Below are 57,671 nucleotides of genomic sequence, written 5' to 3'. Positions count from 1 at the left end.
ACGTAATCTTCATAACGGAGAAGATTTCCCTGAGCAGCTTGAAGAACTTCGTCAATATTTCAAGCCGACCGGTCAGGTTAAAAAACATGTAAGAGCTGTTCCAGGAGAAGGCCTGGACATTCCAATTTGGCTCCTTGGTTCAAGCGGTTTTAGCGCTAGACTTGCAGGAGAACTTGGCTTGCCATTTGCCTTTGCAGCACATTTCTCACCTAAAAATACAATTCCCGCGTTAGAGTTGTACAGACAGTCATTTAGAGCTTCTGATGTATTAAAAGAGCCTTATGCCATGGTCGGTGTGACGGTTTTTGCTGCAGATCAAACAGAACGGGCTGAATATTTGGCAACCTCTCATTATCAGCGGTTTTTAAGTCTCATTCGCAACACACCAGGAAAACTGAAGGCGCCTGTCGACAGCATGGACGGTCTTTGGAGTCCATATGAAAAGGCAATGGTGGATGAACAATTAAGCTCGACTATCATTGGGGATAAAGAAAAGGTGAAAACAGAATTAGAAGCCTTTATAGAAGCTACTCAAGCAGATGAAGTGATGATTAATTCGGATATGTTTGACCATCAAGAAAGAATGCGCTCGTATGAAATCATCGGAGAGATCTTTCAAGAGGCACAAGAAAAATAAACATAAAAAAAGAACTGCACAGAGCAGTTCTTTTTTATTTAAGCTTTTGTAAAAATGCGAAATGGTTGTCCAATTGGCAGAACAATACGGCCAAAATGTGTATTAAGAACAACAGCTGCAGAACCATAAAATGAAAGCAGAGAAATGATCAATTCTGCAATACCAGCCATGGTATGAGTCACATCATACATCACACCAAATGTACTAAGGGAAAGACCAATGAATAAGAAATCAATAAAGACGAAAATCAAAAATAACACTTTATGTGTTTCCATTGCACCAATCGTCATAAACAAGCTGAAAATCAAATAGCCAATAAACGCAAAGCCTAGCTGTTTTGGATCTGCTGCTCCCGCAAGCGTTTTCCCAAAGACGCCGGCTTGAATGAGCCAAGTTGTTCCAACGCACATCCAGAAAAGACCGAATGCGCCAAAAGCAGTGGCTCCAAAAATATTATGATGCTTTGAATCTTGTATGGACGCGATCAGCTGCGCGATTCCTCCAAGGAAGATAGCCCAAGGTAAAATAAGAGAAGTGCCATCTGTGATTCCTAGTTTTTGTGAGGACGCAACGAGCGTCACCATTGCTAAACCAAACAAACCAAGTGGTGTTGGGTCTGCAATTGATAATCGAATTGCTTGAACATTCTGTTTTTCCATAATGACCTCCTACAATTTGCACTTACAAAAGATACTCGAATTCGATAGAAACGTCAAGCTCTTTTTTAGTAGACACTTGCATCGTCTTCCAAATAAATCTATATTTAATACATATCAAATGTGATAGAAAAAGAGGGATAACATGAGTAAAGGCTTATCTGGAAAAACGATTGCCATTTGTGGAACAAGAAAAACAGAAGAAATGCGTACACTTGTCGAAAAACAAGGAGGACAAGCCGTTATTCGCTCTCTTCAAGGAACCGTATTTTTAGCCAAAGAGGATTTAAAGCCAGGCATTGAGACCTTTGTGAAAAAAGGGGCCGACTGGGTGATCTTGACAACAGGCATCGGTACAGATACATTGATTGAGAGTGCAGAAGAGCTGCAGCTTGGTAAAGAATTTATGAACATTCTATCAAAGGCACATATTGCTTCAAGAGGGTACAAAACCTTTGCTGCGCTGAAAAAACGCGGAATTCAGCCAGAGGTCTCTGATGAAGACGGAACGGTTCGTGACTTGATTTCAAAGCTTGAAGACAAGGAGTTTCAAGGAAAACGCGTGATGGTGCAGCTTCATGGTGAAAATGCACCAGCTCTCATTCAGTTTTTACATGACAAGGGGGCAGATGTTTTGCCGCTTTTACCATATCAGCACACACCTCCTGAACCAGAGGCAGCTGAAACGCTGCTGCAAGAAATGAAAGATGGACAAGTTCATGCCGTCTGTTTTACAACCGCTGTCCAGGTCCACGCCTTTTTCAAACTAGCCGCAGAATGGGGCAGAAAAGAAGAATTGCAAGCATTATTCGAGCAGAATGTGCTTGCAGTAGCTGTCGGAAAAGTCACGGCTGAAGCTTTAAAAGAAGAGGGAATAGACCGAATTCTTGCCCCGTCACTTGAGAGGATGGGAGCAATGATTATAGAATTATCCCAATATATGAAAAAACAATCAGCACACATATAAAAAGACGCCTTTCACCAGATCAGTGAAAGGCGTTTTTGTTAGATTGTCCGTTTTCGATTCGTCCGAATTTTTTTGAGTACAAAGTAGAGAACAATCAGGACGATGGCAATGACCATAATGGGGGTTGTATAAGCATGAGCAACACTTTGAATATGATCCCATTTCGTCCCAAGCTGCATGCCAAGATAGATAAATAAGATAGACCAAGGGATGGCAGCTAATCCTGTCAAGAAAACAAATTTCAAAAAAGGCATCTTGGCAATACCCGCTGGAATCGAGATGGCATGACGGACAACAGGGATAAAGCGGGCAGTAAAGACTACACCGGTTCCATACCGATCAAACCAGCGCTCTGCAGTCGCGATATGATGTTCATGGATGAATAAATACTTTCCATACTTTGTTAAAAAAGGTCGTCCGCCGTACAGACCGATCCAGTAAATAAAACACTGGGCGAGCGTACCACCGATGACGCCGGCAATCACAGCTCCTACAAAACCAATTGTGCCTGTTGATACCATATATCCGCCATAGGCAAGTACAATTTCACTCGGAATGATTTCAATCATCAGTCCAAGTGCAACACCTGCGTAACCTAGGCTTGTCAGCCAGGTCAAAATTTCATTAAACAAGGTTCCCATTCATTTCACTCTGCCTTTAAATACGATTTTTCTTCAAGCATCCTTATAAGAGCCTATGCTTGTTTTTCTTCTCTCATGAGTATGCTTTGCATATATGCTAGCATGGCTGGCCGCATATCATGACGCATTAATCCAAGTTCTGCCGCTGCCTTAAACGAGCCGAGCTTATCACCAACATCAAATCTCATCCCATCTAATTGTGTTGCATAAATGGGTGATTCATGTGCAATGATTTTCAGCGCATCTGTCAGCTGGATTTCGTTCCCGGTACCTCTCTCGATTCCTTGTAAAATAGGAAAAATCGATGGTGTTAACAGGTACCTGCCCATGACGGCTAAATCGGAAGGAGCTTCATGAATTGCTGGCTTTTCCACTAAGTCTGTGACTTCAAACACTTGACCGTCTATTCTAGCTGGTCTTATCATACCATACTTACTGACATCTAGACGATCCACTTGCTGGACGCCAATGACCTCTCTTTGTTTGTCTTCAAAGACTTCCATGAGCTGAGAGAGTGCAGGTCTTTCTGACACCATGACATCATCACCTAAAAGGACCGCAAAAGGATCATTGCCAGTAAAATGACGTGCACATAATACCGCATGTCCAAGACCTAAGGGCTCCTTTTGACGAATATAATGAATATTGGCCATATCCGCAATATGTTTGATTTCAGCCAGCTGTTCTTCTTTCCCTTTTTCAAGCAACGTGTGTTCTAGCTCAATCGAACGGTCAAAGTGATCTTCAATCGATTTTTTATTTCTTCCTGTGATAATTAGTATATCTTCAATGCCTGATTGAACAGCCTCCTCAACTATGTATTGAATGGCGGGTTTGTCGATAATAGGCAGCATTTCCTTTGGCTGTGCTTTCGTTGCGGGTAAAAAACGTGTGCCTAATCCGGCTGCTGGTATGACGGCTTTTTTAATGTTCATTGAATCATCGCTCCATTTCTGATGGTTTATTTTCTGATGGAAAAACCCATAGGCGGCTTCCAGTAAAAGTGATCATCATGCCAAGAAGGGTACCAATCGCTTTACTAATGAATAATGAGAAACCTGCTTGCTGTATGACATATAAGACAACATAGGTGAGGAGGCACGCTGCGCCGTTGACTGTGGCCCACTTGATCCATTCCCACTTGTCAGCTTTCTTTTTCACTTGGAACGTCCATTTTCGATTCCAAACATAACTGTTCAGCATTCCTGCGGTATAGGACAAGCACTGTGCAAGAAAAGAGGGAACAAAGCAAGCAGTTAAAAAAAAGAAGAACAGAAAGTCAATCATCGTATTGCTAGCGCCTACAGTTAAAAATGCGGCATAGGTCCGAATATTTTTCTTTGTCATGCGAAGGATCATCACCTCCTAGTGTTTGAGTGGGTGTATGAATACTGTACAAAAGTGAGTTGACGAATCAGTGAAGAAAAGATGAAAAAAACATGAACAAGCGATATCTGTTTTTTCACCAGCTCGTGATATAATTTGCTAGATGAAACGAACGGGTGGTGCACAAACATGTATTTAACAATCGCAGAAACAGCTGAATACTTAGAAGTATCTGAAACATATGTTGAAAAATTAATCCAGCAAAAAAAGATCCGTTACGTATTTGACGGGGAATCTTATCTCATTTATCAAGGGCAGTTTCAAACGCATTTAAAGCAGCTCGAGCAATATAAAGAGCTCGTCCAAGAGATCTTAAATGAACCGATTCCGGAAGACCCCGATGTAAAGGATGAAGATTAGAAGATCGTTATTTCTTCATTTGAAACAATATGGACGAATGGCCGCGGTTATAGAAACTTAAGCTTGCTCCAATGAAAGAAGCATAATAGCAGTAAAAGGAAGTAAAAACAATGGGGACAACTACTTTATGTGAAGCCTGTCAAAAAAACGAAATGAACGTTGTAGAATCGTCTGATGAACCGAAACAGCCTTATCAATTATGCCATCAATGCAACGAAAGATTACTCAGCTATTCATTACGGCCTATTGAATGGTATAACCTAGCTGTTCTCCATTCTCCTAAACAATTTTTACTCCCGCGATGATTTTTATGGAGAGGACGGACAGGCTTTTCAATTAGAGGAGAATGTCGTCATCACCAAAAGCGAGAAAGCTCCAACATTACAAGCCGTTAGGCATGATTTGGTGTCTTTATTAGACTTTTCAATCACTAGATGGTTTCTTGAGGATGATGTCATCGATGCTTTGAAACAGCACGATCAGCAAAAAATCTTGGATTCTATTTAAAGTAGGTTTCATTAAACGGAGCATGCCGAAGTGAAATCACGAATGTTAGAGAACGGCTGACGTTCTAGATACATTTGCCGCTGAATGGGTCAGGGAACTTTTGGATCAGACGGACGAAGAATTCCTTTACCCACTTTCGTGGGCAGCAGCTAGCAGTTTGCCGGGAGATGAGGGATTACACCATATATTAGAAAAATTGAAATCGATCAGTGAAAAAGATTTGCCGTTAGAGGCTTTTATTTGCCTGCATCGTTTCCGTTCTCACAAAATTTTGGATTGGATGGAGTCAAATTGCACCCATTTTCACGATCAGTGGGAAAGGCTGGCAGCCGTCAGCTGCCCAACCTGGGAGAGAATGAAATCTTGGCTAAACAAAGGAAGACCTTTCAGCTTCATTGCACTAGATACAATGGCAAACTGTGCAAAAGGGAATGGACCGGCTCTTGTGGAAAAATTTTCACCTAAAATTCTTAGAACTGATAAAAATGAAGTAGAAAAGATTTTACATGATGTTCATCAAAAAGATCCGGTTCCAAGAATGAAAATGAAAGTGTCCAACATCTTGGAGAACAAGCAAGACATATTTGAATAAGCCTTTTTATTGGCTGACTCCGGTTTGAACAATCTTCATGTGGCATTTAACTTGTACATCTGCATCAGGATAAATGTCTTGCCATTTTTCTGGTGTCATTGCCTTGTCTTTTGATCTATACCTAAGGCCCAGTCCAAGCGGGTCTATGTTTTGCTTTTTAAAGGACTGTACAAGATCTTCTCCTTGCTGAGTGATACGTTTTTCAACTTCTTTTTCGACTTGGTCCAATATATTCGGTTTATCAATTTTTTTGGACTTCATGAATTCTTTTAATTCGCCTTTTAGTTTGATATCAATCGTGATATGAGGCTTTTTTGTTAGGTTTTTCGTCGGTTTGATCTGGTAAGACACATGTGATTTGATATTTTCAATGACAACATGAGTCTTCGCTCGATCATGCAATTGAAACTCATAGATGCCATTTTTATGATTTTCAATCATCGCTTTAAATGTGAACGTGTCATCTCCTGGAATATGACCCACCATTTTTTCTTGATCAAATAGAGCAACGCCTGAGACCTTGATGGCATTGCTTGTTCTTTTAATGTAAGGGAGATAAGCATCGACCCCTTTTGCCATCATCTGATTCATAAAAATATGCTGATTTGTGACAGGCTCATTGCCATTTCGCATATTTTGGGCTAACAGATCAGAGAGATATACACCTATATTTAAGTTCGTTTGATTCATTTTTGTGTATAATAATTCTTCGACTTCTCCGCCAACAATCGCAAACACTTGGCGTGAACCAATAATAGGATCACGATAAATGTAATTCATTAAATCGATCATGCCGACTTCTTTTGCTAACTTTTCACTGACTAAAATAACGAGCACCTGGCCCATAACCACTGGAAAAGGCGATTTTTCTGACACGAGAAATTGGATATTACTAATCGTGTTTGACTTTGCACTTAATATTTGATAGCTGCCTTGCTCTTCACTTTTAAAGACGGGAAAGACAAAAAAGCCCTTCATTTCGCCATCTTCCATTAAATCAAATCCTGCCGCCTGAGAGATATTTAATTCATCTAATAGACGGGGCTGTGCACAGCTAGTTAACAAAAGACTAAACAACATGAGACCTATGAGTACATACTGTTTCATGTTCGTTTTTTCACCCACCTTTTTCTCAGCATCAGTCCAATGACCATACAGACAATCAATCCATAGATCAGAATGAATCCGCTAAATTCCACCCATTGATTAAAGGTTTCAAAAGAAGTTGCACTGGCAAAAAACGAAAACATGATCAGAATGAGGATGCTGAGCCCGATGAACGTGACGCGCTGGCTCGTATGAAGCACTTGTTTTGCCATGCGGCTCGCAGCCCATAATGGAATCGCGATATTTGGAATGATCAAAATCAGCCAAAGAGACACTTCAATAAATTCAAAACGCTGGATAAACGGAAGCTTCACAATGCTGGTTAACGTTAGCGTCGGCCATTTTGTTAATTTGAGCTGAGCACTTGAGTAATATGCAATGGAGACGAGAAAAGTGAGCAAGTTTAAGCATGTTGTAAATAATACCCCCATGTGAGCAAATTTTTGAGATGTCTGAGCTTGTTTAATAAAGGGATAATAGACAAGCAGCGTCCCAAAACCAAACATGGATAAGGACGCATCTTTGACTCCCACAAGCAGCTGAGAAAATGTATGATCAAACATTGGGAACATGAAACGAATATGACTATATTTCATGACATAAAAACAGATAAACGTCATCCAATACGTCAGTACAATGCTAAAAAATGCCCATCCAGCAACGGTTCTAAAGCCGCCGGTATGAATGTAATACACAAGCAGAAGCAGTACGGATGCAAACAAAAGACCAGGGATTTCTTTAAACAGCCATACATGGATCACATCCATATAATGAATAAGAACAATCAGCGACAAAGAAGCAAAATATAAGATATAGAGAATATTGAATAATTGCCCAATCCATTTGCCAAATACATATTGCGTGATTTCACCAAATTCATCCGAAGGTGCCTTTTTAAACATCAAGTACATGAGAAAGATCATGACATTGACGCTCATGCCAGAAATCAGAATGGCGATCCATCCATCATTATTGATAGAACGAACAAGGTTTGTTTGAAAGTTTAAAATGCTGACACCGACTTGATTGGCATTGATGAGAAAAAACACAAAATAAGGGGATACTTGAAATTTCTCTTTGACAGAAGAAGAGCTCATGCCTTCACTTCCTTATTCATAAAAATCATTTTTCCCCTTGCGGCCTTGCTTCGGCTTAGAGCGATGGATGGTTTCATTTTGCGGACGTAAATTTTCCGGCCTTTTGTTCAAAAAACGGAGCTGAGGACGAATCAAACTGCCCTTTAAATCAGCAAGGCGCATTGGAAAAATAGGCTCTAAATACGGCCGTCCAATTGAAGTTAATTTCATTAAATGGGTGAGCAGAAAAGATCCCATCACAGCAATACCTAATGCGCCCCAAACCTGTGCTGCAACTAAAAAAGGAAATCTCAGCAGCCGAATGGTACTGCCCATTTTGTATATAGGCGTGACAAATGAGGCGAGAGCAGACAGGGCAACAATAATGAGTAAAATATTGCTCGTTAAGCCTGCTGCTACAGCAGCCTGTCCAATGACAATCCCTCCAACAATCCCGAGCGTCTGACCGACTTTAGCTGGGAGCCTTGAACCTGCTTCTCTTAGTAATTCAATCGAAATCTCTAAAAATAGTGCCTCAATGATCGGAGGAAATGGCACAAGATAGCGCGAGGAGACAATGGTTTCTAATAAATCCTTTGGGATCAGTTCATAATGAAAGGTTAAAACGGCGACATATAAAGGTGTCGCAAAAATGGAAAATATCACAGCAAATATGCGTAACAGCCTAAAGCAAGAAGCCGCAATCCATGACATATTGTAGTCTTCCATCGTGGAAAAATACTCAAGTAAAATAGTTGGGGCAAGCAAGACATGAGGCGAACCATCAACTAATATGGCAATTTTCCCTTCTGATAAGCCTGAAGACACGCGGTCGGGTCTTTCTGTATTCAAAAACAACGGAAAGATCGTATTGGATACATCATAAAGCATTTGAGCGAGGTAATTCGCATCTAAAATCTGATCATAATCAACGTCCTCAATTCGCTGAAGAACCGTTTCGATGTTTTCCGGGTTGGCGATTTCTTCAATATATAACACGGCAACTTTTGTTTGAGAGAGCGTACCAACCATCTTTTCCTCAACTTTCAGGTTAGGCGTCGGCAGCCGCCGTCTGACCAAATTTAAATTGGTATCTAAAACCTCCACAAATGCTTCCTGTGCACTGATAATCCCAAATTCAATTTCAGGCGGACCTATTTGTCTGCCTTTCTTTTCTTCAATCGGCAAAAGAAGCGTTTTGCCCCAGTCTGTCTCAAGTCTAATCGCAATGCTGCCCCGGTGAAGGGCTTCTTGCACTTTTTGAAGATCGCTCGTGATGACAGCCTTCTCAATGGGAATTCGTTCTTTCAGCTCTTCAAGAGTGGGTGACAGGTGCAGTTGTTTGAGGGAGGGGAGAATTTGTTCATGTAGAAGATGTCCATTAATCAATGAACGAAAAAAGGAAATCCTATACAGAAAATCTCCATTTCGAGACAGCTCATTTGTAAAATCAGCAGAACGTGACAATGCTTCAAATACTGAATTCAGGTCCTTTTGTTGTTTGTTTTTCTTCAGCATTTGGACCAGCTCCTTCGGCGATTTGCCTCTATTATCTAACCGATTGTCTAAAGATATGCATGAAAAAAGCGTTCAGCTTGATGGGCTGGACGCTTTTTTTCCATATAGAACGGCTTCTAATAATAAATCAGCTAGATGGACGGCACGCATGCTCGGTGAGTGCCCTGAGCGTTTGATGCCTGCTGCCATTTGCAGCTGACAGCCTGGATTAGACGTAACGATGGCAGCGGCCTTTGTTTGAGTGGCTTCTGTCATTTTATGATCTAAGATTTGCATCGACATCTTTGGCTGCAAGATGTTGTAAATGCCAGCTGAGCCGCAGCACCGGCCCGAATCCTTCATTTCTTTAAATGATACACCTTGAATGGCCTTCATCAGCACCCTTGGTGCATGCTGTACACCCATTCCGTTCCGCAAATGACAAGAATCCTGATAGGTGATGACCTGCTCTGGCAAAGCAAGCGGCATGCGGCGGTGAAATTCCAGCTCCACTAAAATGTCTGATATATCCATGATTTTCTTTGAGAAAGCTTCACTTCGCTTTTGAAAATCCGGATCATCACAAAGCAAATGATCATAATCACTTAAAAAAGCGCCACAACCGCCTGCATTCATGACTATGGCATCCGCATCTATCTCTTCAAACGCTTCAATATTCCGCTTTGCTAACTGTTTCGCTTGTTCTTTTTCACCGCTATGGCCATGGAGCGCTCCGCAGCACGTCTGAATAGGAGGGACGATGACGTCACAGCCTGCCAGCTGCAAAAGCTGGATGGTCGCTTCGTTTGTGCTGGAAAAAACGGTGTCCATTAAACAGCCAGTAAAAAAGGCGACCCGTTTTCTCGCTGGGCCGGCGGCTTTGTATTCCGTCAAACGGCTTTTTCGTTGACGCGGCACCTTTGGAAGCGCCTGTTCCATCAGGCGTAAGTGCGGTGGAAGCACCTTCAGCATGCCAGTTTTACGGGCAGCCGTTTGCAGACCAGATGTTTGATAAAAGCGAAGAAGGCCTGCTGCTTTCCGCATTCGGCTTTGTGAAGGAAAAAGACCTTTAAACACGACACGTCTTACAAGTTTGACAGGGATGGATTGTTTTTTGTGCTGCTGAATGATGTCTCTTGCATCTTCAAGTAACCGTCCATATTTAACGCCGGAAGGGCAGACCGGTTCACATGCACGGCAGCCAAGACAAAGATTCAGTGAATGCTCGACATCTTCATCTGGCTCAATGACGCCGTCTCTCACCGCCTTCATTAAAGCAATTCGGCCGCGGGGAGAGTGTGTTTCTTGTTGACCAGATTCAATATAAGTCGGGCAGGAAGGAAGGCAGAATCCGCAGCGCATGCAATTGAGCAGCTCTTTTTCGTCCATTTGCTGCTGAAATGCTTGCTGAATCTCTGTTTGTTTAGAACTCATGAGACCACCACCCGCTTTCTTGCGGCTTTTCCGAACACTTTATCAGGGTTCATGATATTTTCCGGGTCTAGCGCATGTTTGATCGCTTTCATTGCCGCAATGCCTTCTTTTTTAACCTTCAGTTCTAAGTAAGGAGCTTTCATAAGACCCACGCCATGTTCACCCGTAATGGTGCCGCCAAGTGAGACTGCTTTTTCAAAAATGGCGTGAAAGGCTTCTTCCACCCGTTTCATTTCTTCTTCATTTCTTGCATCTGTTGCACAAGTAGGATGCAAATTGCCATCACCTGCATGACCAAATGTACAGATTTTCACTTTGTACTGCTTCGCAATGTCTTCGATCGCCCGCACCATGCTGGCAATTTCAGACCGGGGAACTGTGGCATCTTCTAAAATGGTCGTCGGGCTTAAGCGGGCGAGGGCAGATAAAGCGGATCGTCTCGCTGTTAAAAGTGCATTTGCCTCTTCTTCAGAATGTGCGATATTCACTTCTTTTGCACCATGCTGCTGACACACTTTTGCGATGCGCTGCATATCACGGGCAACCGCTTCAGGATGGCCGTCTTGTTCGATTAACAGCACCGCTTGAACGTCAGTCGGCAAACCGATTTTTGCAAAGTCTTCAACGACTTCCAGAGTCGGCTGATCCATAAATTCTAATGTGGCGGGGATGATACGCTCTGCAATAATCGCCGACACTGAAGCGGCGGCTTCCTCTAAACTTTCATATAAGCAAAGCATCGTTTGTTTTGTTTCTGGAAGCGGCAAAAGCTTCAGCGTGGCTTCAGTGACAATCCCGAGCGTTCCTTCTGAACCTACGAACAAACGGGTCATATCATACCCGGCCACGTCCTTTGCAAGCTTGCCGCCTGTTTTGATGATGTCACCGTTTGGCAGAACGACTTCAAGTCCAAGGACATAATCTCTCGTCACTCCATACTTTAACCCCCGGAGACCACCTGAATTTTCATTAATATTTCCGCCTAATGTAGAGATTTTCATAGAGCTTGGATCAGGTGGATAGAAGAGGCCTTTCGCCTCTACTTGGCGAATAAGTTCCTGTGTGATCAAACCAGGCTGCACCGTTGCTGTCAGGTTTTCTTCATCTATTTCTATTAATTGGTTCATTCTTGTAAACAGCAGCACAAGTCCGCCTTGAGTGGGACATGTGCCTGCACAAAGGTTCGTTCCTGATCCTCTTGGCACAATCGGTATGTTATATGAGGCGCAGAGCCGGACAATTTGCTGGATTTCCTCAGCCGTATGCGGGCTTACGATGACATCTGGCATATGCTGAAAATTTGGTGTTGCATCATAAGAGTAGGCAAGCCGATCGGCTTTACTGTCCTGCATGTAAGACGCGCCAACAATCTTTTTTAATTGATTTAAAAATTCAGAATGTAACATACGCATTCAACTCCTATTGATGAGACGTATCGTTTCTTTCAGTATAAAAAAAGAATCGCCTCATGCCTATGGACGATTCTACAAAATATCGGGCTGTTCACTTCGTTTTTTTGGATCATCATCTAATAGCATGAAGGCTAAATAAAAGAGCATGGCATCTTGCATGCGCTTTGGATCAAGTGTCGTTAAATCTTGGATTCGTTTTAGCCTGTAATGCAGTGTATTGATATGGACATGCATCGCTTCTGCGGTATATTTCAATGAACAATCTGATGTCATGAGTACCCGCAATGTTTTCACTAATTCAGGATAGGGGAGAAGAGGGGCGATCGTTCGATCAAGAAACACTTCTTTTGTTTCCTGACTTACTTCCTCCATAAAAAGTTCGAGCGTTAAATCTTCATCAAATACAATCGGCGTATCAGCATGTGCCAATTTTAATGCTCGAAAGGCTTGTTGAAACGATTGCTTCATCAAATGAGCAGCTGCTGGTTTTCCTGCTCCAATCAAAACCCCGGGAGAGCTCCGCGCCGTAAGGGAGGCATGGATGTGAAACAGGCGCTGCTGCAGGGCTTTACGATCATCTGCTGTTGTTTGCAGCATGAGTAAAAAGCGGCCATGCCCCCAGCGGACGATGATCTCCTGGCTGTTGAGATGCAGCGTTTCCTTCAATTCTTTATATTGATTCTGCTTCATAAACGATTCATCCTGACAATCGATCAGAACAACTGCGCGCTCCTTGTTGATATCAAGCTGAAGCCGCGACGCTTTTTCAGTGAGATCAATCGCTGTCTCTGGCAGATGAAGCCAGTCGAATACAAACGCTTCGAGCTGACGTTCATCCGTTTCAGTTTCTTGAAAAAATTCATGTTCATGAATAAGCAGCTCGGTCATTTTTCTTAATATTTCGCCAAAAGGAGACACATGTACAGGATCTCCTGTCATTCCAATGACCCCGATGACCTCTTGCTTAAAATAAATAGGCAGATTGATGCCAGCTTTGACGCCTTTCATGTGCTGCTGGTCATCCTTTGTGAGAATTCGTTTCTGTCCTTCAACAGATGTCAGATACGCTCCTTCATGAAATTGTCCAACGCGCGCTGGATCTGTTGCTGCAATGATGGTGCCGTTTGTTTGTGCGATGATGATTTCCTCAGTCAGCACCTTTTTAACCTCAACTACGATTTTTTCTGCCAGTGTCATTGTGAGCAAAACGTACCCCTCCGAGATGTTTCTTTTGACACTATCATACCATCATATGCTGGGACATATCTTTCTTTTCATGAGTTATGCTAAAATAATAAACACACATGAAGGAGAAGAAAGGAGACATAGCCATGTCACTGCAAAATCGCTTACAAGACTTACTGAAAGAAGGAAAGGCGCTGACCGACTTTGAATATGATGAAGCGGCGCGCCGTAATTGGACATTAGAAGGGGCGAGAATAAAAGAAGAAGCACGTTTTGGCGATGTATATATAGAGCGTGTAGACAAGGAATCAGAGAACATGATTCAAACAGAAAACGCCTCATTTCTAAACACGCCGCTTACATATGTGAAAAAACATCAAAAAGAATTCATTTATATCGAATCCAAGTGGTTTGATGTCGTGAAAGTGGATGGCTTGGCCATTGAATGGGATGAAGTGTTTCAAACGTATACCGTCCTATTCGGTTTAAAACGTCCTAAAAAAGACACGAATATTCTAAAGGACATGCTATCGCCATTAAATGGTGCTCAGCTTCAATTTAATGGACAAGATGGCTTATTTGATGTGAATTTGCAGCTTCTTGAGCTTGAGGATATCCACGAAGATACGGCTTTCATTGACGTCATCTCGGCCGTGTATCGATTTTTATTCCGTATGATCATACAGCTTGAAATCAATGAATCAAAAAACGGCTCAAATTCCTGAGCCGTTTTTTTGTCCATCTATTCATTTGATGAAGGCGTGACAAACCGTACATCATGCTCTTTTCCATATTGAAGATAATCTTCATTTGGCTCCTGATTGGTCACGACGATATTAATCTCGTGCAAATCACAAAACGTGGTCAAGGCGTAATGATCGAATTTGCTATCATCCACTAATAAAAAGGTTTTGGCACTTTTTTGAACAAGCGTCTTTTTAATATCGGTTTCAAGCGGAGACGAATTCGTGACGCCGTGATCAATGGATAAACCAGTTGATGCGATAAAGGCTTTATTGACATTGTAAGCTTTTAAGCGCTCAACACTTTGATAACCAACGAAAGAATTCGTTTTTCTTTCAAGCATCCCGCCAGTGGAAAAGATGGTGAGATTTTCATAAGGCATCGCCTGTGTAATGAAATCCACATTATTGGTCACAATGGTCACCTGTTTCTCCGTCAAATAGGGGAGCATCTCAAGTGTTGTCGTACCAGAATCAATAAAAATCATATCCCCGTTTTCCACAAAAGCGGCAGCCGTCTGACCGATCAATTGCTTTTTACTGAGCTGACGGATCTTTCGCTCCTGATACACCACTAACGTTGAGTGGTTCACAGCCACTCCGCCATACACTTTTTTGAGCACGCCGGACTCGACCAATGCCTGTACATCTCGGCGTATCGTGTTTTTTGAGACACCAAAATGCGCCACAAGCTCATCAAGTGAGGCAGATTCCCGGTCAAACACATACTCTTTGATTTGCTGAATCCGTTTTGTTTTTATCATACTTCATATCTCCAATCAATCCGAATGTCCTTTTTCCATTATACCAATAAATTCTCTTACATGGATTAGGTCAATTGATTCTCTTTTCTCCTTTGATATAAAAGCGTATGATAGAAAAAAGAACGAAACCAGAAAGGAACTTTCACTTCTATGAATCAATCAAACAACCCATTTTCAAAGCTTGCGAATTTTAGAGAAGTAGGGGGGCTTCAAACAACAGATGGGATGGTGATCAAACAGGGAATGATTTATCGATCCGCAGACTTATCCCGTTTGTCGAAACAAGACATCGAGATATTCTCAGCACTCGGAATTCAAACCGTTTGTGACCTCCGTACAGCCTCAGAACGTAAATCACATCCGCCAAAGATCAAGGAACACGACAAAATCGTGCATATTCCGATGCAGCCTGACAGTAAGATGCCAAGTAAATGGACCATGTTTCGTATGCTGGTAACAGAAGGGAAGTCTCTCTCATTTACACCGATCATGAAAGAGTTATATCAAAGCATGCTGACAGAGCGTAAAGAAGAGATTCGGCAGCTGTTCACACTGCTTTCAGATCAAAGCCATTACCCGCTGATGCTTCACTGCACGAGTGGCAAGGACCGTACAGGTTTTTTATCTGCCCTGATTCAGTTGGTGGCAGGTGTACCGCTGGCTGTCGTTTTAAGTGAATACATGCGTTCCAATGAAGGCGTGCAAATGCTCGTCAGAAGGCAGGAACGATTTGTCCGATTGATGAGTTTATACCGGGTGTCAAAAGAACAAATTCAGCCGCTTGTCGGTGTGCAGCAAGATTATCTTGAAGATGTGCTGCACGAAATGCTGGAGACATACGGGAGTGCAGAGCGGTATTTAATTGAAGCCTGCAAAGTCCCTGAAGCTCAGCTCAATGAAATGAAAAACATTCTGCTTACACCATCTGCTGGCATTCCATCACAAAAAGCGGAATAAACTTAAGATGAGGTGATGCAAAACATGCTGAAAAAGATCAGTATGACAGTTTTAACACTGATGTTGATGTTTGTATTTTTATTGATTCCTTCTAGCAGTCTAGCAGCTCGTGCAGTGCCAAAAGGGAAGCTTGAGAGCACAAGAGAGATGCGCGCGGTATGGATTGCATCTGTTTATAACTTAGATTGGCCCTCAAAGAAGGGGCTGCCCGTAGCAGAGCAGAAGCAAGAGTTTATTCGTTTATTAGACGAAATCAAAGCGATGAATATGAATGCCGTCATTATGCAAATTAAACCAACAGCAGATGCCTTTTATCCTTCAGCATATGGGCCGTGGTCAGAATATTTGACTGGAACACAAGGGAAAGATCCGGGGTACGATCCGCTTGAGTTTATGATTGAAGAAGCTCATAAACGCGGCCTTGAATTTCACGCTTGGTTTAACCCTTACCGAATCACAATGAATCATACTGATCTCAGCCGTTTGTCTGTCGATCACCCTGCAAGACAACATCCTGATTGGACGATTGCGTATGGTAATCAGCTTTATTACAATCCTGGTATTCCTGAAACTCAGGACTTCATTATCGGCGGTATAGAAGAAGTTGTGAAAAACTACGATATTGATGCAGTGCATATGGATGATTATTTTTATCCATATAAAATAGCCGGTGTACCATTTCCAGATCAAGAAACGTATGAAACATATGGAAAAAAAGCATTTACACATATAGAAGATTGGCGAAGAGATAATGTGAATCAGCTGGTGAAGAAAATCAATGACACCATTAAGAAAGAAAAACCGTATGTGAAATTTGGTATTAGTCCATTCGGGGTATGGCGCAACATAAAAGATGACCCGACTGGTTCAAACACCACTGCAGGAATGACCAACTACGATGATTTGTATGCTGATACAAGAGAGTGGATTCAGCAGCACGATATTGATTATGTTACTCCGCAAATTTACTGGAGCATCGGCTTTCAAGCTGCCGCTTATGATGTGCTGACGAAATGGTGGTCAAATGAGGTGAAAGGGGAGCCGGTTCACCTGTACATTGGGCAGGCGGCATATAAAATTAATCAAAACAGTGACCCTGCTTGGTCTGACCCGGAAGAATATTTTAGGCAGATTGAGCTGAACAGGCAGTCACAGCTTGTGCAGGGAAGCATGCATTTCAGCTTGAAGGATCTCAATCGCAACCCTTTGAATGTAAAGGATCGATTGATAGAAGAGTCATACCGCAAACCAGCTCTCATTCCGGAAATGCCTTGGCTTCATCAGAAAGCACCTAAAAAACCAATCATTCAATCTGTGAAAAAGACAGCGGATGGTGCGGCTTTACAAATCAAAAATGATCCGCATTCTACCGTATCCTATTATGCGGTCTATCAATTAACAAATAAAGGAACATATGAATTGCTGCAAACGGTTAGAAAAGAAAAAGGCGCCATAACAACGATTAAAGACCTCCCAGTCAATCAAAAGAAAATGGATACTTACAAGATTACGGCTCTTAATCGTCTTCATCACGAAAGCAAGCCTTCTACAAAAATAGTGAAATAACAGAAAAAGCATGAGTGAGATTTTCTTCGTTCATGCTTTTTTTCTATTATTCTTGTTTTAATTTTCTGAATTCAATCAAGCTTGGCATGAAGCAGCTGCTTGATTAATAAATATGATAGAAAAGAGCTAAAGGGGGAAGCAAGATGGATTTTGAATTAACGAAAGAACAACAAATGATCCGCCAGATGGTCAAAGATTTCGCCAAAGCAGAAATTGCACCACTCGCTCAAACGATTGATGAACAGGCCGTATTCCCAGCCAAAACGTTTCAAAAAATGGGGGAGCTCGGCTTTATGGGCATCCCCTTTCCAGAGAAATACGGCGGCTCAGGAGGAGATACGATATCATATGCACTCGCTGTAGAAGAAATCGGAAAACAGTGCGGTAGTACAGGTCTTAGCTATGCTGCAGCCGTCTCCTTAGGCGCAAGCCCGCTTTATTACTTCGGTACAGAGAAGCAAAAGATGGACCACCTTGTCCCGCTGGCTTCTGGAACAGCACTTGGTTCCTTCGGATTAACAGAACCAAATGCAGGGTCAGATGCAAAAGGGACGAAAACAAAAGCAGTCAAAGACGGACAAGAGTATGTCATTAGCGGGGAAAAGTGCTGGATCACAAACGCCAATTTTGCCAGAACCATTATCGTCACTGCTGTCTCGGATCAAGATGAAAACGGCCGCCCGATCATCTCCGCCTTCATTGTGGAGAAAGGGCAAAAAGGGCTGACCATTACAAATCCATATGACAAAATGGGCGTGCGCGGTTCAGATACAGCAGAAATCATTTTAGACGGTGTACGTGTACCAGCCCAGAATATTTTAGGAGACCCAACGAAAGGCTTTAAGCAATTTTTATATACATTAGACGGGGGGCGCATTTCAATTGCTGCGTTATCAGTTGGCATCGCACAAGCTGCACTAGATGCTTCGCTCTCGCATGCAAAAGAAAGAAAGCAATTTGGGCAGACCCTTTCTTCCTTCCAAGCGATTCAATTTAAGCTGGCAGATATGGCGATGCAAATAGAGCTCGCTAGACAAATGGTTTGGAAAGCCGCTTGGCTGAAAGATCACGGCAAGCCGTTTACAAAAGAAGCTGCCTATGCCAAACTCTTCGCTTCTGAAATGGCGACAAAAGCAAGTCTTGATGCTGTTCAAATTCACGGGGGAACAGGCTACATGAAAGAATGTGGTGTAGAACGGCTTGTGAGAGATGCCAAGCTAATGGAAATTGGAGAAGGGACCTCTGAAATTCAGCGTCTCGTCATCGCAAGACAACTGTTAGCGTAATCCGATAATGAAAACGCTTACCATCAATGGAGGAGGAAAGCCATGATGTCGATTCATCCACAAACAATCGGCTCGTTATTAAAAGAGAAAAAGGATCAGCATCCAGCACATGAAGCCATTGTGTATCCAGAACGTTCTTTACGTTATTCATATGAAGCGTTTTATCGAGAAGTCAAGGAAACCGGGAAAGGTCTTATGGCATTAGGGGTTCAAAAAGGGGATCATATCGCCATCATGGCGCCCAATGTACCCGAATGGCTCATGCTGCAATTCGCCTGCGCGTCGATTGGAGCCGTTCTTGTCACCGTGAATACAAACTTTCAATCACAAGAACTCGCTTATTTACTCAAGCACTCTGATAGCAGCATGCTGTTTATCGTAGACGGATTTAAAGAGACATCCTATGTCAAAATGCTTGATGAACTCATACCGGAGCTTCAAAACGCTCATCAAGGAGAGATCACATCCTCATCTTTTCCTTATTTAAAAAGTGTCGTCTATATAGGTGAGCACACGCCAAAGGGCATGCGCAGCTGGAACAGTATTCAAGCAGCTGCCAAAAGAACAGAGGATGATGAGTGGGAGAAACGAATGGATGAGCTTGCACCGGATGACGTCATTAATATGCAATATACCTCAGGCACAACCGGCTATCCAAAAGGAGTCATGCTCAGCCATACAAACATTGTCTGCAATGCCAGCCAAATCGCAGATTGTATGAAGCTCACCCAAAAGGACCGAATGTGTATCCCTGTTCCTTTTTTTCATTGCTTTGGATCCGTCCTTGGCGTGCTTGCATGTCTCACAAAAGGAGGAACGATCATTCCAATTGAATCCTTCCACCCAGAGCGAGTTCTTCAAACCGTAGAAAAAGAGAAGTGCACCGTCCTTCACGGCGTCCCGACAATGTTCATTGCAGAGCTCGACCATCCGAATTTTCACCAATACGATCTGTCCACATTACGAACGGGCATTATGGCAGGATCTCTTTGCCCATCCCATGTGATGAAAGCCGTCATTGAACAAATGGGACTGAAGGAGCTCACAATTGCTTACGGCCAGACCGAAAGCTCTCCTGTCATTACCCAAACAAGAACGGATGATTCATTTGAAAGGCGGGTTCAAACGGTCGGCCGGGCGCTTCCTCACATTGAAGTGAAAATCACCGTTCCAGGCACGCCGGAGGAAGTACCAAGAGGAGAACAAGGAGAGCTGTGTACAAGAGGCTATCATGTGATGAAAGGCTACTATAAAAATGAAGAAGCCACAAATGAAGTGATTGATCAGGACGGCTGGCTTCATACGGGTGATTTAGCAGAGATGGATGAGGACGGCTATGTGAAAATCACAGGACGGCTGAAAGATATGATCATTAGAGGCGGGGAGAATGTTTATCCAAAAGAAATTGAGGATGTTCTTTATACTCATCCGGATATTCTTGATGCACAGGTCGTTGGTATACCTGACGAGACGTATGGAGAAGAAGCCGCCGCATTCATTCGGCTTAAACAAGGTAGGACGGTGACAATTGAGACACTCACCAGCTATTGTCAGTCGCAAATGGCTCGCTACAAAATTCCTAAATATTTTTTCATCACTGACGAGTATCCAATGACCGCATCAGGGAAGATTCAAAAATTTCGTCTGAAAAAGCAGGCGCTTGATCTAATAAAGGAGTGAAGGCAGTGATGTTTCAACAAGTACTGATTGCAAATCGAGGCGAAATTGCTAGGCGAATTATTCGAACGTGTAAAAGGCTCGGAATCCACACCGTTGCCGTTTATTCAGAAGCAGATCAGCATGCACTTCATGTGCAAGAAGCAGACAGCGCCTATCTGATTGGAGGCGCGAAAGTATCTGAAAGCTATTTAAACATGGAAGCCATCATTCGTGTAGCCAAACAGACACATACAGATGCCATCCACCCAGGATATGGCCTCTTATCAGAAAATGCAGCCTTTGCAGAACGCTGCCGCAGCGAAGGAATCGCCTTTATTGGCCCATCCGCACAAGTCATTCAGCGAATGGGGAATAAAATTGAAGCAAGAAAAACGATGGCTCAAGCAGGTATCCCCATTGTACCAGGCGTTTCAGCTCCGCTGCATGATGCAGAAGAAGGGGTCAGTCAGGCGCAGTCACTCGGTTATCCGATCATGCTCAAGGCATCAAGCGGGGGCGGAGGAATTGGCATGCAGCTCGTGCAAAATGACGAGGAGCTGTACAGGGCTTTTGAAGGGAATCAAAAAAGAGCGCAAAGCTTTTTCAACGATGGGACGCTGTATATGGAAAAGGTCATTGAAAACGCTCGGCACATTGAAATTCAGGTCCTTTTTGATTCCTTCGGCCATGGGGTTCACTTATTTGAGCGCGACTGTTCACTCCAGCGAAGACATCAAAAAATCATTGAAGAAGCACCAGCCGTCTGTCTCGATGAATCGGTGAGACATCAGATGGGGGAGATGGCCGTCAAAGCAGCCAAAGCGATTGGGTATGAAAATGCAGGAACGATTGAATGTTTAGTTGATCAGCATCAACAATTTTATTTCCTAGAAATGAACACAAGATTACAAGTAGAGCACCCTATCACAGAAGAAATTACAGGCATTGACCTTGTCGAGGAGCAGCTGAAAATCGCTGCATGTGAGCCGCTTTCCTTTAATCAGGAGGATATTCATCAAATCGGCCATGCCATCGAGGTTAGAATTTATGCGGAAGATCCCGTCACCTTTTATCCATCACCAGGAACGATCACTCGGCTTTCCACACCTGAAGCTCCGTATATCCGTCATGAGTCAAGCGTGACAAATGGAAGCATCATTACCCCTTTTTACGATCCAATGATTGCGAAAATGATCGTTTACGGTGATACACGAAAACTTGCAATAGAACGATTAAAAGGGGCATTACAAGCATATGAAATAGAAGGGATCAAAACCAACTTACCGCTTTTAAGGGAAATGGCCGGATCTTCTGCTTTCTTACAAGGCAGCATCACCACCGATTTTCTCATGAAAAAAAGGGAGGAAAACCGTTCATGAAAACTGTCACAATTCAAATGGCCGGAAACTTGTGGAAGCTTCTTGTGAAACAAGGCGATGAAGTGCAAAAAGGACAGGAGGTTGCCATCTTAGAATCAATGAAAATGGAGATTCCGATCGTTGCTGAAGAGGGCGGGATCATCAGTAAAGTGTATAAGGCAGAGGGAGAGTTTGTCGATGAAGGAGAGGTTCTTTTAGAACTATCAGAATAGGAGGGAGCCAGATGGCATTACCAAAGAGTGTGCTTATCAGGGAGGTCGGCCCGCGGGACGGACTGCAAAATGAATCAGTCTGGCTTGACACAGGCGAGAAGCGAACGTGGATTGATCTGCTCGCAGCAGCCCAGCTCCCTTATATTGAAGTCACATCATTTGTTCATCCTAAATGGGTTCCAGCCTTAAAAGATGCCAAAGAACTCACCCAATCCTTTAACAAAAAAGACGGCATCACCTATGCAGCACTCATTCCCAATGAAAAAGGCTTAGCTCATTTTTTTGAAGCCAATCTTGACACAGGCGCTATGTTCATCTCTTCGAGTGAAACACATAACAAGAAAAATATGAATCAATCCATCCACGAAACACTTCCTGTTATCAAACAAATGACAGCTGATTTAAAAGCAGCAGGAAAAAACACACGCGCGTATATTTCCACCGTGTTTGGCTGCCCATATGAAAAACAAGTGCCAATGGATCAAGTCCTCCGGCTAACGGATATTTTGCTTTCTTATGGCATTGATGAAATATCTCTCGGTGACACCATCGGTGAAGCCCATCCGCTTCAAGTAGAAAGACGCTTAGACATTTTACTCGAACGTTTTCCTGCTGATAAAATCGCTCTTCATTTTCATGATACGAAGGGGATGGCTCTTGCGAATATTTATACGGCATTAAAAGCAGGGATCACCATATTTGACTCCTCCAGCGGCGGGCTTGGCGGATGTCCCTACGCACCTGGTTCCAGCGGAAATGTGGCGACAGAAGATGTGGTGCATATGCTTCAAAAACTAGGAATTGAGACAAATATTCACCTTCCTGCATTAATTAAAGCGGCAGAATGGATTGAAGCAAAAGTAGATCGAACCCTGCCTAGTCACTGTTTACGCGCTTATCACTCTCAGACTACTTCATAAAGGATGAATAACATGACATCATTGGTCCATTTTTCGATACAAGATGAACAGATCGGCATCATGACCTTAAACAGGCCAGAACAAGCGAATTCCCTATCTGCTCCAATGCTGGAGGAGATCAATCAAATCATTCAAGAAATCAAACACGATGAAAGCATTCGCTGTCTTCTCATTACAGGAGCCGGTTCAAAAGTCTTTTGTGCTGGAGCAGATTTAAAAGAACGACGATTGATGACAGAAGCAGAAGCAAAAGGAGCTGTTCTTTCAATTCAGCAAACCTTTATCGAGATTGAATCTATTCCTGTACCTGTCATTGCAGTGATGAACGGACATGCACTAGGCGGAGGACTTGAGCTCGCGCTCGCTTGTGATCTCCGCATTGCACGAGCCGGAGCAAGACTCGGCCTGCCAGAAACAGGACTAGCTATCATACCAGGAGCCGGAGGGACGCAGCGCCTTCCGCGCCTCATTGGACTCGGTAAAGCAAAAGAACTTATTTTCACAGGCGCATCATTACAAGCAGAAGAAGCCATTCAAATTGGGCTGATTGAGCAAATCTCTGTAGCAGATTCCCTCATGAACGATGCCATCTCTCTTGCAAAACAAATCATCAAAAATGGCCCGCTTGCCTTAAAAGAAGCGAAACAAGCGATTCAATCAAGCCTTGATCACGATTTGCATACAGGTTTGACAAAGGAATACGAAGCGTATCTACGGCTCATTGAGACAGAAGATCGAACGGAAGGTCTTCAAGCCTTCCAAGAAAAACGAACGCCTCAATACAGAGGCAGGTAGCAAGAAAGGGGAATGGGTATGATCGAAGGATATGAACTAAAAAAACAGCAGATTCTGAAAGGCGGGGCCGACCGATACCATCAAAAAAACGAAGAAAAAGGAAAATTGTTCGTCCGTGACCGCCTCCAGTTGTTATTAGATGAGGATTCTTTCATTGAGGATGCCATGTTTGCCGAGTGTCAAAATGAACATTTACCAGCAGATGGTGTTGTCACAGGGACAGGGCGGATGAATGGGCAGACTGTTTGCGTTATGGCAAATGATTCTACCGTCAAGGCAGGATCATGGGGTGTCAAAACGGTAGAAAAAATCATTAGAATCCAGGAAACAGCCGAAAAGCTCAACTGCCCAATGCTGTATTTAGTTGACTCTGCGGGTGCTAGAATCACCGATCAAATCGCCATGTTTCCAGGCAGAAGGGGTGCAGGCCGCATTTTTTATAACCAAGTGAAGCTGTCTGGACGTATTCCGCAAATTTGTTTACTATTTGGTCCTTCGGCAGCCGGAGGTGCTTACATTCCTGCTTTTTGTGACATCGTCGTCATGGTCGAAGGGAATGCCTCAATGTACTTAGGCTCACCGCGAATGGCCGAAATGGTCATTGGAGAGAAAGTATCACTTGAAGAAATGGGCGGGGCAAAAATGCATTGCAGCATTTCTGGATGCGGCGATATTTTAGCAAAAACAGAGGAAGAAGCCATTCAAATCGCCCGCACTTATTTAACTTACATGCCTGCCAACTATACAGAAAAACCAAAACGGGCAGCCGCAATCGCACCTAAACCATCAGAGATCACCATCCAAGACCTCATCCCTAAAGGGCAGAATACCCCTTTTGATATGTATCAGTTCATTGATTTACTCATTGATGAAGGATCATTTTTTGAAATCAAAAAGCTGTTTGCCGCAGAATTGATCACAGGCTTTGGCCGCATGAATGGTCAGCCTGTCGGTCTTATTGCCAACCAGCCGAGGGTAAAAGGCGGCGTTTTATTCCATGACTCAGCCGACAAAGCGGCTAAGTTTATTCAGCTATGTGACGCCTTTCATATTCCACTCCTTTTCCTTGCCGATATACCGGGGTTTATGATCGGAACAAAAGTGGAACAAGCAGGCATTATCAGGCACGGGGCGAAAATGATCTCCGCCATGTCAGAGGCAACCGTTCCGAAAATATCCGTCATTGTTCGTAAAGCATATGGTGCAGGTTTATATGCAATGGCAGGGCCAGCCTTTGAACCGGACTGCTGTCTCGCACTTCCATCAGCACAAATTGCTGTCATGGGGCCAGAAGCCGCTGTAAATGCTGTCTATGCGAATAAAATTGCCGAACTGCCTGCTGAGGAAAGAGCGGCATTTATTCAAGAGAAACGCAAGGAATACCAGGAAGACATGAATATATATGAGCTTGCCTCTGAAATGATTGTCGATGGTGTCATCCCATTTGACCATTTGCGAGATGAGCTTCGTCATAGATTACAAGCCTATACCTCTAAAGAGATGACATTTACAAGACGAAAACATCCGGTTTATCCGGTCTAAAGGAGGGGGCGGCCTTATGATGAACCTAAAACCAGCGTGGATACCCGAAGAGCAGATGATGAAACAAACACGCCTTTACAAATGGATGCATTCACTTGGTTTTTCTACTTATGATGCGTTCTATCAAGCTAGTATCGAGCGGACCGATTGGTTTTGGAGAGAAGCCGAAAAGGCGGTCGGCATCGTGTGGAAGGAGCCGTATGAAGCCGCATTAGGCCAAGATTCATTCATGTGGCCCAATTGGTATAAAGGCGGCCAGCTCAACGTGGTCGAAACGGCTGTTGACAAATGGGCAGAGAATGAAGAAACCCAGCATCAACCAGCTGTGATGTGGAGAAATGAAGCGGAAGAAGAGAGAAGATGGACGTTCCTCGAACTTCAAGAAAAGGTCAATCGTCTCGCTGCTGGTTTTTTGAAGAAGGGAATACAAAAAGGGGATGTAGCGGTCATTTATATGCCGATGCTTCCGGAAACGGCTGCTGTCATGCTTGCCTTTGCAAAGATTGGTGTCATCTTTAGCCCGGTTTTTTCTGGCTATGGAAGCGAGCCTCTTGCCGTACGTATTCGTGCATCAGGTGCAACCATTGTCGTCACAGGCTCTAGCGTCACGCGCCGGGGAAAGACGATCAACATGCGTGAATGTGCGGCAGAAGCGATCGACAAAACCAAGACTGTCCAAACAGTCATTGTACATGCTTCCTCTTCTACTGGATATAAAGAGGATATTCAGCTAAACGATTTGTTAAAAGAGGAACCAATGAATAAAACGACTTATCTTTCAAATGAAGATCCCCTTATGATCTTGTACACGTCTGGAACAACCGGTACACCAAAAGGGGCTGTCCATACACACGCAGGCTTTCCTGTAAAAGCGGCTTTTGATGCCGGTCTTTGTATGGACGTTGCAAAAGGAGACCGTTTGTTTTGGCTCACAGACATGGGGTGGATGATGGGGCCCTTTCTCGTCTTTGGCGGCTTGATCAATGGAGCTGCAATTGTTTTATATGACGGCGCCCCCGATTATCCAGATGAACAGCACCTTTGGTCATTCATCCACGAGCAAAAAGTCACCCATTTTGGACTTTCACCTACTTTTGTTCGTTCTGCGATGCAGCAAAACCTTTCAGACATTGAGCTGCCGCATGTGAAAGCCATCATATCTACAGGTGAACCGTGGAATGAAGCACCATGGCAATGGCTTTTTGACACCATTGGTCAAAAGCACATTCCAATCTTAAATTACTCAGGGGGAACAGAGGTTTCTGGCGGTATTGTAGGAAGTACGCTGCTTCGTCCAATCAAACCGATCCTTTTTAATGCGGCCATCTTAGGAATGGCGGCAGATGTGTATAATGAGGCAGGAGAGAGCGTTCTGAATGAGGTAGGGGAGCTTGTTGTGAAAAAGCCGTGGGTCGGCATGACATGCGGGTTTTGGAATGATCCGGAGCGATATGAAGACACCTATTTTAAACGATTTGATGGGGTGTGGACGCACGGTGATTGGGTGATGCAATCAGAGGATGGCGCATTCCATATCACGGGCAGATCGGATGATGTCATTAATACAGCAGGTAAACGCATTGGTCCAGCTGAAATTGAATCCATTCTTGTCGGGCATCCAGCCGTACATGAGGCTGCTGTGATTGGAGTAAAGGATGAGGTGAAGGGAGAAGCACTAGTTTGTTTCATTGTGGCCAGTTCACAGACTTTTGAAGAAGCAGCACTCATTCAAGAGCTCAAAATACATGTTGGTTCATATGCGGGAAAAGCGCTCACACCAAAGGAAATTCATCTCATTTCAGCTTTACCGAAAACAAGAAACGGAAAAATCGTCCGGCGTTTATTAAAAGGAGCTTATGAACAGCAGCCTTCACCAGATCTTTCGTCTTTAGATAATCCTGATGTGTATAACAGCATTTGCGAATACTTGAAAAGAAAACAAAGTCCATAAAAAAAAGACAGGAGAACGTCCTGTCTTTTTTATTGCACATGAAAATTCGTGCCATCTGTTGTTTCTTTTACAATACCTGCCCGAATCACAAAATCACCGAAATGTTCATGTTCCTCGCGTTCTTTTGCATAGCGGGGGAGTAGAGTGCCAAGCTCATTTAAAATGTCTTCTTCTCCTACATTTTCTCGGTACAGTTTACTTAATCTGCTGCCATCAAACGCAGCGCCAAGATACATGTTGTATTTACCAGGTGATTTCCCGATAAAGCCAATTTCACCAAGCGCATGTCGGGCGCATCCATTTGGACATCCAGTCATACGAATCGTGATTTCTTTATCACTTAAGCCATTTTCTTCGACAATCTCTTCAATTTTGTCAATTAAGCGCGGGAGGTAGCGTTCTGCCTCTGCCATCGCTAAGCCGCATGTCGGAAGAGCAACACAGGCCATTGAACTGCGGCGCAGTGCAGAGTGCTGCTGTCCATCTGACAAACCAAACTCCTGAATGAGCTGCTCGATTTGTTTCTTTTTATGAGATGTGACGTTTCCAATGATCAAATTTTGATTCGCTGTTAAGCGGAAGTCACCTGTATGAATCTTTGCGATTTCACGAATGCCTGTCATCAGCGGATAATCATCGTAATCCGTGATACGTCCGCCTTCTACAAACATCGTATAATGCCATCTGCCATTAATGCCTTTTACCCAGCCATAGCGGTCACCGTTATGATCGAAGTGATAATCTCTTGCGTCTAATAGGGTAAATCCAAGGCGGCGCTCAAGCTCTTCTTTTACATTCTCAAGACCGAGGCGGTCCACTGTATATTTAAAGCGGGCATTTTTTCTCACCGAACGGTTTCCGTAGTCCCGCTGGATGGTGATCACTTGTTTGGCAATCTCTACAACTTGTTCCGGTGTACAAAAGCCAATTACTTTTGCAAGCTGAGGATAGGTCGCTGTATCACCATGAGTCATGCCCATTCCACCGCCAATCGCGACATTAAAACCGACTAATTGATCATTTTCAATAATCGCAATGAAGCCTAAATCCTGCGAAAAAACATCAATATCGTTAGCAGGAGGGACCGCCACACCAATCTTGAATTTTCTTGGCAAATAAAGTGGACCATACATCGGCTCAACCTCTGTATCAGGCGTTGCTGCTACCTTTTCCTCATCAAGCCAAATTTCATGATACGCTCTTGTTTGCGGAAGCAGGTCATCACTTAATTTTTTGGCGAGCTCGTATACATCATGGTGCACTTCTGATTGATAGGGGTTTGATGTACACATGACATTACGGTTCACATCGCCGCAAGCAGCGATCGTATCAAGCATAGTGGAATGAATGTCTTGAATGGTCTTTTTCATGTTCCATTTTAAAATACCGTGAAGCTGAAAGGTTTCACGAGTTGTCAGCTTTAACGTACCGTTTCCATATTTATGAGCAAGCTCATCCATCACAAGCCACTGTTTGGATGTAGCGATTCCGCCAGGCAGGCGGACGCGCAGCATAAATTGATAGGCAGGCTCAAGCTTTTGTTTTTGCCGTTCATTTCTCAAGTCACGATCATCCTGTAAATAACTGCCGTGATGCTTCATCAGACGGTTATCATCATCAGGAATACCCGCTGAAATCGGATCAAGCATCACTTCTTTTAAAGTACCCCGTAAATAATCACTTTTTTCTTTGATTTCCTCTACGTCGCTCGGAGGTCCATCCGGCGCTGTTAATGCTGTCTTCACCATGTAAGTAAAAGCTCCTTTCTTTCAAGCATTCAATCAATATACGTCACGCTGATAGCGTTTTTGCTGCTGCATGTTGGCTAGATAGCTTTCTGCTTTCTCTTTGCTCATCGCACCTTCTTCTTGGATGATTGATAGAAGGGTATCATGAACATCATGCGCCATATGTTTTTCATCTCCGCAGACATATACATAGGCACCTTGCTCCAGCCATTCGAATAATTCTTTACTTTGTTTCTTCATTTGGTGCTGGACATATACTTTTTCCTCTGAATCTCTTGAAAAAGCCACATCCATTTTTGTTAACACACCATCTTTTAACCACTTTTGCCATTCGGTTTGATATAAGAAATCCGTCACAAAGTGCTGATCACCGAAGAACAACCATGACTTTCCATCTGCACCGACTTCCTCACGCTCCTGCATAAAGGAACGGAAAGGGGCGATGCCTGTGCCTGGTCCTACCATAATGATCGGTGCTTCAGGGTTTTCAGGAAGCTTAAAGTTTTGATTGTGCTGGATATAAACAGGCAGCTTATCACCTGGTTCTAAGCGCTCCGCACATAAGATTGAGCAGACACCTTGACGTTCTCTTCCGTGAGCATCATATCTCACAGCACCGATCGTCAAATGAACTTCTTCTTCATTTGCTTTCAGGCTGCTTGCAATGGAATAAAGGCGAGCCGGAATTTTTCTTAAAATGGCAGTGAAGTCTGCCGCTGTTCCTTCAAAAGGACTGAAATCACGAGCAGCATCTACTAAATCTCTTCCTGCTATATATGCTTTTAACTTTTCTTCGTTTCCTTCTTCTAAAAGGGCCTGCAAGGCTTCGCTTTTTGTAAAGGACGCCATCTTTTGAAGAAGAGGTTTTGTCAATACGGTAATCTCAAAATGAGAGGTAAGTGCTTCTTTTAAAGGAAGCGTGTCGCCGTTTTTATGAACGGTTACGGCTTCCTCTGCATTCCATCCGCAGGCTGTAATCAATTCATCAACAAGCGCTGGATCATTTGTTGGATAAATACCAAGGCTGTCACCCGGCTCATAAACAAGCCCTGATCCTTCAAGAGAAAGCTCCAAATGACGGGTTTCTTTATTAGAACCGCGGCCATTTAGGTTGATATTTTCAAGCACTTCAGCATAAAAAGGATTTGTTCTTGAGTATTCAGATGCAGTCGTTTGAGTGTTTGCTTCCGCTGATTCCTGCGGGGTTGCTGCGGCTCCGCCTTCGCTAAGTGAAGATGCCACCCCTTGAAGCCATTCAGAAAACGGCTCATCATAATCAAGATCACAGTCCACTCGATCGAAAAGACGCGTTCCGCCAAGCTCTTTTAAACGCTCATCAAATTCTTTACCTGTTTGACAGAAGAATTCGTAGGAGCTGTCACCAAGTGATAGGACAGAAAAGCTTAAATGATCGAGCTTTGGTGCCCGTCTGCCGTGAACATATTCATGGAAAGAAAGGGCATTATCAGGCGGATCTCCCTCGCCATGTGTGCTGACGATAATCAGTAAATTGTTTATTTTTTTCAGACTATTTGGTTTAAAATCTGACATGGAAGAGAGCGTTACTTGAAAACCTTTCTCTTCAAGATGCTGCGCTGTCTTTTTTGCTAACCCTTCAGAATTGCCTGTTTGCGAGCCATAAAGCACGGTCACATCTTTGCTGACAGGTTGCGCTGGTACTGCAGCAGATGGAGAAGGGGTTTGGGCAGTATTTTCTGATCCGGCTAAAGCTGCCTGTGCTGATAAATAACCGGTAAGCCAAATTTTTTGCTGATCTGTTAAAGTCGGAAGCAGCTGATTAAGCAGTTCTGCCTGCTCCTGACTAAACGGACTGTTCAATACATGAAGTTGCAACGATATCCACCTCACAAGGAATATAAACATAGATTAATTCGATAGGAATTATATATATAGGTTCAATTTGAACTTTACCGAAAGTTTGCCATTAAGTAAAATATATAATATTGATTGTCATGATTAAGATTTCTAATACCTTTGCAAGGAGAAGGAACTTGAAGGTGAATCGTTTAACTGTATAAAGCATCTTTAGAAAAATGGGCCGTTTTGAATGAAGAGACGATCGTAAGGGATTGAAAAGGGGTGTATGAAAGTTGATGCAGATAAAGTTTAAAAATATAAAATGTTTTCGGCTTGTCATCTTGATTTTTCTCATTTTATTAGTAGCGTGCAATTCTCCAAAGGATAATATAAAAGATTCATACAATCAGAATAAAACAACAGCACCTTTTTCAAAAAAAGGCATCCTGCTAAGAAAAGGGGAGACGAATTTACTTCTTATAAACAATAAAACGCCATTAAAAAGCGATGATTCATTGAAAACTCATCTTCTTATTGAAAAGTATAAAAATGATCTCATCGTTATGGATTTAACAAAAGTAGACTCTAAAGAGCTGTCACAGGGTCAAACGATTGAGGTTTGGTTTGATGAGTTACAAGAATCGTTTCCTCCTAAAGCAACGGTCGAAAAATATAAAATCATGATGGATAAGTAGGGGAGCAGGGGGCAGATTCTTTCTATCATGAAAAAAGGAGAAAAACCTTAGAGTTTTTCTCCTTTTTCAAATTATGCTGTTGGAAGTCCCATCACAGCTTTCACTTCTAAATATTCCTCGATACCGAAGTCTCCCCATTCTCTTCCGATACCAGATTGCTTAAAGCCGCCAAATGGGGCAAAGTAATCTGTTTCGGCGTTGTTAATGGTAATTTGACCGGCACGAATATGTTCAGCTACATATTTTAGTGTTTTTTCATCTTTTCCAACCACATAGCCAGCAAGACCGTACACTGTATCATTGGCAATCTCAAGGGCATGATCCAAGTCTTGATATGTGATCACACTCATGACGGGTCCGAATATTTCCTCTTGCGCAATGGTCATATCATTTTTCACATTTGTGAAAATAGTATGCTTGGCGAAATATCCTTTGTCTAGTCCGTCCGGCTTACCAGTTCCCCCAGCAAGCAGGTGAGCACCTTCTTCAATTCCTTTTTCAATATAAGACTGCACGGTATCCCATTGCTTTTTGGAGACAAGCGGACCAGTGGCGTGATCTTCTCGCGGATCACCAACTGTAAACTTCGGCAGAGCATTCAGCAGCGCTTTTTCAAATGCGTCTTTCATTGATTCAGGAATCAGCACACGTGTAGCTGCGGAACACACTTGACCTGTATTCATCGCAATATGATGAACGGCTGTTTCGGCTGCCTCATCCACATCTGCATCATCTAAGACGATAAGAGGGGATTTCCCGCCGAGCTCAAGAGCCACTTTCTTAATATTGTCTGCAGCATTTTCCATTATTTTAGAGCCGACAGCACCTGATCCCGTAAATGAAACAAAGTCAATATCAGGGTGTGAGCTAATGCCGTCACCAATGACATCACCAGTTCCGTTAACTAGGTTGAAGACGCCTTTCGGTACGCCAGCTTCATCAATGATGTCTGCTAGAATCATTGCGGCAAAAGGTGTAATTTCCGCAGGCTTTAAGACAACTGGTGAGCCTGCTGCAATGGCACCCGCGATTTTAAGTGATGTTTGATTTGTTGGGAAATTCCAAGGTGTAATCAATCCGCTGACACCAATCGCTTCTTTTATAATAGTGTGCCCGCCGCGGTCCTCAGTAAATGTATACGATTTAAGTGCTTCCGCTGCTTTAGAAAAATGTTCATGTCCCATTTTGTAATGAACCTCTTCCGATACTTTCAGCGGTGCACCGAGCTCTTGTGTCATGACTTCAATTAGTTCATCCTTACGCTTTTCGTAGCCACGCACAATGTTTTCCAGCATCTTTACGCGTTCATTTCGAGATGTTTTTGAGAAAGAAGGGAAGGCGGCACGAGCAGCTTTGACTGCCTTATCTAAATCTTCTTTTGTACCTAAACTAATGGTGCCAATGACTTCCTCTGTAGCAGGATTGATGACTTCCGTCGTTTCGTTTCCTGTTGATGCGATCCATTCTCCGTTAATAAAATGTTTCTCTTGATTTCTCATTCTGACATGTCTCCTTTTTATATGTGATTCCATTCAATATTCTGTTTTCAGGTGATATAAAACTGTACCCACTGTGAAAAATCTAAAACGATGCAACTGTAAAAGAAAAAGTTTCTGATATAATACGCAAAGTGGGACATATGTCCTTTTCAACATCAGGGCATCTATCTTTTAATGGAACTAGACTGAAAAAGAAGGAGCATTTGAACGAATGAAAGGTGTTATTTTCGCTTTATTAGGAGGCGCTTGTATTACACTGCAAGGCGTCGCAAACGCAAGAATCAGCCAGGATATCGGGACATGGCAGGCGGCAACCATCACGCAGCTGACCGGCTTTATGATCGCACTGATCATTTTACTGATCGTACGTGACGGACACTTCAGGGAATATCAAAAGGTGCAGCCTTTTTATTTAGTAGGCGGTGCATTTGCAGCCATTATTATTTTCAATGAAGTGACTGCGATTCAAATGATCGGTGTCACACTGACCATCGCTGCTTTACTCATTGCTCAGCTGGCATTTACCTTTGCAATCGATGCAAAAGGATGGTTTGGTGTACAGAAGAAGAAAATGAAATGGCCGCATTATGCAGGAATTCTATTGATGATCGCAGGCGTAATCATTTTAAAGCTATAAAGGAGGGCGTCAGATGGAGGAGCTTCATGATGAATCTCTATTTTCCACTTATCTCAAGGCACATGAATTAGAAAACGTCTTTCATCAGAAACTCATATCACACGTCAGCTTATGGCGCTATGAGCAAGGTGAGCTGATTTGTTCAAAGGGAGATCAGAGGGAGCACTTGTACTTGTTAGTAAAAGGAAAATTAAAGATTTTCACCACCACAAAAGAAGGAAAGACCTTCATTCTTTGTTTTAAACATCCTCTTGAAGCGATTGGAGATATTGAATACGTTCAGCAGACTGATATGGTCAATACAGTGGAGGCTGTCACAGAAGTACATATGCTAAGGATTTCTCATCAAGCGCTCATGCGCCATGCGAAGGATGACCCCCGCGTGTTAACCTTTTTACTAAAGGGCATCACAAACAAATTTTATACGAAATCAAACGATTTGAGCTTCCACCTTTTATACCCTGTAGAGGTCAGACTCGCAAGCTACTTATTGTCTGTGTTAACAGGGGATAACAGCGCGAGCGCACTGCGTCTTACTGATGCGGCGAGCTTAATTGGTACAAGCTACCGTCATATTAACCGGGTGATTCAGCAATTTTGTGAAAAAGGGCTGATAGAGAGGCGAAGAGGGAAGATTACAATTCTTGATCGGGAAGGACTCTTAGAAATAGCGGAGCGAAACATTTATGAATAGAAGAAATGAAGGGATTCAGACATGATCATAGGAATAGGATTAGCCATCACGGCTGGCGCACTCGTCAGCTTACAAACCATTTTTAACAGTAAGGTCAATGAGCAGACAGGCTCTTGGTCAACGACCACTCTCGTTCTAGGTATGGGCTTTATTGCTTCACTTTTGATGGGTCTTTTGCTAGAAGGAACCGGCATGTTTCAATTAAGACATATGGAAGCGTGGTACTGGATTAGCGGAGCCATTGGAGTAGGGGTGGTCATCTGCCTCGTTCAAAGCATCAAACGGCTTGGCCCGACTTATGGAATCTCGATTGTCCTGATTTCACAGCTCGGCTCCGCGCTTTTGTTCGATTCGCTTGGCTGGCTTGGGTTAGAGAAAGTGGAATTTTCTCCCGCAAAACTATTAGGTGTCATTGTGATTGTTGCGGGGATCCTGGTGTTTAAATTGACCAAATTGGAGTCAGCAGAAGAGGATCAATCAGAAGAAAAAGGGCTGCCACAAGAGTAAGCTGCCCTTTAGATCAACCGCCGCCATAGAACAGTTATCGCGGATAAACCATTTAAAAGGAGCCTTTTCATCAAAGGCTTTTTTTTCTGCCCATAGGACTCCGCTTTATAGGCTGCTTTGTCCTTCGCGACAAGTATACTATAGGCAATTTTACGTTCTATTGCCTGAGTAAGTGATAGCGCAAAAGGGGCACTATCAATGACCAAAATTGACTCTGTATTTAAAAAACTAGACCTCGCATCTAAATTATATGTGCCAATAATACTTAAATAATCATCAATGACCATTGATTTCGCATGAATGGAATACGGACCTTCATATTCGTACAAATGAACGCCTGTTTTCATCAGTTCCTTTTTCGTGCTTAAGTAACCTGCAAAAGCTAACGGATTTGGCGTCGCTGTGAGAGAATTCGTGACAACTGTCGTTTGAATCCCGCTGGCTAAGGGAGTGAGGCCGTCTTTCATGGGTCGTGTCGGGATGACATAAGGCGTCTGTATGAGCACAGAACGCTTTGCCCGGTGAGCTAGATCGTTTAGTTTTTTGAGCACAAGAGGACGCTTATTGAAGCGCTCCACAGGATTTGTAAAAAATGCAATCTGCTTTACTGAGGTGCCATCTGCTGCCCAATTAAAGGACGACATCACAAAAGGTTCTTTCGCATGCACTGCCTCCTGATAGGATCTAAGCAGTTTCTTTCTTAGTTTTAAGCCTTTCTTTGCTTTTTGTTTAGAGAACACTGCTTTTGTTCTTTTCGTAAAGTCATGATTCCATAAATAAACGAAGTATTGCTCCATTTCATCTAATACTTTTCCTTTTTTGTCGTTATAAAGCAGCACATCGCGGTCAAATGCAAAATCTTTCGGGGGCTGATCTGCAAAGTATTTATCACCGATATTTCTTCCGCCCATCACAGCCACTCGGCCATCTGCCAGCAGCAGCTTATCATGAAGGCGGTTATGCCACGTCCATGGCTTAAATAACCGAAAGGGCTCATAAAAACGAATGGCCATGTTCGGGTGATTTGCCACGGCATATCGTAAATCTTTTAGCGGTCCACGCAAACTGTGGCAGATGCCGTCTAAAAGCAGCTGAACTTTCACCCCTCGATCAGCAGCTTCAATTAAAGCACCTAGTACCCATTCGGCTGTTTTCCCCTTTTGGATGGAATAATAACTAAGGCGGATCATCCTCTTTGCCTCACGAATCATTTGGATTCTGGCCTGACCGGACACAAATCCATCGTCAAGAAGCATCACTTGATTTGTGCCCTGATCGTCTCCTGAGATCGAAGAAGCTTTATAGATACAATGTTCTTTGCATGTTTTTTGGATCGGTAAATAAAACAAAACAAATGCGGTCAAAAAGACATAAACGACATAGAGAAGGATCAGATAAAACAAAAGATGAAGCATACAGATCAGCTCCTTTCACATAGACACAACTTTTCTTTAGTTTATGTCAAAAATAAAATTTCACTCATTTTCGCCTTTCATCTAAATACATGACAAAAGAATCATCTTGTTTTTATTGGGCATTTAATTATAGTATGAAATGAATAAGGGGGAATCGATTTGAATGAATCATTATTTAACATCCCAAGTGATGTATATCAAACGTTAAGTGAAACAGAACGATATTTACTCAATTATATTCACCAGCATTTAGAGGATATCTCCACCTTATCCATTGTCACTTTAAGCGAAAGAGCCAATGTATCAACGGCCACGATTGTCAGACTGATGAAAAAAATTGGCTATAACGGCTATACATCCTTTAAATATCGATTGAAACAAGAAAAGAAAATGACAGATGCAAGCGACCAGCTCAAAAATATTGATGAAGACATCAAACTAGCAATTCGGAAAAATGAAGAAGAGGTTTTAAAAACGATACAGCTGCAAAGTATTGGACAAATTGAAGATGCCGTTCAAAAAATACATAATGCAGACAAAATTTATATTTTCGGCAGAGGCTTCTCAGAGATGATTGCCAAAGAGATGACCATCAAATTACAGCTCATCGGGAAAACATGTGAAGTACACGACGATCCAAATATCATTCGGCTGAAATCGCGAGACATTGAAAAAAGTGAGCTTGCCATCTTTGTTTCATTAAATGGCGAAACAGCTGAGCTTGTTGAAGCGTGTCAAAACCTCAGTATGAAGCAAGTCACAACCATTACGGTGACGACAAGAATAGATTCTACATTAAGCAAAATATCAGATATGACACTAGTCGGATATAAAGGGGAACAATCTTTCTTCCCAGATTATGAAGTCAGATCCCGCCTGTCTCTTCATGTCATTGCCCGCATTTTACTTGACGCCTATGTGATCCGAATGAAATAACCAATAAGAAAGCCTTCGAGACTTTGATCTGGAAGGCTTTTTCTCATGAAAACCTTTACACATTCTGAAAACATTTTCACTGAATCGTATGAGATACTTTCTTTAGAGAAAAGAAAGAAGGTGAAACCAATTGATTTATACCTGCACCTTAAATCCTGCTATTGACCTATATATTGCATTAAAAGAAATGCGGGCAAATGCAGTCAATCGCACAGAAGATGAAGATTATCAGCCGAATGGAAAAGGCGTGAACGTGTCAATTATGCTAAAGAAATATGGCTTCACCAGCACTGCACTAGGATTTATTGCTGGGTTTTCAGGCTCTTATATTGAACAATCTTTAAAGGATCTCTCCATTCAAACCGATTTTATCTCGGTTGAAGGCATCACACGCATTAATGTTTTTATTAATACGACAGAAGAATACAAGCTCGTGAATCAAGGCCCAGCGATTGAAGAAAAAGCGCTTCACGCCTTTCGTGAGAAAATTGCGGCTATCCCGCAGGGAGGCATCCTCATCATGTCAGGCAGTCTGCCAAAAGGCGTTCCTGCCAGCATTTTTTCAGAAGTAGCAGCTATTTGTCATCAACAGAAGGTCAAGTTCATTTTAGACACAAGCTCAGCAGCAGTTCTTGAGACGCTTCAATACAAGCCGTATTTACTAAAACCGAATGAAGAAGAAATTGCTGCTTTTTTCGGCAAAACACATCCTTTGTCAGAAAAAGAACTCATTCAATCAGGAGAGAAACTCATTGAGATGGGTGCAGAGCAAGTGCTGATTTCTCGCGGGAGAGAAGGAGCTTTATTCATTACGAAGGACGCAGTGTTTAAAGGAAACGCACCAACAGGCACTGTCGTAAACACAGCTTGTTCTGGAGATGCGATGCTCGCAGCTTTTCTTAGTAAACATCTTGAAGGACATTCACCTGAAGAATGCTTACGCTACGGCATTGCAACTGGCGCATCTACTGCATTTTCTAAAGGCTTAAGTGATTTACATGACATTGATTCATTGATTGAGCAAGTACACATTCAGAAGATATAAGGGGGAATAACACATGAGCCGTAAAAAAATTGTCGCTGCAACCGGCTGTCCAACAGGTATTGCACACACATTTATGGCAGCTGAAGCATTAAAAATCGCTGCTGAGCAGCTAGGGGTCGACATTAAAGTCGAAACGCATGGTCAAGTAGGAATTGAAAACGCTTTAACTGATCAAGACATTCTGGAGGCCGATGGGGTCATTGTCGCAGCTGACAAAGATGTAAATACAGATCGTTTTCACGGCAAACCACTAATTGAAGTGCCTGTAGCGAAGGGTATCCGCACGCCAAATGAACTGATCCAAGGCATTATCAATGGAGATGCTCCCGTTCATCAAGTGAAAGGAAGAGCTTCTGGAACAGAGAAACCATCTGCTCCTTCATCCTCTCAACAAAAGTCAGCAAATAAATGGATACACACCATTTATAAGCACTTAATGAACGGTGTATCACACATGCTGCCATTTGTCGTTGGAGGCGGTGTCTTAATTGCCCTTTCTTTCTTATTTGGTATCTACTCTGCTGATCCTAAGCACGAAACGTATCATCCATTTGCTGCCTATTTGAAAAGCATTGGCGGACTTGGCTTCAGCTTAATGGTACCAATTTTAGCAGCATTTATCGCTGATTCGATCGCTAGACGCCCGGGGATGGTCGTCGGATTTATAGGGGGTCTCCTTGCAAATGATGGAGGTGCTGGATTCTTAGGCGGTATTATCGCAGGTTTTGCAGCAGGATATATCATTTTATTGCTTCAATTCTTGCTTCAAAAATTACCAGCATCACTTGATGGATTAAAATCAATCTTCATCTATCCTGTCATCGGTATTTTCTTAATTGGGGCTGTCATGACCCCGTTGTTAGTCCCAATCACAGGGCTAAATAATTCCCTAATGGATTTTCTCTCATCTGTACAATCCACGAATCCACTGCTTTTAGGTTTAATTGTTGGAGCGATGTGTGGATTTGATATGGGAGGACCTTTTAACAAAGCAGCCTATGTCACAGGAACGGCTTTACTTGCAGAAGGTAACCTTTACTTCATGGCAGGTGTGTCAGCAGCATGTATCACACCGCCGCTTATCATTGCGATTGCCACAACGATTTTCCGAAAACATTTCACGCCACAAGAACGAAATGCAGGGGCAATCAACTATATTCTAGGAGCGACACATATTACAGAAGGAGCCATCCCATTTGCGGCCAAAAACCCGGTCGTTGTCCTGCCAATTATCATGTTTGGCTCTGCCATCTCTGCTATATTGACATATTTGTTTGGCGTACAGGTTCCAGCTCCGCATGGTGGATTCCTTGTTCTTCCGGTCGTCACAGGTGCATTCCAATGGGTGCTTTCCATACTAATCGGCTCACTCGTAGGTGCGATTCTCTACGGACTTTACCGTAAAAAAATAGACAACCCCGCAGTTTAAAACGGAGGAGGAGAAATGATGGAACATATCTATATGAATCTTCACGAAACAGCTTCTTCACAGGCTGGCGTGTTCGCAGCCATTGCTGACATTGCCTACAAAGCAGGTATTTGCACCTCACCAGAGGATGTCAAAAAAGGTTTAGCGGAAAGGGAAGCACTGAGTACAACCGGATTTCAAGATGGATTTGCCATTCCGCATACTCAAACAGAAGCCATCACGAAACCAGCACTTGTGATCGTCCGCACGGAAACAGGTATTGAATGGGACGCTTTTGATGGGAAGCCTTGCTTTTTCTTCTTATCCTTACTGATCCCTAAAAGTGAAGCAGGGACGACTCATTTAAAAGCTCTTTCAGCCCTTTCACGAGGCTTAATGGATGAAACGAAACGTCAGAAACTGCTGGAAACAAGAACAAATGAAGACATGCTTGCTGTATTAGAAACGGATATTTTAACTAGAGAGGATGTTTGATCATGCCTTTACTTTCAACAACACCAATGCTTGAGGCTGCGAAAAAAGAAAAATACGGAATTGTGGCATTCAATGTACACTCCTTTGACAGTATCTATTGGGTACTCGAAACTGCTGCAGAATTAAAGTCACCTGTGATTTTGCAAACAACGGTTGGAACGGTTCAATCTCTTGGAGCAAAAGCAATTGCAGATACAGTGAAGGCGGCGGCTGATCAATATCAAATCCCAATCGGTCTTCACCTGGATCACTGCACAGACTTTGATGTGATTCTCACCTGTATCAGGGCTGGATATACATCCGTTATGATCGATGCATCTATGCACTCATATGAAGAAAATGTACGCCGCACAAAAGAAGTCGTGGATCTTGCCTTAAAAGTCGGTGTAAATGTCGAAGCAGAGCTAGGCAAGGTAGGCGGTGTAGAAGATGATATCGTCGTTGACGAAAAGGATGCTGAAAAAGCCGTTCCATCAGAATGCCGCCAATTTGTAGAAGAAACTGGGGTGCCTACTTTAGCGCCTGCGATTGGTACTGCCCATGGCATTTATAAAGGGGTGCCGGATATTGACTTTGACCGCATTGAACAAATTGCAGCGCTGGTCGATGTACCACTTGTCCTGCACGGTGGTTCCGCTGTACCAGATGAGGACGTCAAGCGATGCGTTGCACTTGGTATGGCAAAGGTGAATGTCTCAACTGAACTGAAAAATGCATATTCCGAAGCGATACGTGATCATTTCTCAAACGAACCTGAAAGCTTAGATCCGCGTATGTATTTACAAAAAGCAAAACAAGCAGCGAAAGACATGGTCCAATCGAAAATACGAATCGTTGGCAGTGAGGGCAAAGCCCATCCGTTATATCAATAAGAAAAAAAGCAGAGCCGCTATCGCTCTGCTTTTTCACATTATTCGTTTTCCTTCATTTCATTAGATGTGCGTACCCGTGCATTTCCCATAAATACGACCGTAATCGCCGCAAGTGCAATCGGGAATAATGCAAGCAAAAATACGTACGTAATACTTTGTGACATCGCATCGATGACTTTATTTAAAATATCAGTCGGAATTTGTGAGCGGGCACCTTCTTGGAAAATAGCCTGTGGATCGCTTATTTGAGAAGGGGCTCCTTTCATTCCGCTAAAGGCATCAGCTAAACGATTTGTCAGCACATTGGTTTGAATCGTTCCGAAAATTGTAACACCGAGCGTCATTCCAAGTGATCTCATAAATGAATTGGTCGAGTTTGCACTGCCTCGGTAACGCGGCTCAAGATCATTCATTGAAGCTGACGGCAGAAGGGAGAAGCTGAACCCGACGCCAAAGCCTGATATCATCATAAAGAGTGTGAGCCACAGTCTTGCTGTATCTGGTGACATATTGGCAAGCAGCAGCATCCCAGCGAAAAATGAAATGACAGAAATAGTCATAAGACGTCTGAAAGGCACTTTCGTCTGCATCGTTCCGCCAATCATACTGCCAATGACTGATCCAATCATCATCGGTGTTAAAATGAACCCTGCACTTGTCGCAGATTCACCGTACACCGCCTGCACGAAAATAGGAATAAAGACAGCAAGAATAATAAATGTCCCGCCATATAAAAACGCCAAAATTTGAGATGTTGCAAATAATCGATTTTTAAACATCCAAAATGAGATAATCGGCTCCTCAGCCTTACGCTCAACAATAAAGAAGATCGTACCGAACACAAGAAACACAGCAAAAAGTGTGAAGATTTGCACCGAATCCCAAGCATAAGATTTACCGCCAAGCTCAAGCGCGAACATTAAGCTGACAACCGCAACGACAAGTGTAATAGCACCTGACCAGTCGATTTTCTGCTTACGATGTTCAAGCGATTCCTGATAGTATCTAGCGATCAAGAAGACACTGACAATACCAATTGGCACATTAATATAGAAAACCCAATGCCAGCCGATCGAATCCGTAATAATAGCACCTAAAAGCGGTCCGAGTACACTTGATAAACCAAAGACTGCTCCAAACATACCAGACATTTTTCCGCGCTTTTCAGGCGGGAAGATGTCGAAGATAATCGTAAATGCGATCGGAAGAAGTGCACCGCCCCCAAGCCCTTGAATGGCTCGGTAAATAATGAGCTGATCCATCGTTTGTGCGATACCGCACAGCGCTGATCCAATTAAAAAGAAAATAAGTCCAAACAGAAAAAAACGCTTTCGACCATACATATCAGAAAGCTTTCCGTAAATAGGCATTCCCGCCATCACTGCCACCATATAAGAAGCCGTCACCCAAGCAAATTTATCAAAACTGCCTAAATCTGCTACGATGCTTCCCATTGCTGTTGCAACAATGGTATTGTCCATCGCTGCCATAAAAATCCCTAACAGCAAACCGATGACAACAAAGCGAGTGGATGCCTTGCCTTTATCCACCTGATTCATTTCATTTACCTCCTGCTTACGTTCTCTCATTATTTTTGCTATGATCAACTTAACCATAAAGTAAGAGAACATTTATCTTGATGATCAAGATAAATTGATTTTAAAGGGAGGAGAACAAGTTGTCAATAAAGAACGAGGCTGAAGACAGAGCAGCCCAGATCATACATACAATGAGGCGGCTCGCCACACGAACCGTTTTGTTCCACCAAGCGGCCGCTCAATCGCTCGGCCTTTTTCCAACAGATCTCAAATCCGCCGATTTATTAAACGAACTCGGTCCTCTCACAGCAGGAGAATTAAGTGAAAAAACAGGTCTTAGCTCAGGTGCGGTGACAGCTCTTATTGACCGCCTTGTCAAAGCGGGCTACGCCAAAAGAGAAAAGGACCCAAAAGACAAACGAAGAGTCATCATTGTTCCTCTAACAGCGGGGAAATCACAGGTAAAAGAACTCTTTCGATCCTTATCAACATCAACGAAGGAACTCACAAATGAATACAAACCAGAAGAATTAGATTTAATTATTCAATTTATAACTGAAGCAGCAGATATTATGGAGCAAGAGCTGCAATTGCTGAAGTCTAGATTGTAAAAAGTACACTGATGCGGGTGTGCTTTTTTAAGTGCATTCCTAATTCATGTAGGGATTGCCTCGACTAGTGACATCTTCCTTACCGTGGAAGTGCTCTATAACACTTTTTTATAATGGAGTAGCTCAAAAAAATGTTCTATTTAAAAGATTGTTCTAAATATCGCATCATAATTATTACTGACAAAAGTGGAGCTAAAGTATTCTATTGAAACATTGTTCATTTACATAATAAGTATTGTTTTTGTGTCTTAATTCCTATTTAATGACAAACTTTGTATTGGTAAAATTGACCTTGTCAATGAATAGGAAGGAGTGAATTCTGCTGGGGAAGATACTTGATGCAAAAGCACTAACAAGTGCCATGGACACAAGGGCAAAACACTATCAGGAACTCCGCGAACAAATGGTAGATTTAAAAAAGTCATTACAAGGTGTGGCCAATCTCGGTGATGATTTCACTGGGAAAGGAGCCGATAATATTAAAAGTTTCTATAAAGAGCTTGCTGGAAATGTAGACATGTTTATCAGCTTCATTGATAAACAAAAAGCCTTTCATGAAGGTGTTTCTGGGACACTGGATGATACGAGCTTTGGCGGCGATACCTTTATAGAAGAACACTTTTTAGACAACGCAGTACATATGGGCATCAAAAACGCCAAAAGCATTGTAAAGGATCAAAAAAAGGCACTCAAAACCATTTTTCAAGACATTGATGACCTCATTTCCCTAGAGGTATTTGATAGCCAAACCTTTGATGAAAAAATAGAAGATGCGGAAGATGAACGAAAAAAGACGGTCAAAGAACTAAGAGAGCTTGATCAAAATTTAAAAGACGAATATGCTTTGTCAGAGACGGAACAGCAAGCTACAATGGCATTGTACGCTGAAATGATGAATGCGACAAATGACGGAAAAGCGATTTCGCCTATGAATTTTGACAAGAAAGCGTATCAAAATAGTGAAATCTACAAGGCAAAAAGCGATATTGAGAAGCAAACTTCTGAATATCTGAAAATCAAAAAAGAACAAGAAGAAGCCCGTAAGATCGCAAAGGAACAAGAAGCCCTCGCCAACCGCCCTTGGTATGAAAAAGCCCTCGATTATGGTGGAAACATCGTGAATGAACTGACTGGCGTAAACGATGCAAAACGTGCCGCAACAGGCGTTGATCCAATCACAGGCGAGGAACTCACCGCAGGCCAGCGAGTCGCGGCAGGAGGCATGGCAGCAGCAGGCTACATCCCAATCGTCGGCTGGGCAGGCCGCATTTTCAAAGGCGGAAAAGCTGTCTATAAAACGACCCAAGCCACATCAGCCGCAGTCAGGGCAGTCGATATCTACAAGACATCACAAAAATCCTTTGACGCCCTGAAAACATCTCAAAAAGGTTTATATGGCCTCACCGCCACCAACGGCTTCAGCGAAGCAATTACAGGCCGAGACATGTTTGGAAACAAGATCTCAAAAGAACAGCAGGAAGCGAGTATGAATGCGGCTCTTGGAATGCTTTTGCCGTTTGGGGCGAAAGGCTTTCGGGGGAAGATGGGAATTACGGGTAGTGAAAAAGTTAAGTTCTCATCTAGCTTAGAAGATCATATAAGAAAAGTTGATCCCAATGTTCCAAGGAGAAGAGGAATTGGTGGGGCGCATAACAAAGATGAATTTATGAAAAATGATGTAAATATATTAAATGTTAAGAAGCATGATGCTTTGCCAGGAGTGGAAAAAATAACTTACCAAGTTCCTTCTTTAGATGCTAAAACAGGTCAAAAAATTGGATGGAAAGCAAAGCCATTTGATAAAACTGTTTATGATCCTAAGTTAATTTCTGATGAAGATTTTATTAAACGAGGAAAAGAAGCTGTAAATAATGCTTCTTCAAAAGGTGTTTTAGGGAGAGAATGGGAAGGTTATGATGGACAAGGTATAAAATGGAGAGGTTATACAGATAAGGATGGGGCAGTGACCTCGTTTTATCCTGAATTATAGGTAGGGGGATTCAGATAGTATGTTAAAAAAAATTTTAGAAACTCAAATGTTAAGAGATGAACACTTTCCTGTGGTGGCTTTTTTCAATGCCATTACTGATGATAGCTTTGTAAATATTGTTCAGCATTTATCTACGGGAGTAGGTTATGGAATTAACGATGTGGATTGCACATTTCCAAATGATCTGGAACCCGACGAGGAGCCCTTTCATGGAGTACTATTTGCACTTCATGATGATGAGGTTATTGTTGATTATCAAACATTCTACTATTATCTTGAGCAAGCCTGTAACACGTACATTACAGAGTATCCTCAGGATAAGAAAACTATTAGCGAGGTGTTAAGGAAGGTTTTTGAAAAATATAGATTGGCCAATTGACAAAAGCAACCTCTGAAAATAGTTGAGCAACTAAGTATTGAAATTAGTAGAATGATTAAAGACAATTTTAATTGATAATTTATAGGCTAAATAATAAATTAGGACTTAAATTACTATCAAATTTATGAATAAATTGGAGAATAATGAGAAGAAATATAAAACTCGAAGTCCCTGTATTCAACATTCATCCTTTAAGAATAACTGAAGGTTGGATTGTACGTTATAATAATTTCAGGGAAATTGACCCTAAAAAGTTAGAAGCAGAAGATGATAGATGGTTTATGTTCACTGAAAGTTTATTACAACTTTATCATGAGAAATCATCAATAACATTGGATTTAGGGTGGTATCCTGATTTATCTTCTGATAGTAACTACCTTGTTCTAATAGTTAAAAATACAGATTGGGACAATCCTATTGAGGAATTCAGCTCGGATGACTATACCAAAGTGATTGATTTTATAGAATTTCATTTGAAAGAAATTACATCCAACTGGTGGAAATAAAATAGTAGGTACTTATTTACTAACAAATTAACATCGCTAGTTTCTTCAGTTTTACTCGTTTTTGATCAATTTTTGAGGCTGAAGGTACTCGAGAATGTGTTCTCAGAGTAATTTCATAATTAGGGGACTCTATATGTTTAGAGAATTAGATAATCTTTTATCTGCTGATACAACAGTAGATTCATGGTATGATGGCGGGTGTTTGATTGCTAGTGAGATACTCTCTGATTTTAGCCTAAATGACTGGGAAGAACTATCAAATCAGGTGCTTAATAAACCAATAGAGTGGCAGCGTAAAATTGCTTATTGCCTGGATAATGAGTGCAATGAATATGAGCTGAATATTTTAATAGATTTGTTGAATACTAATGATAAAGAATTATTTGAGATTTGTATTGATACATTGAGAAGCTTCACAATTGAAGAAGGCATGAAGCATCCTCAAATTTTAGAACGTGTAAATCATGTAGTGGCTACTACTGAGAATTCACTAGTAAAAGTAATTTTTCAAGACTTTCTTTCAAAGATGAATTCAAATTAGTTCGTTTTTAATGAGATTACGCAAAAAACTTGATTGGCTTAATGCCTTTCAAGTCTTTTGTGTTATTGGACTTCAAATTAAAAAAAACGACCAAAAGGGGATCGGGACCTCATCGTATAACTTCTTCATAAGAAAATGAAGTGGGTACAATAAACAGAAAAACATCCTCTAATAATGCATAGAGAATGCTGCTCTGTTTAGAAGGGGGAAATAATTTTAATTTATTTGTTTCATCAGATTCACAAATTCGAGTTCAATATTCCCCTTTAATTTTAAAGAATGACCCACGAATCGTTCCAGCAAGTTTAGACTTCTGCCTAGCAAATTTAAATTTCCCTTCTAATTCCTTTGGTACTTCCATACCTTCAGAAAGCTTAAAACCAACAGCACGTTTTTTCGGGTCATCCACTGTATACAGGACGTTAATTGGAAGACCATCCTCATAAAAGACGTAAGTCCATTTGATATTTTCCACTTGAAAACTTGCCGTTTCTAAAGGTTTTGCTGCAAACTCTAGTTCACGTTCTTCTTTTAACACTCGGTTCACATAATCAAGGGTATCCTGACTTTCGCTGGCAGGTAATACTGTAAATTCATGCTTATATTTGTTCATAAAGTAACGAGCCTCATTAGCTCGTAAGCCAGCAAGTGCTTCTGCTACAGGTGAAGACTCTAAACCAATCGTAGACACATTTTTAAAATCAACGATATAGGCCATTTCTATCCCTCCATATCCTTCTTATTTTCCTACAACAGGAATCCACATCTCACCAAGTAATAAGTCGTTTCGCTGCCCCATCTCTACCACTGCATTTGGTCCACCAACATAGGCGAAATTCTTTGCTTCAGGCAAGACTTGACCAAATGCAATACCAGTAAGAGTTTGATGCAATTCATCAGCGGTTTTAGCTTCCCCTTTAACGATTAGATATTCCCCTTTAGGAAATTGAATCACTCTGTCCGCTTCTGGTAACGATTCCTCTGTCATGACCCCGACATAATGCATCAGCTTGTTATTTACCGCTTCGTTTACGATAAAAATATAGTCATTTGAGGCAATGGCTTTTAATGTGTCAAGCTTACCTTCTTGTGTGACTGCTTGCCAAAAGTCTGCTTTTTCCTTCGTGATGCCCGCATAGTCTGTGTAATGACTCTTAAGTTCAGTTCCAATACCTAACACGTGAAAGCTGTCTTTTTGTTCTAATATATAATCTGCCATATTCAACACTTCCTTTTGAAAAATTGATCAAATGTTTTTTCTTTTCACTTGATAAATATATAATAGGCTTAAATCATGTCAAAAAATGATACTGTTTAGGGGGATCAGATGAAAAAAGTTGAACGGATTAATACCATCATGCGGTATATTAACAACCGCGCCAACTTTACAATTTCTGAAATCATGAGAGAATTTCATATCTCTCGTTCGACAGCAATTAGAGACATCAGAGAAATTGAAGCTATGGGGATGCCGCTTGTCGCTGAAGTCGGAAGGGACGGGGGATATTTTGTGATGAACAATTCCGTCCTGCCAACTGTTCGTTTTACCGATAATGAAATTAAAGCTCTTTTTATTGCCTTTATGGCCACAAGAAACCAGCAACTCCCTTATTTAAAGAGTCGCCAGTCTTTAGCTGAAAAATTACTAGGACTCATCTCAGAAACCCAGCAAGATGACCTTGTTCTGTTAAATCGCCTCTTGCTATTTGAAGGGACTAATCCGAATAATCCTGATCTGCTTGATTTGACAGATCTCCCTCATCCCATGTTAGAAAAATTAATCCAACTGCTTATTTTGGATCGATATTTACTGATTACCATGAGAGAGGAGAAAGTGATGAAGTCCTATCCTATTTACCTCTTGAACCTTTATCGTGAAAAAAGCCTTTGGCTGATTGAAGGCTTTGATTTAAAGGAAGAGAAGAAACGGATTTTGCCTGTCGACAACCTCACAGATGTTGAACCTTGCTCTACAAAAAATAGATTAAGCAGGAAAAAGATTTTAGAAAAACTAAGTAAGCAGGAGGAAGTAATCAACCTTGTCCTTGAACTTGGTCCAAAGGCAATTGCACAGTTCAAAAAATACCATCCTTTCAAAATGTCAATTTCTTATACGAATCCTTACCAAACTACAGCCATTTTAAAGACTTTTATCGATGTTAATCATTCAGAAGAAATAACGGAAATGACAAATTGGCTACTTTTCCTAGGCAATGATATTAAGGTCCGGGAAATGCCTGTAGAAATCAAGAAAAGTTTACAAGAGAGACTACTCCTATATTGTCCATAATCAATGCTGGTTAGACCTCATGGTAACCGTACCATAAGTAAATAGTTTTTTTTAGAAAGTGCCTTTTCCTAACTGGGAAGGCATTTTTATATTGTAGAGGGATCTAACTCCTTTATATTAGTTTGAACCATTAACTCTAGAGAATTTATCTAAAAGTCCTTGTGCTTAATTAGCTAAATGTTTACATAGATAAACCTATTAATAATTGCAAGCAATCAACAGTTATAAACAAAATTTTAAATTGAATTAAAAAAACATATATTTCACTTATGGCTATATCTTCTTTAACATTAAGGTACATTTATGTTACAAAATAAAGTCAAGGAGGAGTAGCTGAGTGAATAACTCATATGATGTTATCATTGTTGGCGGGGGTAATGCGGCTTTGTGTGCTGCTATTAGTGCGCATGAAGGAGGGGCAAATGTACTTGTTCTTGAAAGGGCACCTATGGAAAAACGTGGAGGAAATTCATATTTCACAGATGGTGCAATTCGAGTAGCCTATAACAGATTAGATATGTTAAGAGAAGTGCTTCCGGATTTGACAGATAATGACTCAGAACAAATTGTAATGCCTCCTTATACAGAGGATGATTTCATGAATGATTTGATGAGAGTGACTTCTGGTAAAAGTGATATCAAATTAGCCCGCCATTTAATTTCAAAATCTTTTGAAACTATTAAGTGGATGTATAAAAACGGAGTAAAATTTGAATTAAATTATGATAATCAGTCATATGAAAAAGAAGGAAAACGGCATTTTTGGGGTGGTTTACCTCTTAAGACTTCTGGAAAAGGTGTTGGCCTCATCAAACAACTTTATCAGCGTGTTGATCAATTAGGAATAAAAGTGGAGTATGATGCCAGAATGGTTGATTTAATTAGTGTTGATGATGGGGTAACGGGTGTAGTAGTTGAAAAGAACGGTGAGTTAGTTCAAATTTATTCTAAGACCGTCATTCTTGCATGTGGTAGTTTTGAAGCAAATAAAAAGATGAGAATCGAATTCCTGGGTAAGGAATGGGAAGGCGCGATTGTCAGAGGTACGGAATATAACACTGGAGACGGCTTGGATATGGCAGTGAAAGCTGGTGCTTCTAAATATGGAGATTGGGGCAGCTGCCATTCTATAGGCACTGATTATAATGCTCCAGCGGTTGGTGATTTTAACAAGCCTGGCGATATTTACAAGAAATCCTCTTTTCCACTTGGCTTAATGTTTAATTTGGAAGGGAAGAGATTTGTAGATGAAGGAGCAGATTTTAGGAATTATACGTACGCTAAATATGGAAGAGAAATTCTTAAGCAGCCCGGTCATAAAGCATTTCAAGTATTTGATGCCAAAGTACATCCATTATTACGCGATGAATATACTTTGGACGAAGCTACCTGCTATCAAGCTGATAGCTTAGAAGAGCTTGCAGACTTAATGAAAATCAGTAAAGAAGTGTTTAAAGATACGATACATGAATATAATTTGTCCGTGCAAGAAGGAGACTATAATCCTTCCATTAAGGATGGAAAGGGGACTGTAGGGATAACGCCACCAAAAACAAATTGGGCGCTGACAATAGATCAAGCACCTTATTATGCTTATCCAGTAACATGCGGTGTTACCTTTGCATTTGGTGGTCTTCGAGTGAATACAAATGCAGAGGTCTTAAATTTTAAAAATAAACCTATCAAGGGTTTATACGCAGCTGGTGAGATGGTAGGGGGTATTTTCTATGAGAACTATCCAGGTGGTTCAGGTTTAATGTCTGGTTCAGTATTTGGAAAAACTGCTGGTTTCAATGCTGCATCATTTCTAAAACAACATGCATAGAAATAGCCTATAGGGTAAGGGGGACTCTTAAAGAGCCCCCCTTACCTATTTGATATGCTCTCTGCATGTAAATCAGCACGTATGGATGTACAAAATAAAGTATTATTCAATTTAACAAGAACACATCTATAATTATAATAAACTTAGAAAGGATGACCACTATGGATGAAAAAGATTGGATTTTACTTGATATCCTTTACAATGAGCAAAATTTAACAAAAACAGCGGAAAAGTTGTATACATCTCAGCCCTCAATTACTTATAGATTAAATAAGATTGAGGAAGTTTTTGAGATTAAATTGTTCAACAAAAGACATAAGGGAATTACCTTTACTGTAGAGGGAGAGCATTTAGTTTTCTATGCACGAAGAATGTTAAAGGAACTGCAGGATACCAAGGATCAAATCGTTAACTTAGGAAAAGAGGTACAGGGACACTTAAGACTTGGCGTTTCCAGCAATTTCGCACAATATAAGCTCCCAAAATTACTTAGAGATTTTTCCAACATGTATCCCAATATCCAATTTAGTGTGCAAACTGGATGGAGCACTGATGTCATGAAGTTATTAGATGCAGGTATTGTACAAGTTGGAATAATTAGAGGGGACCATCGATGGAAAGGAGAGAAGGAGAGGCTTACAAAGGAAAAATTACTAATCATCTCTAGAGATCCCATTAATATAGGACAGCTTCCTTTGTTACCATTTATAAAATATCAGACTGATAATTCTTTAAAGACTATTCTCGATGATTGGATGTACGACAATCTAGTCCTGCAACCAAACATAGCTATGAAAGTTGATCGACATGAGACATGCAAAGAAATGGTGAAGCAAGGGCTTGGGTACTCGATAGCACCCGAGATTTGCTTAAGAAATTCAGATAAACTATATACAATGGAAGTATATGATACTAAGAAAAAGCCATTAACTAGAGATACTTGGCTCATGTATGATCAGAAATCTACAGAGACTAAAACTGTTAAAGCATTTATTGAATTCCTAAGAGGAGAACAAGTTTCATCTGTATTATGACATCATTTTGTATTTGTTCTTAAAAGACATTCTTTTTTTTGAAATCGCATTCACTCGATGCAACGGTAGGCATGGGCAGGAGGGAAAAGAAATTAAAAGATGATAAGAAGTGAAAAAACCTTGGCTGGCTTTATATCATTCAAGGTTTTTTGCGTTTATTGGTTCGCAAACACGCAAAAGAAGACAAAAAACCCTTTGTATACAAGCCTGAAAGCACACTCAAATGGTGTGTTTTTTTATGAAAAGAGCACACAATCGCTGCACAGCACGTGCTGAAGACATTTGGACTTCTTTGATGCATGTGAGTTGATTAGACTTATAAGCAAAGGGAAAGAAAGGAGGAATTCCAACTGTACTTAACCAAAAGGGGCACGACGTTACTATCTATGCTGCTTCATACGACATCTTATCTATCAATAGAAGATTTGCAGAATCGAATGAACGTTTCGACTCGAACCGTTTACGCTGAAATCAAGCGAATGAACAGCTGGCTTGAAACTCATCAGCTTAGTGGTGTGCAGCGAAAAGGCCAACGTGGCTATTATTTAAATCCTCATGAAAAAGAAATCATTATTCAAAAAGCTGATACCATTCTTGTTGGTCACGATTATGAACCATGTGTAAAGGAACGAAGGGCTATCTTGCTTTTAACCATTGCATGCAGCGAGCATTGCCTAAGAATAGATGATTTTATGAAGATGACAAAGGTGAGCCGAAATACATTACTCGAGGATATGAAACAGCTAAAAGAAACGCTCTCAAAGCAGGAGATCACACTCCGCTATCAGGCAGCAAGCGGCTATGTTATTTCAGGAGACGAAAGGGCCATTCGATTGGCACTCAAACCTTATATACATTTCATTCGCACCATGATAAAAAACGAAAAAACGTTTCCGTCGTTTTGGTTAAAGGGACCTATTTCATCCAAACGGGTACACCATCTCCTCCAGCAGTCAGAACAAGAACTTAAGCTTGAATTTGCAGATGAGATGCTGGATCAGCTCTCTTTGGATCTCTTTTTTTACTTTAAGCGGATGAAGCTGGGGCATGCTGTACACATTTCAAACGAAGAAAAGCGAACATTGCAGGAAACAGAGGAATGCTTGGCGGCTATTCGTTTCATGGCGCAGATTCAAAAAGAGGCCAGTCTCATTGTTCATGATGATGAGATCTATTTTCTTAGCACCTTATGGCTCAGTGCCAAAAAACAAAAACTTCCATCAATTAAAAAACCAGAAGAACATCTCATTCGCACCATCGCCAGACAAATGATATTTGACTTTCAGCGATATGCTTGTATTTCCTTTCAAGAACCTAAAGCATTGGAGCAAAACTTAACAATGCATTTAATTCCAGCCTATTACAGGCTCATCTATCACATTGGTATGATCAACGAACTGACGGATTCTATAAAAAAAGCACAGCCAGAAGTGTTTGAAATCACTCAAAAAGTTGCATGTCATTTAGAAAAGGCGGCCTGTTCAAAGTTGAGTGACCATGAAAATGCATATCTCGCCATGCATTTTGGCAGCTGGATGAGAAGAGAAGGAATTTCATCCATTGCCAGGCGGTCTGTATACATTGTCTGCGGAGAAGGAATCGGCACAAGTAACATGCTGAAAACTCAGCTTCTCGAATTAATCGGCTATATTGAAGTACGCGGACTGTTATCAAAGCGTGCATATGAAGAATTAGCAGCAGTTGATGCAGATTTCGTTGTGTCCACAACACCTATTTCGTTTAAAGGAAAACCAGTTCATCTCGTTCATCCTATTTTAACTGCCTATGAGAAAAAAACATTACTTCAATACGGAAAAGGCTCAGAAACGAAGATTGACGAGAAGCATGTAAACGCTTTATTCAACATCATTCAGCAGCATACCATCGTACAAAATAAACAAGCACTGCTTCATGACATTCGGGAGCTGCTACATCCCACATATGTATCCTATCAGAAAGGGTGGAACCCAGTGTTAAATGATTTATTAACAGAACAAACCATCAAGCTCCACCAAACAGCAGACACATGGCAAGAGGCGATTACAAAAGCGGCGCAGCCTTTACTTGATCAAAATGCTATTAAACCAAGTTATGTAGAAGCCATGATACAGTCTGTTCATCAAAATGGTCCTTATATTGTCATTGCACCACAAGTGGCCATCCCACATGCAAGGCCCGAGGATGGCGTGAACAAATTGAGCATGACGCTCATGTCCTTCAAACAGCCCATTTCGTTTTCAAAGGATGGAAAAAAGCAGGTGCGGCTTGTCATTGTGTTAGCTGCCATTGACAGCATGAGCCACTTGAAAGCACTCAAACAGCTGACCATGCTGTTAAGTGAAGAGAAACGCACGAAACAATTGATGGAAGCAGAAGATTTAGCATCGGTTCAAAAACTAATTGATCAATTTTCACAAGTATAAAGGGGGAGTAAGAAAATGAAAAAAATTCTTGTTGTATGTGGAAACGGGTTAGGAAGCAGCTTTATTGTAGAAATGAATGTCAAAAAAGCATTAGAAGAATTAGGTCTTAAAGCTGAAGTGGATCATACCGATCTCAGTACAAGTAAAAATGAACAAGCCGACCTTTATATAGGAGCAGCTGATATTATTGACCAGCTGAATGACGGCACAAGAAATGTGGCTGGCTTAAACAATTTGTTAGACCAGGAAGCCATTAAAGACGTCCTTCGTCAACACATTTAAGTCATGAAAAAGGGGGATTCACATCATGATAGAACTGATCATGAACGATATATTGGGCACACCTGCCATTCTCATCGGTTTGTTTGCACTAGCCGGTTTACTTTTGCAGAAAAAATCAGCTGCAGACACTGTGTCAGGCACCTTGAAAACAACCATGGGTTTCTTAATATTAGGGGCGGGCGCTACAGTCGTCTCTGATTCACTTGGGGTTTTTCGAAAGATGTTTGAAGCAGCCTTTCACATTCAAGGGGTTGTCCCAAATACAGATGCTATGGCCGCCATTGCTCAAAAGGAATTCGGTACACAGACAGCACTTATCATGATTTTTGGTATGCTGGTCAATTTGTTACTTGCAAGATTTACACCCTTTAAATATGTCTTTTTGACTGGTCACCACACGTTGTATATGGCGGCGATGCTCGCCGTCGTTCTCTCGACAGCCGGCATGCACGGGTGGCTGCTCATCTCTACTGGCTCCATGATATTAGGGGCAGCTATGGTCATTGCCCCCGCAATCCTTCAACCGTTTACGAGGAAAGTCACCGGAAGCAAGGATCTCGCGCTTGGACACTTCAGTACTTTCGGTTATTTTACTGCGGGAATGATCGGCAAATGGGTTGGATCTCCAGAAAAATCAACGGAAACCATTCAAGTGCCTAAATCACTCGGTTTTCTAAGAGATACCTCTGTTGCCATTTCGATTACGATGGCTTTACTGTTCTTTGCCATTGCACCGTTTGCAGGAATTCCTTATATAGAACAAATTAGCGGTGGCACGAACTTCGCTGTCTTCATTCTCATTCAAGCGATTACGTTTGCTGCTGGTGTGTACATTATTTTAGCAGGGGTACGGATGGCCATTGGCGAGATCGTACCTGCGTTTAAAGGGATTGCCGATCGATTCGTGAAGGGGGCAAAGCCGGCACTTGATGCGCCAACCGTTTTTCCATTTGCGCCAAATGCGGTCATTATCGGTTTTTTATGCAGCTTTGCAGGAGGCATCGTATCCATTTTTCTTTTACCTTTGTTTGGTTTGACTGTCATTGTCCCTGGACTTGTCCCGCACTTTTTTTGCGGTGCTACAGCAGGCGTGTATGGCAATGCAACAGGAGGGGTTAGAGGTGCTGTCGCTGGGGCCTTTGTAAATGGATTGCTTCTTTCCTTTTTACCTGCCTGTTTATTACCTGTGTTAGGAGCCCTTGGCTTTGAAGGGACAACGTTTGGAGATACAGACTTTGGTATCATCGGAATCTTGATTGGATTGATCAAGTTTTTATTTCAGCTGTAAAAAGGAGGCGCCTGAGAATGACAGCCGTTTTTTCACCTTCACTGATGTGCATGGATCTAACGCACTTCCGTGAACAAATCCATCTTCTCAACACAAGAGCAGACCGGTACCATGTCGACGTGATGGATGGGCATTATGTGAAGAATATGACGTTATCACCCTTTTTCATTGAACAGCTTCGGAAACTGACAAATTTACCGATTGATGTTCATCTAATGGCCGAACATCCGCAGGAATTTTTAATCGATGCATGTATTGATGCAGGCGCAACGATGATTTGTTTACACCCAGAAGTCGTGCAAAAAGATGCCTTTCGAATCATCCGGCATATTCACCAAAGAAAATGTGATGTTGGCTTTGTTCTAAATCCCGCCACACCAGTTGCAGCATTAGATTCCTTTATTCATTTAATAGACAGGGTGACGATCATGACAATCGATCCAGGCTTTGCCGGACAGCCTTTTATTAAAGAAATGCTTCAAAAAATTAAACAGGTGAGAGATATCAAAAAGCACGGAGGATACTCGTTTTCAATTGAAGTAGACGGCTCTTGTAATGAGAGCACGTTTCGGCTGCTTGCTGAGGCTGGAAATGAGATTTACATCATCGGCACCTCAGGTTTATTTGGACTTCATAAAGAACTCGACACTGCTTGGGAAAGAATGAAGCAAATATTTGCAAAAGAAACAGCCTCAATCGAATCACGTTAGTAAAAGAGAGGATGAAAACCATCCTCTTTTTTACGCAAATTTTACTAAAACACAATTCATTCACCAAAACTTACCCAAAAACAAAATAAAAATCAAAAATTCATAATTGAAAGCGCTTTATTTATGTGTTATCCTTCAAATATCTTTAGTAAATATTTAGTCAAATAACGATGAGGAGTTTGCCTATGACCACACTCAAAGATATTGCTCATGATGCAAAAGTGTCCGTTTCCACTGTATCCCGTGTGTTAAATGGCGATCAAACGCTTGCCGTTTCACACGCAACGAGACAAAACATCCTCGACATTGCTAAGAAGTTAAACTATACCCCAGTGAGAGCAAGAAAAGCAGATCAAGCAGAAGAAATAAGCCCATCTGAATCCCCAGTCATCGGTGTCGTTGTCGCTCAATCCATTGACGAAGAATTAAATGATCCCTTTTTTTCATCGATCCGAAAAGGAATTGAAAAAGAATATGCCAAACAAGGCCTGTCCACTCTCCATACCTTTCGCCTAAGAAGCATGGATAAAGGGGCGATGCTAAAGGATATTGACGGCTTGATCGTCATTGGACGAATCAGCCCGGATACGGTTGAAAAAATGACAAATCGAATGGAACACATTGTTTTTATCAATCATTATGCGGATGAAGATTTGTATGATTGTGTACATGTGGATTTTGTCAGAGCGGCAGATCGCGCCATTCGTCATCTGCAATCTCTTGGCTATACACATCTAGGCTATATTGGCGGGAAAGAGCGGGAGCATTATTTTGAAGGTAATGCTGTGATTGAGGACGAAAGACAAACGACGTTTATGAAAAGAATGCAGGAGGCGGGCGCTCTTCATATGGAAGACATCCACATTGGTGAATACTCCATGCAAGAAGGCTATACGCTTATGCAGCAAGCGATCAAAAAGGGAAAACTGCCGCAAGCTCTTTTCATTGGAAGTGACTCTATGGCAATCGGCGCAATGCGCGCTCTGCATGAAGCCGGTCTACACGTACCTTCAGATGTATCCATTGTTGGGTTTAATGACATTGAAGCCGCGTCATTTTCAAGTCCGCCGCTTACGACCGTCAAAGTATATACAGAAGAAATGGGGGAAGTCGGTATGAAACTTTTGCTTGAGAGAATAAACGGAAGAAAACTTCCTCTAAAAGTCGTCGTGCCAACAACACTCGTCGAGCGAGGCAGTACATGTCTCATCCATGAAAGGGGGTGAACCATAGATTTCAGCACACAAAAAAGAG

Annotated in this window: 56 protein-coding genes (1 of these 56 only partly in view); 38 read left to right on the top strand and 18 right to left on the bottom strand. The window is 41.9% G+C overall.

Annotation, left to right across the window (positions count from 1 at the left end):
* Positions 1-637, top strand: partial view of an LLM class flavin-dependent oxidoreductase gene (locus tag MHH61_RS18665; RefSeq protein ID WP_024425704.1) — the 3' portion only. 383 nt of this gene lie to the left of the window's left edge; the window shows 637 of its 1,020 coding nt (coding positions 384-1,020); the start codon falls outside the window, past its left edge; it ends in the stop codon at positions 635-637.
* Positions 638-675: 38 nt separating this feature from the next.
* Here MHH61_RS18665 and MHH61_RS18660 read toward each other — a convergent pair whose 3' ends face one another.
* The gene (locus tag MHH61_RS18660) at positions 676-1,296 is read right to left on the bottom strand and encodes an acetate uptake transporter family protein (protein WP_125587039.1); all 621 of its coding nucleotides are present in this window, start codon (positions 1,294-1,296) and stop codon (positions 676-678) included.
* 142 nt (positions 1,297-1,438) lie between these two features.
* Between MHH61_RS18660 and MHH61_RS18655 the strand changes: the two genes are divergently transcribed.
* Entirely contained in the window at positions 1,439-2,260 is an 822-nt protein-coding gene (locus tag MHH61_RS18655) for a uroporphyrinogen-III synthase (protein ID WP_125587038.1), read from the top strand.
* A gap of 38 nt (positions 2,261-2,298) precedes the next feature.
* Here the strand turns inward: MHH61_RS18655 and MHH61_RS18650 are convergent, their stop codons facing one another.
* The 3 genes from MHH61_RS18650 to MHH61_RS18640 are packed head-to-tail and all read right to left on the bottom strand — an operon-like array spanning position 2,299 to position 4,260.
* Positions 2,299-2,901 carry a DedA family protein gene (locus MHH61_RS18650; protein ID WP_024425701.1) on the bottom strand — a complete coding sequence of 201 codons (603 nt, stop codon included), beginning with the start codon at positions 2,899-2,901 and terminating at the stop codon, positions 2,299-2,301.
* Positions 2,902-2,954: 53 nt separating this feature from the next.
* Entirely contained in the window at positions 2,955-3,836 is an 882-nt protein-coding gene (gene galU, locus MHH61_RS18645; RefSeq protein ID WP_034624312.1) for a UTP--glucose-1-phosphate uridylyltransferase GalU, read from the bottom strand.
* Between the two features lie 4 nt (positions 3,837-3,840).
* The gene (locus MHH61_RS18640; RefSeq protein WP_125587037.1) at positions 3,841-4,260 is read right to left on the bottom strand and encodes a GtrA family protein; all 420 of its coding nucleotides are present in this window, start codon (positions 4,258-4,260) and stop codon (positions 3,841-3,843) included.
* Positions 4,261-4,416: 156 nt separating this feature from the next.
* Here MHH61_RS18640 and MHH61_RS18635 point away from each other — a divergent pair, with 156 nt between their 5' ends.
* The 3 genes from MHH61_RS18635 to MHH61_RS18625 all read left to right on the top strand — a co-directional run bounded on the left by MHH61_RS18635 (position 4,417) and on the right by MHH61_RS18625 (position 5,746).
* A complete protein-coding gene (locus MHH61_RS18635) occupies positions 4,417-4,647 on the top strand; it encodes an excisionase family DNA-binding protein (RefSeq protein ID WP_024425698.1) in 231 nt (76 codons plus the stop codon).
* A 110-nt stretch (positions 4,648-4,757) separates the two neighbouring features.
* Positions 4,758-4,952 carry a hypothetical protein gene (locus MHH61_RS18630; protein ID WP_241218586.1) on the top strand — a complete coding sequence of 65 codons (195 nt, stop codon included), beginning with the start codon at positions 4,758-4,760 and terminating at the stop codon, positions 4,950-4,952.
* Between the two features lie 302 nt (positions 4,953-5,254).
* Entirely contained in the window at positions 5,255-5,746 is a 492-nt protein-coding gene (locus tag MHH61_RS18625; RefSeq protein ID WP_241218583.1) for a hypothetical protein, read from the top strand.
* 6 nt (positions 5,747-5,752) lie between these two features.
* Here MHH61_RS18625 and MHH61_RS18620 read toward each other — a convergent pair whose 3' ends face one another.
* The 6 genes from MHH61_RS18620 to MHH61_RS18595 all read right to left on the bottom strand — a co-directional run bounded on the left by MHH61_RS18620 (position 5,753) and on the right by MHH61_RS18595 (position 13,478).
* A complete protein-coding gene (locus MHH61_RS18620) occupies positions 5,753-6,853 on the bottom strand; it encodes a Ger(x)C family spore germination protein (RefSeq protein WP_125587036.1) in 1,101 nt (366 codons plus the stop codon).
* Entirely contained in the window at positions 6,850-7,950 is a 1,101-nt protein-coding gene (locus MHH61_RS18615; protein ID WP_125587035.1) for a GerAB/ArcD/ProY family transporter, read from the bottom strand. The genes MHH61_RS18620 and MHH61_RS18615 overlap by 4 nt, the downstream gene beginning before the upstream one ends.
* A 12-nt stretch (positions 7,951-7,962) precedes the next feature.
* A complete protein-coding gene (locus MHH61_RS18610) occupies positions 7,963-9,447 on the bottom strand; it encodes a spore germination protein (protein WP_125587034.1) in 1,485 nt (494 codons plus the stop codon).
* Positions 9,448-9,519: 72 nt separating this feature from the next.
* A complete protein-coding gene (locus tag MHH61_RS18605) occupies positions 9,520-10,860 on the bottom strand; it encodes a (Fe-S)-binding protein (protein ID WP_125587033.1) in 1,341 nt (446 codons plus the stop codon).
* A complete protein-coding gene (glcD, locus tag MHH61_RS18600; protein WP_125587032.1) occupies positions 10,857-12,266 on the bottom strand; it encodes a glycolate oxidase subunit GlcD in 1,410 nt (469 codons plus the stop codon). Before glcD ends, MHH61_RS18605 begins: the two co-directional genes overlap by 4 nt.
* A 78-nt stretch (positions 12,267-12,344) precedes the next feature.
* The gene (locus tag MHH61_RS18595) at positions 12,345-13,478 is read right to left on the bottom strand and encodes a sugar diacid recognition domain-containing protein (protein WP_125587031.1); all 1,134 of its coding nucleotides are present in this window, start codon (positions 13,476-13,478) and stop codon (positions 12,345-12,347) included.
* 125 nt (positions 13,479-13,603) lie between these two features.
* Here MHH61_RS18595 and MHH61_RS18590 point away from each other — a divergent pair, with 125 nt between their 5' ends.
* Complete coding sequence (locus MHH61_RS18590) at positions 13,604-14,182, top strand: branched-chain amino acid aminotransferase (protein WP_125587030.1); 579 nt, start codon at positions 13,604-13,606, stop codon at positions 14,180-14,182.
* A gap of 17 nt (positions 14,183-14,199) precedes the next feature.
* On the opposite strand, the gene MHH61_RS18585 is transcribed toward MHH61_RS18590, so the two are convergent.
* Entirely contained in the window at positions 14,200-14,964 is a 765-nt protein-coding gene (locus MHH61_RS18585) for a DeoR/GlpR family DNA-binding transcription regulator (protein WP_125587029.1), read from the bottom strand.
* A gap of 150 nt (positions 14,965-15,114) precedes the next feature.
* On the opposite strand from MHH61_RS18585, the gene MHH61_RS18580 reads away from it, so the two are divergent.
* From MHH61_RS18580 to MHH61_RS18535, 10 genes are all read left to right on the top strand, one after another.
* A complete protein-coding gene (locus MHH61_RS18580) occupies positions 15,115-15,921 on the top strand; it encodes a tyrosine-protein phosphatase (RefSeq protein ID WP_024427763.1) in 807 nt (268 codons plus the stop codon).
* 24 nt (positions 15,922-15,945) lie between these two features.
* Complete coding sequence (locus MHH61_RS18575; protein ID WP_125587028.1) at positions 15,946-17,487, top strand: glycoside hydrolase family 10 protein; 1,542 nt, start codon at positions 15,946-15,948, stop codon at positions 17,485-17,487.
* Positions 17,488-17,630: 143 nt separating this feature from the next.
* Entirely contained in the window at positions 17,631-18,773 is a 1,143-nt protein-coding gene (locus MHH61_RS18570) for an acyl-CoA dehydrogenase family protein (protein WP_125587027.1), read from the top strand.
* A 42-nt stretch (positions 18,774-18,815) separates the two neighbouring features.
* Positions 18,816-20,453, top strand: coding sequence for an AMP-binding protein (locus MHH61_RS18565; RefSeq protein ID WP_125587026.1), 1,638 nt, complete (start codon positions 18,816-18,818; stop codon positions 20,451-20,453).
* An 8-nt stretch (positions 20,454-20,461) separates the two neighbouring features.
* Positions 20,462-21,811, top strand: coding sequence for an acetyl-CoA carboxylase biotin carboxylase subunit (locus MHH61_RS18560; protein WP_125587025.1), 1,350 nt, complete (start codon positions 20,462-20,464; stop codon positions 21,809-21,811).
* A complete protein-coding gene (locus MHH61_RS18555) occupies positions 21,808-22,023 on the top strand; it encodes an acetyl-CoA carboxylase biotin carboxyl carrier protein subunit (protein WP_024425681.1) in 216 nt (71 codons plus the stop codon). Before MHH61_RS18560 ends, MHH61_RS18555 begins: the two co-directional genes overlap by 4 nt.
* A gap of 11 nt (positions 22,024-22,034) precedes the next feature.
* The gene (locus MHH61_RS18550) at positions 22,035-22,943 is read left to right on the top strand and encodes a hydroxymethylglutaryl-CoA lyase (RefSeq protein WP_125587024.1); all 909 of its coding nucleotides are present in this window, start codon (positions 22,035-22,037) and stop codon (positions 22,941-22,943) included.
* A 12-nt stretch (positions 22,944-22,955) separates the two neighbouring features.
* On the top strand, positions 22,956-23,738 hold the full coding sequence (locus MHH61_RS18545; RefSeq protein WP_368004458.1) for an enoyl-CoA hydratase: 783 nt from the start codon (positions 22,956-22,958) through the stop codon (positions 23,736-23,738).
* An 18-nt stretch (positions 23,739-23,756) separates the two neighbouring features.
* Positions 23,757-25,280 carry an acyl-CoA carboxylase subunit beta gene (locus MHH61_RS18540; protein ID WP_125587022.1) on the top strand — a complete coding sequence of 508 codons (1,524 nt, stop codon included), beginning with the start codon at positions 23,757-23,759 and terminating at the stop codon, positions 25,278-25,280.
* Positions 25,281-25,296: 16 nt separating this feature from the next.
* The gene (locus MHH61_RS18535) at positions 25,297-27,231 is read left to right on the top strand and encodes an AMP-binding protein (RefSeq protein WP_125587021.1); all 1,935 of its coding nucleotides are present in this window, start codon (positions 25,297-25,299) and stop codon (positions 27,229-27,231) included.
* Between the two features lie 29 nt (positions 27,232-27,260).
* Here MHH61_RS18535 and cysI read toward each other — a convergent pair whose 3' ends face one another.
* Both cysI and MHH61_RS18525 read right to left on the bottom strand, forming a co-directional pair.
* Positions 27,261-28,979 carry an assimilatory sulfite reductase (NADPH) hemoprotein subunit gene (gene cysI / locus MHH61_RS18530; protein WP_125587020.1) on the bottom strand — a complete coding sequence of 573 codons (1,719 nt, stop codon included), beginning with the start codon at positions 28,977-28,979 and terminating at the stop codon, positions 27,261-27,263.
* A gap of 33 nt (positions 28,980-29,012) precedes the next feature.
* The gene (locus tag MHH61_RS18525; RefSeq protein ID WP_125587019.1) at positions 29,013-30,833 is read right to left on the bottom strand and encodes an assimilatory sulfite reductase (NADPH) flavoprotein subunit; all 1,821 of its coding nucleotides are present in this window, start codon (positions 30,831-30,833) and stop codon (positions 29,013-29,015) included.
* Between the two features lie 260 nt (positions 30,834-31,093).
* Here MHH61_RS18525 and MHH61_RS18520 point away from each other — a divergent pair, with 260 nt between their 5' ends.
* A complete protein-coding gene (locus tag MHH61_RS18520; RefSeq protein ID WP_157834346.1) occupies positions 31,094-31,492 on the top strand; it encodes a DUF3221 domain-containing protein in 399 nt (132 codons plus the stop codon).
* A gap of 71 nt (positions 31,493-31,563) precedes the next feature.
* On the opposite strand, the gene MHH61_RS18515 is transcribed toward MHH61_RS18520, so the two are convergent.
* Positions 31,564-32,991, bottom strand: a complete 1,428-nt coding sequence (locus MHH61_RS18515; RefSeq protein WP_025093179.1) for an aldehyde dehydrogenase family protein — start codon at positions 32,989-32,991, stop codon at positions 31,564-31,566.
* Between the two features lie 211 nt (positions 32,992-33,202).
* Here MHH61_RS18515 and MHH61_RS18510 point away from each other — a divergent pair, with 211 nt between their 5' ends.
* Genes MHH61_RS18510 through MHH61_RS18500 form a run of 3 tightly spaced genes read left to right on the top strand, consistent with a single transcriptional unit; the run spans position 33,203 to position 34,829 of the window.
* Positions 33,203-33,628 (top strand): DMT family transporter, encoded by a 426-nt coding sequence (locus MHH61_RS18510; RefSeq protein WP_125587018.1) that lies wholly within the window; start codon positions 33,203-33,205, stop codon positions 33,626-33,628.
* 13 nt (positions 33,629-33,641) lie between these two features.
* The gene (locus MHH61_RS18505; protein WP_098677256.1) at positions 33,642-34,322 is read left to right on the top strand and encodes a Crp/Fnr family transcriptional regulator; all 681 of its coding nucleotides are present in this window, start codon (positions 33,642-33,644) and stop codon (positions 34,320-34,322) included.
* A gap of 21 nt (positions 34,323-34,343) precedes the next feature.
* Positions 34,344-34,829 carry a DMT family transporter gene (locus MHH61_RS18500; protein ID WP_025093180.1) on the top strand — a complete coding sequence of 162 codons (486 nt, stop codon included), beginning with the start codon at positions 34,344-34,346 and terminating at the stop codon, positions 34,827-34,829.
* Positions 34,830-34,837: 8 nt separating this feature from the next.
* Here the strand turns inward: MHH61_RS18500 and MHH61_RS18495 are convergent, their stop codons facing one another.
* The gene (locus MHH61_RS18495) at positions 34,838-36,244 is read right to left on the bottom strand and encodes a phosphatidylserine/phosphatidylglycerophosphate/cardiolipin synthase family protein (protein ID WP_056766944.1); all 1,407 of its coding nucleotides are present in this window, start codon (positions 36,242-36,244) and stop codon (positions 34,838-34,840) included.
* 159 nt (positions 36,245-36,403) lie between these two features.
* Between MHH61_RS18495 and MHH61_RS18490 the strand changes: the two genes are divergently transcribed.
* From MHH61_RS18490 to MHH61_RS18470, 5 genes are all read left to right on the top strand, one after another.
* On the top strand, positions 36,404-37,180 hold the full coding sequence (locus tag MHH61_RS18490) for a MurR/RpiR family transcriptional regulator (protein ID WP_024425669.1): 777 nt from the start codon (positions 36,404-36,406) through the stop codon (positions 37,178-37,180).
* A 130-nt stretch (positions 37,181-37,310) separates the two neighbouring features.
* Positions 37,311-38,225 carry a 1-phosphofructokinase gene (gene pfkB, locus MHH61_RS18485; protein WP_125587017.1) on the top strand — a complete coding sequence of 305 codons (915 nt, stop codon included), beginning with the start codon at positions 37,311-37,313 and terminating at the stop codon, positions 38,223-38,225.
* Between the two features lie 13 nt (positions 38,226-38,238).
* Positions 38,239-39,654, top strand: a complete 1,416-nt coding sequence (locus tag MHH61_RS18480; RefSeq protein ID WP_125587016.1) for a PTS fructose transporter subunit IIC — start codon at positions 38,239-38,241, stop codon at positions 39,652-39,654.
* Between the two features lie 15 nt (positions 39,655-39,669).
* A complete protein-coding gene (locus tag MHH61_RS18475; RefSeq protein ID WP_024427781.1) occupies positions 39,670-40,128 on the top strand; it encodes a PTS sugar transporter subunit IIA in 459 nt (152 codons plus the stop codon).
* 2 nt (positions 40,129-40,130) lie between these two features.
* Positions 40,131-41,000 carry a class II fructose-bisphosphate aldolase gene (locus MHH61_RS18470; protein ID WP_024427782.1) on the top strand — a complete coding sequence of 290 codons (870 nt, stop codon included), beginning with the start codon at positions 40,131-40,133 and terminating at the stop codon, positions 40,998-41,000.
* 38 nt (positions 41,001-41,038) lie between these two features.
* Here MHH61_RS18470 and MHH61_RS18465 read toward each other — a convergent pair whose 3' ends face one another.
* Positions 41,039-42,559 (bottom strand): MDR family MFS transporter, encoded by a 1,521-nt coding sequence (locus MHH61_RS18465; protein WP_125587015.1) that lies wholly within the window; start codon positions 42,557-42,559, stop codon positions 41,039-41,041.
* Positions 42,560-42,729: 170 nt separating this feature from the next.
* Between MHH61_RS18465 and MHH61_RS18460 the strand changes: the two genes are divergently transcribed.
* From MHH61_RS18460 to MHH61_RS18440, 5 genes are all read left to right on the top strand, one after another.
* Positions 42,730-43,149, top strand: coding sequence for a MarR family winged helix-turn-helix transcriptional regulator (locus MHH61_RS18460; RefSeq protein ID WP_241218594.1), 420 nt, complete (start codon positions 42,730-42,732; stop codon positions 43,147-43,149).
* A 361-nt stretch (positions 43,150-43,510) separates the two neighbouring features.
* Positions 43,511-45,139, top strand: coding sequence for a T7SS effector LXG polymorphic toxin (locus MHH61_RS18455; protein WP_211484854.1), 1,629 nt, complete (start codon positions 43,511-43,513; stop codon positions 45,137-45,139).
* A 19-nt stretch (positions 45,140-45,158) separates the two neighbouring features.
* Positions 45,159-45,518: a ribonuclease toxin immunity protein CdiI gene (gene cdiI / locus MHH61_RS18450; RefSeq protein ID WP_226340878.1), complete on the top strand. Its 360-nt coding sequence runs from the start codon at positions 45,159-45,161 to the stop codon at positions 45,516-45,518.
* Between the two features lie 143 nt (positions 45,519-45,661).
* Complete coding sequence (locus MHH61_RS18445; RefSeq protein ID WP_125587409.1) at positions 45,662-46,024, top strand: hypothetical protein; 363 nt, start codon at positions 45,662-45,664, stop codon at positions 46,022-46,024.
* 133 nt (positions 46,025-46,157) lie between these two features.
* Positions 46,158-46,565, top strand: a complete 408-nt coding sequence (locus MHH61_RS18440) for a hypothetical protein (RefSeq protein ID WP_125587408.1) — start codon at positions 46,158-46,160, stop codon at positions 46,563-46,565.
* A 253-nt stretch (positions 46,566-46,818) separates the two neighbouring features.
* Here MHH61_RS18440 and MHH61_RS18435 read toward each other — a convergent pair whose 3' ends face one another.
* Both MHH61_RS18435 and MHH61_RS18430 read right to left on the bottom strand, forming a co-directional pair.
* On the bottom strand, positions 46,819-47,283 hold the full coding sequence (locus MHH61_RS18435; RefSeq protein ID WP_125587407.1) for a phage tail protein: 465 nt from the start codon (positions 47,281-47,283) through the stop codon (positions 46,819-46,821).
* 21 nt (positions 47,284-47,304) lie between these two features.
* Entirely contained in the window at positions 47,305-47,784 is a 480-nt protein-coding gene (locus MHH61_RS18430) for a GyrI-like domain-containing protein (protein WP_025093191.1), read from the bottom strand.
* A gap of 108 nt (positions 47,785-47,892) precedes the next feature.
* On the opposite strand from MHH61_RS18430, the gene MHH61_RS18425 reads away from it, so the two are divergent.
* The 8 genes from MHH61_RS18425 (at position 47,893) to MHH61_RS18390 (ending at position 57,643) form a co-directional block, all read left to right on the top strand.
* Positions 47,893-48,855, top strand: a complete 963-nt coding sequence (locus MHH61_RS18425) for a YafY family protein (protein ID WP_025093192.1) — start codon at positions 47,893-47,895, stop codon at positions 48,853-48,855.
* Positions 48,856-49,192: 337 nt separating this feature from the next.
* A complete protein-coding gene (tcuA, locus tag MHH61_RS18420; RefSeq protein ID WP_125587406.1) occupies positions 49,193-50,680 on the top strand; it encodes an FAD-dependent tricarballylate dehydrogenase TcuA in 1,488 nt (495 codons plus the stop codon).
* A gap of 161 nt (positions 50,681-50,841) precedes the next feature.
* The gene (locus MHH61_RS18415) at positions 50,842-51,714 is read left to right on the top strand and encodes a LysR family transcriptional regulator (RefSeq protein WP_125587405.1); all 873 of its coding nucleotides are present in this window, start codon (positions 50,842-50,844) and stop codon (positions 51,712-51,714) included.
* 386 nt (positions 51,715-52,100) lie between these two features.
* Entirely contained in the window at positions 52,101-54,137 is a 2,037-nt protein-coding gene (locus MHH61_RS18410) for a BglG family transcription antiterminator (RefSeq protein WP_241218611.1), read from the top strand.
* Between the two features lie 15 nt (positions 54,138-54,152).
* Positions 54,153-54,419 (top strand): PTS sugar transporter subunit IIB, encoded by a 267-nt coding sequence (locus MHH61_RS18405; RefSeq protein WP_024425192.1) that lies wholly within the window; start codon positions 54,153-54,155, stop codon positions 54,417-54,419.
* 25 nt (positions 54,420-54,444) lie between these two features.
* Positions 54,445-55,707, top strand: coding sequence for a PTS ascorbate transporter subunit IIC (locus MHH61_RS18400; RefSeq protein WP_224426475.1), 1,263 nt, complete (start codon positions 54,445-54,447; stop codon positions 55,705-55,707).
* Positions 55,708-55,724: 17 nt separating this feature from the next.
* The gene (gene alsE, locus MHH61_RS18395; protein ID WP_024425190.1) at positions 55,725-56,417 is read left to right on the top strand and encodes a D-allulose 6-phosphate 3-epimerase; all 693 of its coding nucleotides are present in this window, start codon (positions 55,725-55,727) and stop codon (positions 56,415-56,417) included.
* Between the two features lie 185 nt (positions 56,418-56,602).
* Positions 56,603-57,643 (top strand): LacI family DNA-binding transcriptional regulator, encoded by a 1,041-nt coding sequence (locus tag MHH61_RS18390; RefSeq protein ID WP_125587402.1) that lies wholly within the window; start codon positions 56,603-56,605, stop codon positions 57,641-57,643.
* Positions 57,644-57,671 lie beyond the last annotated feature (28 nt).

Origin of the sequence: Bacillus sp. FSL K6-3154 (genome assembly GCF_040869395.1) — a bacterium.
GTDB lineage: Bacteria > Bacillota > Bacilli > Bacillales > Bacillaceae > Bacillus > Bacillus safensis.
The sequence above is the reverse complement of the archived record's forward strand: the minus strand, read 5'-3'. Positions and strand labels throughout refer to the sequence as shown.

Bases quoted from the DNA above. Each gene is read 5' to 3' on its own strand.
- MHH61_RS18520 (WP_157834346.1), top strand. From the start codon at position 31,094: ATGCAGATAAAGTTTAAAAATATAAAATGTTTTCGGCTTGTCATCTTG.
- MHH61_RS18585 (WP_125587029.1), bottom strand. From the start codon at position 14,964: ATGATAAAAACAAAACGGATTCAGCAAATCAAAGAGTATGTGTTTGAC.
- MHH61_RS18655 (WP_125587038.1), top strand. From the start codon at position 1,439: ATGAGTAAAGGCTTATCTGGAAAAACGATTGCCATTTGTGGAACAAGA.
- MHH61_RS18580 (WP_024427763.1), top strand. From the start codon at position 15,115: ATGAATCAATCAAACAACCCATTTTCAAAGCTTGCGAATTTTAGAGAA.
- MHH61_RS18515 (WP_025093179.1), bottom strand. From the start codon at position 32,991: ATGAGAAATCAAGAGAAACATTTTATTAACGGAGAATGGATCGCATCA.
- MHH61_RS18535 (WP_125587021.1), top strand. From the start codon at position 25,297: ATGATGAACCTAAAACCAGCGTGGATACCCGAAGAGCAGATGATGAAA.
- MHH61_RS18640 (WP_125587037.1), bottom strand. From the start codon at position 4,260: ATGATCCTTCGCATGACAAAGAAAAATATTCGGACCTATGCCGCATTT.
- MHH61_RS18545 (WP_368004458.1), top strand. From the start codon at position 22,956: ATGACATCATTGGTCCATTTTTCGATACAAGATGAACAGATCGGCATC.
- MHH61_RS18650 (WP_024425701.1), bottom strand. From the start codon at position 2,901: ATGGGAACCTTGTTTAATGAAATTTTGACCTGGCTGACAAGCCTAGGT.
- MHH61_RS18510 (WP_125587018.1), top strand. From the start codon at position 33,203: ATGAAAGGTGTTATTTTCGCTTTATTAGGAGGCGCTTGTATTACACTG.
- MHH61_RS18660 (WP_125587039.1), bottom strand. From the start codon at position 1,296: ATGGAAAAACAGAATGTTCAAGCAATTCGATTATCAATTGCAGACCCA.
- MHH61_RS18465 (WP_125587015.1), bottom strand. From the start codon at position 42,559: ATGAATCAGGTGGATAAAGGCAAGGCATCCACTCGCTTTGTTGTCATC.
- MHH61_RS18635 (WP_024425698.1), top strand. From the start codon at position 4,417: ATGTATTTAACAATCGCAGAAACAGCTGAATACTTAGAAGTATCTGAA.
- MHH61_RS18455 (WP_211484854.1), top strand. From the start codon at position 43,511: ATGGACACAAGGGCAAAACACTATCAGGAACTCCGCGAACAAATGGTA.
- galU (WP_034624312.1), bottom strand. From the start codon at position 3,836: ATGAACATTAAAAAAGCCGTCATACCAGCAGCCGGATTAGGCACACGT.
- MHH61_RS18565 (WP_125587026.1), top strand. From the start codon at position 18,816: ATGATGTCGATTCATCCACAAACAATCGGCTCGTTATTAAAAGAGAAA.
- MHH61_RS18440 (WP_125587408.1), top strand. From the start codon at position 46,158: ATGTTTAGAGAATTAGATAATCTTTTATCTGCTGATACAACAGTAGAT.
- MHH61_RS18390 (WP_125587402.1), top strand. From the start codon at position 56,603: ATGACCACACTCAAAGATATTGCTCATGATGCAAAAGTGTCCGTTTCC.
- cysI (WP_125587020.1), bottom strand. From the start codon at position 28,979: ATGGTGAAGACAGCATTAACAGCGCCGGATGGACCTCCGAGCGACGTA.
- MHH61_RS18630 (WP_241218586.1), top strand. From the start codon at position 4,758: ATGGGGACAACTACTTTATGTGAAGCCTGTCAAAAAAACGAAATGAAC.
- MHH61_RS18415 (WP_125587405.1), top strand. From the start codon at position 50,842: ATGGATGAAAAAGATTGGATTTTACTTGATATCCTTTACAATGAGCAA.
- MHH61_RS18410 (WP_241218611.1), top strand. From the start codon at position 52,101: ATGCTGCTTCATACGACATCTTATCTATCAATAGAAGATTTGCAGAAT.
- MHH61_RS18500 (WP_025093180.1), top strand. From the start codon at position 34,344: ATGATCATAGGAATAGGATTAGCCATCACGGCTGGCGCACTCGTCAGC.
- MHH61_RS18560 (WP_125587025.1), top strand. From the start codon at position 20,462: ATGTTTCAACAAGTACTGATTGCAAATCGAGGCGAAATTGCTAGGCGA.
- MHH61_RS18460 (WP_241218594.1), top strand. From the start codon at position 42,730: ATGAGGCGGCTCGCCACACGAACCGTTTTGTTCCACCAAGCGGCCGCT.
- alsE (WP_024425190.1), top strand. From the start codon at position 55,725: ATGACAGCCGTTTTTTCACCTTCACTGATGTGCATGGATCTAACGCAC.
- MHH61_RS18400 (WP_224426475.1), top strand. From the start codon at position 54,445: ATGATAGAACTGATCATGAACGATATATTGGGCACACCTGCCATTCTC.
- MHH61_RS18575 (WP_125587028.1), top strand. From the start codon at position 15,946: ATGCTGAAAAAGATCAGTATGACAGTTTTAACACTGATGTTGATGTTT.
- MHH61_RS18495 (WP_056766944.1), bottom strand. From the start codon at position 36,244: ATGCTTCATCTTTTGTTTTATCTGATCCTTCTCTATGTCGTTTATGTC.
- MHH61_RS18425 (WP_025093192.1), top strand. From the start codon at position 47,893: ATGAAAAAAGTTGAACGGATTAATACCATCATGCGGTATATTAACAAC.
- MHH61_RS18435 (WP_125587407.1), bottom strand. From the start codon at position 47,283: ATGGCCTATATCGTTGATTTTAAAAATGTGTCTACGATTGGTTTAGAG.
- MHH61_RS18610 (WP_125587034.1), bottom strand. From the start codon at position 9,447: ATGCTGAAGAAAAACAAACAACAAAAGGACCTGAATTCAGTATTTGAA.
- MHH61_RS18555 (WP_024425681.1), top strand. From the start codon at position 21,808: ATGAAAACTGTCACAATTCAAATGGCCGGAAACTTGTGGAAGCTTCTT.
- MHH61_RS18590 (WP_125587030.1), top strand. From the start codon at position 13,604: ATGTCACTGCAAAATCGCTTACAAGACTTACTGAAAGAAGGAAAGGCG.
- MHH61_RS18445 (WP_125587409.1), top strand. From the start codon at position 45,662: ATGAGAAGAAATATAAAACTCGAAGTCCCTGTATTCAACATTCATCCT.
- MHH61_RS18615 (WP_125587035.1), bottom strand. From the start codon at position 7,950: ATGAGCTCTTCTTCTGTCAAAGAGAAATTTCAAGTATCCCCTTATTTT.
- glcD (WP_125587032.1), bottom strand. From the start codon at position 12,266: ATGTTACATTCTGAATTTTTAAATCAATTAAAAAAGATTGTTGGCGCG.
- MHH61_RS18620 (WP_125587036.1), bottom strand. From the start codon at position 6,853: ATGAAACAGTATGTACTCATAGGTCTCATGTTGTTTAGTCTTTTGTTA.
- MHH61_RS18570 (WP_125587027.1), top strand. From the start codon at position 17,631: ATGGATTTTGAATTAACGAAAGAACAACAAATGATCCGCCAGATGGTC.
- MHH61_RS18430 (WP_025093191.1), bottom strand. From the start codon at position 47,784: ATGGCAGATTATATATTAGAACAAAAAGACAGCTTTCACGTGTTAGGT.
- cdiI (WP_226340878.1), top strand. From the start codon at position 45,159: ATGTTAAAAAAAATTTTAGAAACTCAAATGTTAAGAGATGAACACTTT.
- MHH61_RS18405 (WP_024425192.1), top strand. From the start codon at position 54,153: ATGAAAAAAATTCTTGTTGTATGTGGAAACGGGTTAGGAAGCAGCTTT.
- MHH61_RS18505 (WP_098677256.1), top strand. From the start codon at position 33,642: ATGGAGGAGCTTCATGATGAATCTCTATTTTCCACTTATCTCAAGGCA.
- MHH61_RS18550 (WP_125587024.1), top strand. From the start codon at position 22,035: ATGGCATTACCAAAGAGTGTGCTTATCAGGGAGGTCGGCCCGCGGGAC.
- MHH61_RS18605 (WP_125587033.1), bottom strand. From the start codon at position 10,860: ATGAGTTCTAAACAAACAGAGATTCAGCAAGCATTTCAGCAGCAAATG.
- MHH61_RS18470 (WP_024427782.1), top strand. From the start codon at position 40,131: ATGCCTTTACTTTCAACAACACCAATGCTTGAGGCTGCGAAAAAAGAA.
- MHH61_RS18540 (WP_125587022.1), top strand. From the start codon at position 23,757: ATGATCGAAGGATATGAACTAAAAAAACAGCAGATTCTGAAAGGCGGG.
- MHH61_RS18475 (WP_024427781.1), top strand. From the start codon at position 39,670: ATGATGGAACATATCTATATGAATCTTCACGAAACAGCTTCTTCACAG.
- MHH61_RS18480 (WP_125587016.1), top strand. From the start codon at position 38,239: ATGAGCCGTAAAAAAATTGTCGCTGCAACCGGCTGTCCAACAGGTATT.